At 60.8% G+C, this 55697-nt stretch carries 60 protein-coding genes, 2 tRNA genes and 1 other RNA gene (1 of these 63 running past the window's edge); 31 read left to right on the forward strand and 32 right to left on the reverse strand.

What is annotated here, in order from left to right; all coding sequences use genetic code 11:
• A partial coding sequence (locus tag DT23_RS19835) for a hypothetical protein (protein WP_205618214.1) occupies nt 1-198 on the forward strand: 198 nt, incomplete at its 5' end.
• A gap of 9 nt (nt 199-207) precedes the next feature.
• Here DT23_RS19835 and DT23_RS19350 read toward each other — a convergent pair.
• From DT23_RS19350 to DT23_RS04520, 3 genes are all read right to left on the reverse strand, one after another.
• Nucleotides 208-861, reverse strand: a complete 654-nt coding sequence (locus DT23_RS19350; RefSeq protein WP_156023853.1) for a hypothetical protein — start codon at nt 859-861, stop codon at nt 208-210.
• Between the two features lie 115 nt (nt 862-976).
• Complete coding sequence (gene purU / locus DT23_RS04515; RefSeq protein WP_038128735.1) at nt 977-1864, reverse strand: formyltetrahydrofolate deformylase; 888 nt, start codon at nt 1862-1864, stop codon at nt 977-979.
• 121 nt (nt 1865-1985) lie between these two features.
• Nucleotides 1986-2417, reverse strand: a complete 432-nt coding sequence (locus DT23_RS04520; protein WP_038128737.1) for a DUF1801 domain-containing protein — start codon at nt 2415-2417, stop codon at nt 1986-1988.
• A 93-nt stretch (nt 2418-2510) separates the two neighbouring features.
• On the opposite strand from DT23_RS04520, the gene DT23_RS04525 reads away from it, so the two are divergent.
• Nucleotides 2511-2780 carry a DksA/TraR family C4-type zinc finger protein gene (locus tag DT23_RS04525; RefSeq protein ID WP_038128740.1) on the forward strand — a complete coding sequence of 90 codons (270 nt, stop codon included), beginning with the start codon at nt 2511-2513 and terminating at the stop codon, nt 2778-2780.
• Nucleotides 2781-2782: 2 nt separating this feature from the next.
• Here DT23_RS04525 and DT23_RS04530 read toward each other — a convergent pair whose 3' ends face one another.
• On the reverse strand, nt 2783-3541 hold the full coding sequence (locus DT23_RS04530) for an FG-GAP repeat domain-containing protein (RefSeq protein WP_038128743.1): 759 nt from the start codon (nt 3539-3541) through the stop codon (nt 2783-2785).
• Nucleotides 3541-3864 (reverse strand): 2Fe-2S iron-sulfur cluster-binding protein, encoded by a 324-nt coding sequence (locus DT23_RS04535; protein WP_038128746.1) that lies wholly within the window; start codon nt 3862-3864, stop codon nt 3541-3543. Before DT23_RS04535 ends, DT23_RS04530 begins: the two co-directional genes overlap by 1 nt.
• A 211-nt stretch (nt 3865-4075) precedes the next feature.
• Between DT23_RS04535 and DT23_RS04540 the strand changes: the two genes are divergently transcribed.
• From DT23_RS04540 to DT23_RS04555, 4 genes are all read left to right on the forward strand, one after another.
• A complete protein-coding gene (locus DT23_RS04540) occupies nt 4076-4594 on the forward strand; it encodes a peptidoglycan-binding domain-containing protein (protein ID WP_038128750.1) in 519 nt (172 codons plus the stop codon).
• Between the two features lie 105 nt (nt 4595-4699).
• Nucleotides 4700-6721, forward strand: coding sequence for an ASKHA domain-containing protein (locus DT23_RS04545; protein ID WP_038128753.1), 2022 nt, complete (start codon nt 4700-4702; stop codon nt 6719-6721).
• A 204-nt stretch (nt 6722-6925) separates the two neighbouring features.
• Nucleotides 6926-7492 (forward strand): fasciclin domain-containing protein, encoded by a 567-nt coding sequence (locus DT23_RS04550; RefSeq protein ID WP_038128755.1) that lies wholly within the window; start codon nt 6926-6928, stop codon nt 7490-7492.
• A 119-nt stretch (nt 7493-7611) separates the two neighbouring features.
• Nucleotides 7612-7685, forward strand: a tRNA-Gly gene (locus DT23_RS04555).
• Nucleotides 7686-7702: 17 nt separating this feature from the next.
• Here the strand turns inward: DT23_RS04555 and DT23_RS04560 are convergent.
• Entirely contained in the window at nt 7703-8785 is a 1083-nt protein-coding gene (locus DT23_RS04560; RefSeq protein ID WP_038128757.1) for a PQQ-dependent sugar dehydrogenase, read from the reverse strand.
• A gap of 118 nt (nt 8786-8903) precedes the next feature.
• On the opposite strand from DT23_RS04560, the gene ffs reads away from it, so the two are divergent.
• The 9 genes from ffs (at nt 8904) to DT23_RS04600 (ending at nt 15990) form a co-directional block, all read left to right on the forward strand.
• An RNA gene (gene ffs, locus DT23_RS18795) (signal recognition particle sRNA small type) lies at nt 8904-9000 on the forward strand.
• A 133-nt stretch (nt 9001-9133) separates the two neighbouring features.
• Nucleotides 9134-9985, forward strand: coding sequence for an MBL fold metallo-hydrolase (locus DT23_RS04565; RefSeq protein ID WP_051697040.1), 852 nt, complete (start codon nt 9134-9136; stop codon nt 9983-9985).
• A gap of 63 nt (nt 9986-10048) precedes the next feature.
• Nucleotides 10049-11782: a DNA polymerase III subunit gamma/tau gene (locus DT23_RS04570; RefSeq protein ID WP_038128759.1), complete on the forward strand. Its 1734-nt coding sequence runs from the start codon at nt 10049-10051 to the stop codon at nt 11780-11782.
• 68 nt (nt 11783-11850) lie between these two features.
• The gene (locus tag DT23_RS04575) at nt 11851-12195 is read left to right on the forward strand and encodes a YbaB/EbfC family nucleoid-associated protein (protein WP_038128761.1); all 345 of its coding nucleotides are present in this window, start codon (nt 11851-11853) and stop codon (nt 12193-12195) included.
• 16 nt (nt 12196-12211) lie between these two features.
• Entirely contained in the window at nt 12212-12811 is a 600-nt protein-coding gene (gene recR / locus DT23_RS04580) for a recombination mediator RecR (RefSeq protein ID WP_038128764.1), read from the forward strand.
• Nucleotides 12812-12960: 149 nt separating this feature from the next.
• The gene (fzlA, locus tag DT23_RS04585) at nt 12961-13626 is read left to right on the forward strand and encodes an FtsZ-binding protein FzlA (protein WP_038128766.1); all 666 of its coding nucleotides are present in this window, start codon (nt 12961-12963) and stop codon (nt 13624-13626) included.
• Nucleotides 13627-13690: 64 nt separating this feature from the next.
• A complete protein-coding gene (gene queG, locus DT23_RS04590) occupies nt 13691-14719 on the forward strand; it encodes a tRNA epoxyqueuosine(34) reductase QueG (RefSeq protein WP_038128854.1) in 1029 nt (342 codons plus the stop codon).
• 49 nt (nt 14720-14768) lie between these two features.
• A complete protein-coding gene (locus tag DT23_RS04595) occupies nt 14769-15710 on the forward strand; it encodes a DMT family transporter (protein WP_038128769.1) in 942 nt (313 codons plus the stop codon).
• A gap of 94 nt (nt 15711-15804) precedes the next feature.
• Complete coding sequence (locus tag DT23_RS04600; protein ID WP_038128771.1) at nt 15805-15990, forward strand: hypothetical protein; 186 nt, start codon at nt 15805-15807, stop codon at nt 15988-15990.
• A 68-nt stretch (nt 15991-16058) separates the two neighbouring features.
• Here DT23_RS04600 and DT23_RS04605 read toward each other — a convergent pair whose 3' ends face one another.
• Nucleotides 16059-16928, reverse strand: a complete 870-nt coding sequence (locus DT23_RS04605) for a branched-chain amino acid aminotransferase (protein WP_038128773.1) — start codon at nt 16926-16928, stop codon at nt 16059-16061.
• Between the two features lie 152 nt (nt 16929-17080).
• Here DT23_RS04605 and DT23_RS04610 point away from each other — a divergent pair, with 152 nt between their 5' ends.
• The 6 genes from DT23_RS04610 to DT23_RS04635 all read left to right on the forward strand — a co-directional run bounded on the left by DT23_RS04610 (nt 17081) and on the right by DT23_RS04635 (nt 22250).
• The gene (locus DT23_RS04610) at nt 17081-17578 is read left to right on the forward strand and encodes a MarR family winged helix-turn-helix transcriptional regulator (protein WP_038128776.1); all 498 of its coding nucleotides are present in this window, start codon (nt 17081-17083) and stop codon (nt 17576-17578) included.
• A complete protein-coding gene (locus DT23_RS04615; protein WP_038128777.1) occupies nt 17578-18288 on the forward strand; it encodes a response regulator in 711 nt (236 codons plus the stop codon). The genes DT23_RS04610 and DT23_RS04615 overlap by 1 nt, the downstream gene beginning before the upstream one ends.
• Nucleotides 18289-18611: 323 nt before the next feature.
• Nucleotides 18612-19172 carry a ubiquinol-cytochrome c reductase iron-sulfur subunit gene (petA, locus tag DT23_RS04620; protein ID WP_038128778.1) on the forward strand — a complete coding sequence of 187 codons (561 nt, stop codon included), beginning with the start codon at nt 18612-18614 and terminating at the stop codon, nt 19170-19172.
• An 11-nt stretch (nt 19173-19183) separates the two neighbouring features.
• Complete coding sequence (gene petB / locus DT23_RS04625; RefSeq protein ID WP_038128779.1) at nt 19184-20506, forward strand: cytochrome b; 1323 nt, start codon at nt 19184-19186, stop codon at nt 20504-20506.
• Nucleotides 20507-20526: 20 nt separating this feature from the next.
• Nucleotides 20527-21330, forward strand: a complete 804-nt coding sequence (locus DT23_RS04630) for a cytochrome c1 (RefSeq protein ID WP_156023854.1) — start codon at nt 20527-20529, stop codon at nt 21328-21330.
• 137 nt (nt 21331-21467) lie between these two features.
• Nucleotides 21468-22250 (forward strand): NYN domain-containing protein, encoded by a 783-nt coding sequence (locus tag DT23_RS04635; RefSeq protein ID WP_051697041.1) that lies wholly within the window; start codon nt 21468-21470, stop codon nt 22248-22250.
• Nucleotides 22251-22257: 7 nt separating this feature from the next.
• On the opposite strand, the gene DT23_RS04640 is transcribed toward DT23_RS04635, so the two are convergent.
• The 5 genes from DT23_RS04640 to DT23_RS04660 form a co-directional block, all read right to left on the reverse strand.
• Nucleotides 22258-22884 carry a TetR/AcrR family transcriptional regulator gene (locus DT23_RS04640; RefSeq protein WP_038128781.1) on the reverse strand — a complete coding sequence of 209 codons (627 nt, stop codon included), beginning with the start codon at nt 22882-22884 and terminating at the stop codon, nt 22258-22260.
• A 130-nt stretch (nt 22885-23014) separates the two neighbouring features.
• Entirely contained in the window at nt 23015-23287 is a 273-nt protein-coding gene (locus DT23_RS04645) for a glutathione S-transferase family protein (RefSeq protein WP_156023855.1), read from the reverse strand.
• Between the two features lie 21 nt (nt 23288-23308).
• Nucleotides 23309-24316 carry a PhoH family protein gene (locus DT23_RS04650; protein WP_051697042.1) on the reverse strand — a complete coding sequence of 336 codons (1008 nt, stop codon included), beginning with the start codon at nt 24314-24316 and terminating at the stop codon, nt 23309-23311.
• A gap of 180 nt (nt 24317-24496) precedes the next feature.
• Complete coding sequence (locus tag DT23_RS04655) at nt 24497-24814, reverse strand: hypothetical protein (protein ID WP_038128785.1); 318 nt, start codon at nt 24812-24814, stop codon at nt 24497-24499.
• Between the two features lie 11 nt (nt 24815-24825).
• Nucleotides 24826-25386 carry an OmpA family protein gene (locus DT23_RS04660; RefSeq protein ID WP_038128787.1) on the reverse strand — a complete coding sequence of 187 codons (561 nt, stop codon included), beginning with the start codon at nt 25384-25386 and terminating at the stop codon, nt 24826-24828.
• Between the two features lie 491 nt (nt 25387-25877).
• Between DT23_RS04660 and DT23_RS04665 the strand changes: the two genes are divergently transcribed.
• Nucleotides 25878-26240, forward strand: coding sequence for a hypothetical protein (locus DT23_RS04665; protein ID WP_038128789.1), 363 nt, complete (start codon nt 25878-25880; stop codon nt 26238-26240).
• A 24-nt stretch (nt 26241-26264) separates the two neighbouring features.
• Here DT23_RS04665 and miaB read toward each other — a convergent pair whose 3' ends face one another.
• Nucleotides 26265-27587 (reverse strand): tRNA (N6-isopentenyl adenosine(37)-C2)-methylthiotransferase MiaB, encoded by a 1323-nt coding sequence (gene miaB / locus DT23_RS04670; RefSeq protein WP_038128791.1) that lies wholly within the window; start codon nt 27585-27587, stop codon nt 26265-26267.
• A 137-nt stretch (nt 27588-27724) separates the two neighbouring features.
• Here miaB and DT23_RS04675 point away from each other — a divergent pair, with 137 nt between their 5' ends.
• From DT23_RS04675 to hemP, 3 genes are all read left to right on the forward strand, one after another.
• Nucleotides 27725-28609, forward strand: a complete 885-nt coding sequence (locus DT23_RS04675; RefSeq protein ID WP_038128793.1) for a hypothetical protein — start codon at nt 27725-27727, stop codon at nt 28607-28609.
• A 136-nt stretch (nt 28610-28745) separates the two neighbouring features.
• Complete coding sequence (locus tag DT23_RS19355) at nt 28746-28907, forward strand: hypothetical protein (protein WP_156023856.1); 162 nt, start codon at nt 28746-28748, stop codon at nt 28905-28907.
• Nucleotides 28904-29053 (forward strand): hemin uptake protein HemP, encoded by a 150-nt coding sequence (gene hemP / locus DT23_RS18875; RefSeq protein WP_081846920.1) that lies wholly within the window; start codon nt 28904-28906, stop codon nt 29051-29053. Before DT23_RS19355 ends, hemP begins: the two co-directional genes overlap by 4 nt.
• 69 nt (nt 29054-29122) lie before the next feature.
• Here the strand turns inward: hemP and DT23_RS04680 are convergent.
• A tRNA-Gly gene (locus DT23_RS04680) sits at nt 29123-29196 on the reverse strand.
• Between the two features lie 110 nt (nt 29197-29306).
• Here DT23_RS04680 and DT23_RS04685 point away from each other — a divergent pair.
• The 3 genes from DT23_RS04685 to arsC are packed head-to-tail and all read left to right on the forward strand — an operon-like array spanning nt 29307 to nt 31023.
• Nucleotides 29307-29645 carry a DUF952 domain-containing protein gene (locus DT23_RS04685; protein ID WP_038128794.1) on the forward strand — a complete coding sequence of 113 codons (339 nt, stop codon included), beginning with the start codon at nt 29307-29309 and terminating at the stop codon, nt 29643-29645.
• Complete coding sequence (locus DT23_RS04690) at nt 29642-30703, forward strand: quinone-dependent dihydroorotate dehydrogenase (protein WP_038128796.1); 1062 nt, start codon at nt 29642-29644, stop codon at nt 30701-30703. Before DT23_RS04685 ends, DT23_RS04690 begins: the two co-directional genes overlap by 4 nt.
• Nucleotides 30694-31023 (forward strand): arsenate reductase (glutaredoxin), encoded by a 330-nt coding sequence (gene arsC / locus DT23_RS04695; protein ID WP_038128797.1) that lies wholly within the window; start codon nt 30694-30696, stop codon nt 31021-31023. Before DT23_RS04690 ends, arsC begins: the two co-directional genes overlap by 10 nt.
• 121 nt (nt 31024-31144) lie before the next feature.
• Here the strand turns inward: arsC and DT23_RS04700 are convergent, their stop codons facing one another.
• The 9 genes from DT23_RS04700 to DT23_RS04740 all read right to left on the reverse strand — a co-directional run bounded on the left by DT23_RS04700 (nt 31145) and on the right by DT23_RS04740 (nt 42829).
• Nucleotides 31145-33238, reverse strand: coding sequence for a 3'-5' exonuclease (locus tag DT23_RS04700; RefSeq protein ID WP_038128799.1), 2094 nt, complete (start codon nt 33236-33238; stop codon nt 31145-31147).
• On the reverse strand, nt 33238-33630 hold the full coding sequence (locus tag DT23_RS04705) for a response regulator transcription factor (protein WP_038128800.1): 393 nt from the start codon (nt 33628-33630) through the stop codon (nt 33238-33240). Before DT23_RS04705 ends, DT23_RS04700 begins: the two co-directional genes overlap by 1 nt.
• A gap of 4 nt (nt 33631-33634) precedes the next feature.
• Nucleotides 33635-34171: a hypothetical protein gene (locus DT23_RS18410; protein WP_051697043.1), complete on the reverse strand. Its 537-nt coding sequence runs from the start codon at nt 34169-34171 to the stop codon at nt 33635-33637.
• A gap of 9 nt (nt 34172-34180) precedes the next feature.
• The gene (locus tag DT23_RS04715) at nt 34181-36010 is read right to left on the reverse strand and encodes a DUF294 nucleotidyltransferase-like domain-containing protein (protein ID WP_038128802.1); all 1830 of its coding nucleotides are present in this window, start codon (nt 36008-36010) and stop codon (nt 34181-34183) included.
• Between the two features lie 99 nt (nt 36011-36109).
• Nucleotides 36110-37852 (reverse strand): sodium:solute symporter family protein, encoded by a 1743-nt coding sequence (locus DT23_RS04720; protein WP_038128804.1) that lies wholly within the window; start codon nt 37850-37852, stop codon nt 36110-36112.
• 26 nt (nt 37853-37878) lie between these two features.
• Nucleotides 37879-38136 carry a DUF4212 domain-containing protein gene (locus tag DT23_RS04725; protein WP_038128805.1) on the reverse strand — a complete coding sequence of 86 codons (258 nt, stop codon included), beginning with the start codon at nt 38134-38136 and terminating at the stop codon, nt 37879-37881.
• 60 nt (nt 38137-38196) lie between these two features.
• The gene (locus DT23_RS04730) at nt 38197-38871 is read right to left on the reverse strand and encodes an adenylate kinase (protein ID WP_156023857.1); all 675 of its coding nucleotides are present in this window, start codon (nt 38869-38871) and stop codon (nt 38197-38199) included.
• Nucleotides 38872-38891: 20 nt separating this feature from the next.
• A complete protein-coding gene (gene acs / locus DT23_RS04735) occupies nt 38892-40859 on the reverse strand; it encodes an acetate--CoA ligase (RefSeq protein ID WP_081846921.1) in 1968 nt (655 codons plus the stop codon).
• A 335-nt stretch (nt 40860-41194) separates the two neighbouring features.
• Nucleotides 41195-42829, reverse strand: a complete 1635-nt coding sequence (locus tag DT23_RS04740) for a SulP family inorganic anion transporter (RefSeq protein WP_051697044.1) — start codon at nt 42827-42829, stop codon at nt 41195-41197.
• Nucleotides 42830-42908: 79 nt separating this feature from the next.
• Here DT23_RS04740 and DT23_RS04745 point away from each other — a divergent pair, with 79 nt between their 5' ends.
• A complete protein-coding gene (locus DT23_RS04745) occupies nt 42909-43409 on the forward strand; it encodes a HugZ family pyridoxamine 5'-phosphate oxidase (protein WP_038128808.1) in 501 nt (166 codons plus the stop codon).
• A gap of 56 nt (nt 43410-43465) precedes the next feature.
• Here the strand turns inward: DT23_RS04745 and DT23_RS04750 are convergent, their stop codons facing one another.
• A complete protein-coding gene (locus tag DT23_RS04750) occupies nt 43466-45757 on the reverse strand; it encodes a glycosyl hydrolase family 28-related protein (RefSeq protein ID WP_038128809.1) in 2292 nt (763 codons plus the stop codon).
• 269 nt (nt 45758-46026) lie between these two features.
• Entirely contained in the window at nt 46027-47628 is a 1602-nt protein-coding gene (locus DT23_RS04755; protein ID WP_038128810.1) for a lysine--tRNA ligase, read from the reverse strand.
• Between the two features lie 108 nt (nt 47629-47736).
• Between DT23_RS04755 and DT23_RS04760 the strand changes: the two genes are divergently transcribed.
• Together DT23_RS04760 and DT23_RS04765 are read left to right on the forward strand one after the other, a co-directional pair.
• A complete protein-coding gene (locus tag DT23_RS04760) occupies nt 47737-48159 on the forward strand; it encodes a tellurite resistance TerB family protein (RefSeq protein WP_038128812.1) in 423 nt (140 codons plus the stop codon).
• 69 nt (nt 48160-48228) lie between these two features.
• The gene (locus DT23_RS04765) at nt 48229-49113 is read left to right on the forward strand and encodes a type IV pili methyl-accepting chemotaxis transducer N-terminal domain-containing protein (RefSeq protein ID WP_038128813.1); all 885 of its coding nucleotides are present in this window, start codon (nt 48229-48231) and stop codon (nt 49111-49113) included.
• On the opposite strand, the gene dacB is transcribed toward DT23_RS04765, so the two are convergent.
• The 7 genes from dacB to DT23_RS04800 form a co-directional block, all read right to left on the reverse strand.
• A complete protein-coding gene (dacB, locus tag DT23_RS04770; RefSeq protein WP_038128815.1) occupies nt 49114-50550 on the reverse strand; it encodes a D-alanyl-D-alanine carboxypeptidase/D-alanyl-D-alanine endopeptidase in 1437 nt (478 codons plus the stop codon). It lies immediately after the preceding gene.
• A gap of 78 nt (nt 50551-50628) precedes the next feature.
• Nucleotides 50629-51234, reverse strand: coding sequence for a nicotinate-nucleotide adenylyltransferase (locus DT23_RS04775; RefSeq protein WP_051697045.1), 606 nt, complete (start codon nt 51232-51234; stop codon nt 50629-50631).
• A 79-nt stretch (nt 51235-51313) separates the two neighbouring features.
• Nucleotides 51314-52378 carry a GGDEF domain-containing protein gene (locus DT23_RS04780; protein WP_156023858.1) on the reverse strand — a complete coding sequence of 355 codons (1065 nt, stop codon included), beginning with the start codon at nt 52376-52378 and terminating at the stop codon, nt 51314-51316.
• A gap of 98 nt (nt 52379-52476) precedes the next feature.
• Nucleotides 52477-53073 (reverse strand): heme NO-binding domain-containing protein, encoded by a 597-nt coding sequence (locus tag DT23_RS04785; protein ID WP_038128819.1) that lies wholly within the window; start codon nt 53071-53073, stop codon nt 52477-52479.
• Nucleotides 53074-53134: 61 nt separating this feature from the next.
• A complete protein-coding gene (locus tag DT23_RS04790; protein ID WP_051697047.1) occupies nt 53135-54859 on the reverse strand; it encodes a DUF4153 domain-containing protein in 1725 nt (574 codons plus the stop codon).
• The gene (locus DT23_RS04795; protein WP_038128821.1) at nt 54852-55571 is read right to left on the reverse strand and encodes an HAD family hydrolase; all 720 of its coding nucleotides are present in this window, start codon (nt 55569-55571) and stop codon (nt 54852-54854) included. Before DT23_RS04795 ends, DT23_RS04790 begins: the two co-directional genes overlap by 8 nt.
• A 92-nt stretch (nt 55572-55663) precedes the next feature.
• Nucleotides 55664-55697, reverse strand: the final stretch of a protein-coding gene (locus tag DT23_RS04800; protein WP_038128824.1) for a DUF3572 domain-containing protein. Its footprint extends 245 nt past the window's final position; only the last 34 of its 279 coding nucleotides appear in the window; the start codon falls outside the window, past its right edge — the gene reads right to left on this strand; the stop codon is at nt 55664-55666.

Raw genomic sequence — 55697 nt, forward strand, 5'->3', positions numbered from 1 at the left:
ATCCGGTGTGAACGGCGCACCGTTTACCCTTTTTTAGTGGACAACGATCAAGCGATCCGCCTGATGCTGCGGGAACTCAATCGATCTTCGAATGGCAGCTTGGAGCCCAAAACACCGACTTTCTGCGGTGCATCTAAAGTACACTCTTGGGAAACACAAAACAGCGCGCAGGAAACTCGGCTCAAATGTGAACCTTAAGTGATAGAGTTAAACGGGAAGCAGGAGATATTCTGCAAATTCTTCAGTAAACTCAAATCGGTCGACATTGTTGTACGTCGTGTCATTAATCGCGTCATAATTTTGCATCACTTTCAGCATCGGCTTCAAGTTGTCGTGGTCTACAAAATAATATTGGAAAATAGGGTTCTCTGGGTCGCCATTGTAGGACCAATTCTTGGAACCAATGATGAATTCACGAGTGAATGGCGCGCTTGCTATATCGCCCCGCATTTCCGCCACAAGGCTTGGCATCTTGTCTTCAAGCTTCTGAAAGCTCCGAGACACTACAATTGCAAACCCGCGAATGCCTAGATACGCACGCATCTCAGCTAGGGTTTTCCACTCTCTAAGTTGATCAATGGAATGACTGGTGACATCCACATCTATCAGCCTGCTACAGGTCTGGCAGAGCCAAATACCATTTTCGGCAGCGGCTCGTTCCTCAGCAGTCAAAGTAGAATCATACCTCGGCCCACCCTCAGCAGCGGCAGTAATGTGCGCGGCAACACCAATACTGGCGCTCTCGTCGGCGCCGTCCGGTCCAATAGTCGGGCACAAACAGGTCTGGTTTGAACAGCGGTAACCTGCACGTTGCGCAATTGTTCTTATTACGGGAGCACTAAAATCGTCACGTTTTGCCATGCCTAGAGAAATACGGCATCAGAAGCTCTTTGAAAAGCAGTCGTTGTCCGCGTGGTGGGAAGGTCGGCTCCGTCCGCAAACCCACCCCCGCAACCTCGCGCAACGCCAACCCCCTTCACCCCATCCGCTCAGACGCATAGGACCCCGGTGACGCGGGAAACACCACTGTCTTGTTATCGTTGATGAAAACACGGTGGTGGATATGGGCATGGATGGCGCGGGATAGCACTTGTGCCTCGACGTCGCGGCCAAGGCTGACGTAATCCTCGGGGCTTTGCGCGTGGGTGATGCGCACGGTGTCTTGCTCGATGATCGGGCCTTCATCGAGATCGGCGGTGACGTAATGCGCCGTCGCCCCGATCAGTTTCACGCCACGCTCATAGGCCTGTTTATAGGGGTTCGCGCCCTTGAAAGAGGGTAGGAACGAGTGGTGGATGTTGATAATCCGCCCCGACATTTTCTGACACAGCGCATCCGACAGGATCTGCATGTAGCGCGCCAGCACCACCAGTTCGGCACCGGAGTCCTCAACCACCGAAAGCAGACGCGCCTCGGCCTCGGGTTTGTTTTCCTTGGTCACCTTGATGTGGTGAAAGGGGATGTCGTGATTGACCACAACCTTCTGATAGGTCAGATGATTTGACACCACGCCAACAATCTCGATCGGCAGCGCACCGATCCGCCAGCGATACAGCAGATCATTCAGGCAATGGCCGAAATTCGACACCATCAGGATGACCTTCATCTTGTCACCGGCATCGCGCACCGCCCAGTCCATCGCGAAACTTTCCGCCAGCGGCGTGAAGGCGGCACGGATGGCATCGGCCCCTGCACCCTTTTCCGAAACAAAACTGACGCGCATGAAAAACTGCCCCGTCTTGGGGTCGTCATATTGATGCGAGTCGGTGATATTGCAGCCCTGATCGGTCAGCACATTGGCAATCCCCGCAACGATTCCGCGGGTCGAGGGGCAGGCTACGGTCAGAACATAGGCGGCGGTCATGCTGGCATCCTTTCGAACTCTGCGCCAAGCCTTAGCGCGGCGGGATATCAGGCACAATCAGGGTTTCACGCGCGTTTGGCTGGGGGGAATGCGACAGCGCGGCGCTGAAAAGCGGCGCATGTCAGGACGCGCGCGACTGGCGCAGGTGATAGCGCAGCGCATGTGCGATCAGGAACGAGAGCTTGTCTTCGGGCAGCGCCGCGCCAGGTTCGAAAAGAACCGCGCGATTGCCCTCATAGGTGAAATCCTGCGGGAACCGGTCGCGAAATGTCGGGATGATCCGGCTTTGGCAATGCGCGTAAATCGCGAAACCGCCGGTTTTCGGCATGCCCAAGCGCAGCGTCGAGCCTGCTTTCGTCTCGGGCGTCAGATAGGCGGGCTGGCCCCATTTCAGCGTCTCCTCAATCCGCCCGATCTCGGGCAGGCGCGCGGCTACGGCGAAGATCATCGCGCGCAGTTCCAGCAGCCCTGCGCGCAGTTCGACGGGAAACTCCGCAAAACGGCGCGCGACCTGCGGGTCGATGAAAGGTGGATCAGCGAGGGGGTCGGTCATGGCGCAAGCCTACGCGAAACCACGCCGTTTCCCTACCGGTTTTGACGCAGCCCGCCCCGCGCCCTAGGTTATAAAGGGCAATGGAGGTGCAATATGGCAGGCGGCTGGGCAAAAGACGGCGCGGTGAGCGAGCAGATCGAAGCCTCGATCAATGACGAATTGGCGCGTCTCAAGGCGCAGCGCGGCCCCGTGGGCGACAGCTTGGCCTATTGCGCGGAATGCGGCGAGGAAATCCCCGAGGCCCGCCGCGCCGCCATTCCCGGCGTCAAACTCTGCGTCGATTGCGCCAACGAACGCGATGCGAAAAACCGTGGACGGGGCGGGATCAATCGACGGGCCTCTAAAGACAGTCAGTTAAAATAGGGCTAGATTTTGCAAGCGAGTGCGGCGTCGAATGCAGCGGGCGATGTATCGGCCCCAAGCTCGCGACGCGTCACGCGCCCATCAGAGGCGAGCCGCAGCGCGAGCAGCTTGGACCAGTCGAAACTGGACACGATCATCTCGGGCTGTTGGCCGCAATCGCGCAAGCCGCCCAGCGCGTGATCGGCTCCGAAACGGTGATTGGTGATTTTCAACCCCCGCCCGATCTCGGTTAACTGGCCGGACGCATAGCGATAGATCACCAGCTTGCCCAACCGATGAGGCGCGTCAATCAATGCGATCTCGGATTGCCCGTCGCCATCCAGATCGCCCGCGCCAATGACGGACAGCCAGTGATTACGCTCGCCGACGAACGGGCCATCAGCGGCTAAAACTGGCTTGCCATTCTCGAGCGTTAGCACCAGCAGCCGCGATCCCTGCGTCAAGCTGGATTGCACCACGATGATTTCCGGCACGCCATCGCCATCCAGATCCATCACGCGCGGCGCGGTGTCTTCCCAGACAAGCTCAGGGCCAAGCGTGAGATCATAGGTCAAGTTCGTCGCGCCGGTAAACAGACCCGTGCCATCCCCTGTCGAGCGGCGCACGGTGATGCGCAGGCTCTCGTATTCATGCCCCGATCCAAGCGCGCCGTGACCATAACGCGCGGTGGGATTGGCGAACTGCGCGGTGGCGGACATTTCCGCATGCGCAGGCAGAGCCGCGGCGATCAGCGCAGGCGCCAGGATCGCCGCAACACGCATCAGATCTGCTTTTCGGGGATGTTGACGATCAGCCCGTCCAACTCGTCCGTGACCTTGATCTGGCAGGTCAGGCGCGATTTCACCGGATCGGGGTTCCATGCGAAATCGAGCATATCCTCTTCCATCGAATCCTTGGCGGGCAGCTTGTCGACCCAATCCTGATCGACATAAACATGGCAGGTCGAGCAGGCGCAGGCGCCACCGCAATCTGCATCAATGCCGGGCACGCCATTGTCGCGCGCGCCTTCCATAACGGTCATGCCGGGCTTTACCTCGATCTCGTGACGGGTGCCGGTATGTTCGATATAGGTGATCTTTGCCATGTCAGCAGGCCTCTTTGTCATTGATTGCTCTACCCGGAATACCTTTGGGCATCCTTCGATCTAAGGTGCTTTGCGCAATTTGACCAGAGGCGGATGGCCGCGCGCGCGGGAAGCGGCGCGTTCACGGGGGATTGCCGCGCGCGCGCAGTCTTGTAGTCTCGCGCGCAAGTTGACGGAGGGCGCATCGGTGCATCACAGGCAAAATTACGGCATGAAAGCCGCCCTGTTATTGGCGGCGCTGGCGCTGGCGGGATGTCAGGAAACGTCTTCGGGCGCGCCCAAACGCCCGCCGCCCAAAAGCCTTGCATCGGAAATTTCCACCAAGGCCCCGGCCCCTGATGCCAAGGATTGCTACGCCCAGATCAACACCCCCGCGCAGGTCGAAACCGTGACCGATCAGGTGCAGATCATGCCCGAGCAGCGCGATCCGAAAACCGGCGAGATCACCCAGCCCGCAATCTATCGCGAGATGAGCGCCCAGCGCATGATCGAGGCCGGCAAGCCGCGCTATTTTCGCGCGATGTGCTCGTCTGATCTGACGCCGGGATTCGTGGCGATGGTGCAGCGGGCGCTGGCCGCGCGCGATCTGTATCACGGGCGCGCCGATGGCAAGCTGGATCCGGCGACGGGGCGCGCGATTGCTGCCTATCAAGCCCCGCGCGGTCTGGATAGCCCGACACTGAGTTTGCGCGCGGCGCAGGAATTGGGTCTCTATATCTACACGCCCTGACCGCCTCATGAAGATGATGACGATTTCTGGGGCCGCCGCGTCGGTTGCGGGCTTTGCTCGGGCGGGCGCACGCCTTAGAACAGGGCAAACGGGCAGGAGCGTGACATGACCGACGATGTGCAGGTGATCTTTACCCCCTCGGGCAAGCGGGGCCGCGTGGCGCGCGGCACGCCGGTTCTGGCGGCGGCGCGCAAGCTGGGCGTCGATCTGGATTCGGTCTGCGGCGGGCGCGGGATTTGTTCGAAATGCCAATGCTCGCCCGGTTACGGGGATTTCCCCAAACACGGGCTGCATGTTGAGGCCGACGCCCTGAGCCCGATCAATTCGGTCGAGGAACGCTATGATCGCGTGCGCGGGTTGAAACCGGGGCGGCGCTTGGGCTGTCAGGCGCAGATTATGGGCGATGTCGTGATCGACGTGCCCCCCGAAAGCCAGGTGCATAAACAGGTGGTGCGCAAGGCGGCATCCGAGCGCGTGATGGAGATGGACCCGGCCACGCGCGCCTGTTTCATCGAGGTCGCCGAGCCCGACATGCACGCCCCCGAGGGTGATTTTCAGCGCCTCGCCCATGCGCTCGAAAGCCAGTGGGGGATCGCGGATCTGCGCGCCGATCTGGCGATGCTAAGCAAGCTGCAACCGGTGCTGCGCAAGGGCGACTGGAAAGTCACCGTCGCCGTGCACGATCAAGGCGAGGGGCCGCAGCTTACGGCGCTGTATCCCGGCTTGCGCGAAACCCCGCTTTACGGGATCGCGATTGATCTGGGCTCGACCACGATTGCGGGGCATCTGGTGGCGCTCGATGACGGTCGTGTGCTGGCCAGCGCGGGGCGGATGAACCCGCAGATTCGCTTTGGCGAAGATCTGATGAGCCGCGTGTCCTATGTGATGATGAACCCCGGCGGCGATGTTGAAATGACGCAGGTGGTGCGCGATGCGATGGGCGATCTGGCGCGCGAGTTGGCGCAAGCGGCGAGCATTGACACGGGTGAAATCGTCGAGGCCACGGTGGTGTGCAATCCGGTGATGCACCATCTGCTGCTGGGAATTGATCCGGTGGAATTGGGTCAGGCCCCCTTTGCGCTGGCGACGTCTGACAGCATGGACCTGCCCGCGCGCGCGCTGGGCTTTGACGCAGCGCCCGGTGCGCGCGTCTATATTCTGCCGCTGATTGCGGGGCATGTCGGCGCAGATGCCGCCGCCGTGGCGCTATCCGAGGCCCCCGAAACCCGCGAGGATCTGTCGCTGATCGTCGATGTGGGCACCAATGCCGAGATATTGCTGGGCAATTCGAGCCGCGTGCTGGCCTGCTCCTCGCCCACCGGCCCCGCCTTTGAGGGCGCGCAGATTTCCAGCGGCCAGCGCGCTGCGCCGGGTGCGATTGAGCGCATCGAGATTGATCCCGCCACGAAAGAGCCGCGTTTCAAGATTATCGGCAGCGATCTGTGGTCCACCGATCCTGACTTTGGCACGCCTCTGATCACCGGGATTTGCGGCTCGGGCATCATTGAGGCCGTGGCCGAAATGCGCATGGCGGGGATTGTCGATGCCTCGGGGCTGATCGGATCAGCCGCGCAGGTCGGCAGCGCGCGTAGCGTGCCCAACGGGCGCACCCATGAATATCTGATCCATGACGCCAGCCCCGACGGGCCGCGCATCACCGTGACCCAAGGCGATATCCGCGCCATCCAATTGGCGAAATCCGCGCTGTATGCCGGGGCGCGGTTGTTGATGGATGAGATGGGGGTGGATGTCGTGGACCGTGTCGTGCTGGCAGGGGCGTTTGGTGCCCATATCAGCCCGAAACACGCGATGGTGCTGGGCATGATCCCCGATGCGCCGCTGGGCTCGGTCAGTTCGGCGGGTAATGCGGCGGGCACGGGGGCACGCATGGCGCTGTGTTCGGTCAAGGCGAGGCGCGCGATTGAGGCGCAGGTGAAACGCATCACCAAGGTCGAGACCGCGATCGAGCCGCGCTTTCAAGAGCATTTCGTCGCCGCCAACGCCCTGCCCCACGCCACTGCCCCCTTCCCCGAGCTGCGTAAGATCGCGCCTCTGCCCGATGTGAGCTTCAACACCGGCGGATCGGGCGACGACGGTGGCGGGCGGCGGCGCAGGCGGCGCGGCTGATCGCTTTTGCTGTGTTCGGGAGGGGGCGCTGCCCCCGCCCTGCGGGCCCCCCGGAGTATTTCTGGCTAGATGAAAGCTGAAAAACGGCGCGGATTTGCGTGCTCACGTTTTCGTGATCATTTTAAAGTGATCGGTTTTGGCGACTGCTCTCGTAACCCTTGCATCACGGCGGGAATGATCCTGCCCCACACCAGGGAGAGACCTATGACCAACATGTTCCGCAAGTTTGCTGCTCCGATGATTGCTGCCTCGATTGCGCTGGCTGCACCGGCCTTTGCCGAAAATATGAACCCGATGGTTGGCGGTGCGAAAATGTACGCCAACAAGCCGATTGCCGCGAACGCCTCGGCCGCGCCGAACCTCACCACGCTTGTGGCTGCTGTCAAAGCCGCTGGTCTTGTTGACACGCTGTCCGGCCCGGGCCCGTTCACCGTTTTCGCGCCGACCAATGCCGCGTTTGACAAGCTTCCCGCGGGCACCGTTGAGACGCTGGTGAAGCCCGAGAACAAGGAAACGCTGACCCACATTCTGACCTGCCACGTTGCAAGCGGTGTGATCTCGGCTGAGAACATCGTGAAAACCATCGAGATGGGCAAAGGCAAAGCCACCATCGAGACGCTGGGCGGGTGTAACCTGACCGCGACGATGAAAGACGGCAAAGTCATGCTGACCGACCCCAAAGGCGGTGTCGCGACCGTTGAAGTGGCCGATGTCAAGCAATCCAACGGCATGGTCCATGTCATCGACACGGTGATGCTGCCCAAGATGTAAGCTGTTTCCCTTTCAGCTTGCGATACGCGCCCGGATGGCCTCTGTGCTGTCCGGGCGTTTTGCTGCGCGATCCCTCTTGACCGGGACGCGCGGCTGTCTTAGCTGTGCGGTCGCGCCATGCGGGTATGATGTAATGGTAGCCTGTCAGCTTCCCAAGCTGAACGCGCGGGTTCGATTCCCGCTACCCGCTCCAGCGCAGATCCGCCCAGCTTATTTCGGGACCAGCCGATAAAGCGCGCCGTCATTGGCGTCCTGGATGATCCAGACCTGACCCTGCGGCCCGACGGCGACATCGCGCACCCGCATTCCCAGATCCCAGCGCGCCAGTTGATCCGACCCATCGCCCGCGACCAGCGCAAGCCCCTGCCCCGCCAGCCCGCCGATCAGCAGATCGCCTTGCCATTCAGGGAAATCACGCCCCTCGTAAATCGCCAGCCCCGCAGGCGCGATCACCGGCGACCACCAAAGTTTCGGTGCGGCCAGATCGGGACGCGTGTCGTGGTCGGGGATTGGCAGGCCGGAATATTGCCGCCCGTTCGACACCAGCGGCCAGCCGTAGTTGCGCCCCGGCTTGATCTCGTTCAGCTCATCGCCGCCGCGCGGGCCCATCTCATGCTCCCACAGGGTTCCATCGGGGCTGAAAGCAAGCCCATAGGCATTGCGATGCCCCTCGGACCACGTCTGCGCACGCACGCCTCCCGCGTCATATTGCGGGTTGCCGGGGGCGGCTTTGCCCTCACGCGTCAGGCGCAGAATTTTGCCGCGCGGGTTGTCGGGGTCTTGGGCCGTATCGGGCAGCATCCGATCCCCGACGCTGAGATAGAGCATTCCGTCTGGGCCAAAGGCGATGATTCCGCCGGGCTGACCACGCCCGCCGGGCGTTTGCTGCCAAAGCGTCTTAATCCCCTCCAGCCGATCCGCGCGCAGCGTGCCGCGCGCCAGAACCAGCGCGTTTTGCGGTGAGACATAGGTGAAATAGACCGCCTGCGTTTGCGCAAAATCAGGCGCGATGGCGACATCGAGCATCCCGTTCTGGCCGCTATATTGCACCTTTGGCAGCCCTTTAAGTTCGCTCACGCGACCTTGGCCCACGCGCCACATCCGGCCCGGTTTGCCGCTCACCAGCAGATCGCCCCCCGGCAGCGGCGCAATCGCCCACGGGTTTGGCAGGCGCGCCACGGCTTGCAGCGCAAAGGGGGCTTCGCGACTGGCGGGTTTTTCGCCCACATTCTGCGCAAGCAGCGGTTGGCCAAGCCCGAGAGCAAGGATCACGGCGGTCAAACGAGTTCGCATAAGGCACCTCCTAAGTTCAAAGATGGGGCTCGCGGCGCTGTGAACCACCCCAAAGCGCCAAATTTCGCCCTGCTCAAACGGGTTGCGAATCCGCGCGCCTGCCCCTATATCACCGCTTGAGAGGTTGGCGCGGGCGAGCGCCTCGCCAACCCGGTCAGATCCGGAAGGAAGCAGCCGCAACGAGCCCCGCTTGGGTCGCTGTCCAGCCTCTCACCCTTTCCCTGCTTCGCCATGACATTTGCGAGCCAAGGCTGCGCGCGGATAGTTTCGCGCCAAAGGGAGAGTCATATGATGCGTTTCGTTCTGGCCCTGCTGGCCCTGCTGCCGCTGCCGCTGGCGGCGTAAACTTTGCATAGCACCGAGGTGGCCCCCGACACCTACGCCATTCAAGGCCCGTTCGGGCAGCGCAACGCCGAGAACCTTGGCAATAACGCGACATTCGGGGTGATCGTGACCGATGCGGGTGCGATTCTGGTCGATGCGGGGGCCTCGTTCAAAGGCGCGCAGGCGCTGGATGAGGTCATCAAAACGCTGACCGATCAGCCGGTGAAATACGTCATCAATACCGGCGGGCAGGATCATCGCTGGCTGGGCAACAGCTATTGGCAGGCGCAGGGCGCGCAGGTGATTGCAAGCGAGGATGCGGCGGCCGATCAAAAGGCGCGCGGCTCGATGGAACTGACGATGCTGGACGCGCTGATGGGCAAAGCGGCGCTGGCGGGCACTACGCCTGCCTATGCCAATATCACCTTTGATGATCACCACAGCCTGACCCTTGGCGGGCGCGAGATCGAGATCACCCACCCCGGTCCCGCCCACACGCCGGGCGACAGCTATGTCTGGCTGCCCGCGCAATCTGTGATGTTCACCGGCGATATCGTTTTTGTCGGGCGTATTCTGGGCGTGCTGGATATGTCTTCGTCAAAAGGCTGGATCGCCGCCTTTGACGATATGGCCGCCCATAACCCCAAGGTGGTCGTGCCCGGTCACGGCCCCGCCACCGATCTGGCCACCGCGCGCCATGACACTTACGACTACCTAAACAATCTGCGCACCCAGATGGCCACCTATATCGAGGGCGGCGGCGAGATCATCGGCTCGGTCGAGGTCGATCAATCCGCCTTCAGCTATCTGCAAGATTTCGACATGCTGGCCAAACGCAACGCGCAGGCGGTGTTTTCGCAGATGGAATGGGAATGAGCCGGGTGGACCTTGCGCGCACGGGAGCCTAATCTAGCCGCTGAACCCAAGGCCGGAGCCCCGATGAGCGAAACGCAATACCAAGTCCTCGCGCGTAAATACCGCCCCGCGACCTTTGCCGATCTGATTGGTCAGGAACCGATGGTGCGCACGCTGAAAAACGCGTTTGCCGCCGACCGGATCGCGCAGGCGTTTATCATGACGGGGATTCGCGGCACCGGCAAAACCACCACCGCGCGCATCATCGCCAAGGGGCTGAACTGCATCGGTCCCGACGGCAAAGGCACCCCCACGACCGAGCCCTGCGGCGAATGCGAACATTGCATTGCCATCGCCGAGGGCCGTCATGTCGATGTGATGGAGATGGACGCTGCCTCGCGCACCGGGGTTGGCGACATTCGCGAAATCATCGAGTCGGTGCATTACCGGGCGGCCTCGGCGCGCTACAAAGTCTATATCATCGACGAAGTTCACATGCTGTCCACGAGTGCGTTTAACGCGCTGCTCAAGACGCTCGAAGAACCGCCCGCGCATGTGAAATTCATTTTTGCCACGACTGAAATTCGCAAGGTTCCGGTGACGGTTCTGTCGCGTTGCCAGCGCTTTGATCTGCGCCGGATCGAGCCAGAGGTGATGATCGACCACCTCAAAACCATCGCGGCAAAGGAAAATGCGCAGATCGCCGATGACGCATTGGCGCTGATCACGCGCGCAGCCGAAGGGTCGGTGCGCGATGCGATGAGCCTGCTTGATCAGGCGATTGCGCATGGCGCGGGCGAAACCACCGCTGAACAAGTGCGCGCGATGCTGGGGCTGGCCGATCGCGGGCGGGTGCTCGATCTGTTTGACATGATCCTGCACGGTCAAGCCGCCGAGGCGCTGACCGAACTTTCCGCGCAATATGCCGATGGCGCTGACCCGATGGCGATCCTGCGCGATCTCGCCGAAATCACCCATTGGGTGTCGGTGATCAAGGTCACGCCCGAAGCCGCCGAAGACCCGACCGTGCCGCCAGACGAGCGCAAGCGCGGACAGGAAATGGCGGGCGCAATTCCGATGCGGGTGCTGACGCGGCTGTGGCAGATGTTGCTGAAATCCATCGAGGAAGTCGCGGGCGCGCCCAATACGATGATGGCGACCGAAATGGCGATCATCCGCATGACGCATGTCTCCGACCTGCCCGATCCCGACACGCTGATCCGCAAGATCCAGCAGGGTGCGGGGGCTGGCACGCAAGCCGCCGGACGCGGCGCCGCGCCTGCAACCAGCCCGGTGCATGGTGCGACGTTGCGGGCACGGCGCGCAGGCGGTGGCGCTGTGGCCGTTGCACAGGCAAGCCCGGCTGAGGCGCCCGATGCGCTGGCGCGCTTTGCCAGCTTTGACGATGTGATCGACCTGATCGCGCGGATGCGTGATATGACGCTACTGCTTGAAGTCGAAAGCAACCTGCGCCTTGTGAATTACCGCCCCGGCCGGATCGAGTTTGAACCCACCGAGCGCGCCTCGCGCGATCTCGCCGCCACGCTGTCTGCGCGTCTGCAAGGCTGGACCGGCGCACGCTGGGGGGTCTCGGTTGTGTCCGAGGGCGGGGCGCAAACCATCGCCGAGGTGAAAGCCGCGCAGATGGATCAGGCCAAGGCCGAGGCGATGCACAACCCGCTGGTCGCTGCCATCTTTGAGGTCTTCCCGCAGGCGAAATTTGACGAGATCACCGATGCTGCCGCCCTGGAGGCCGAGATCACGACCGAGGCGCTGCCCGAAGTTGATGACGAATGGGATCCCTTCGAGGATGGCTAAGCGCGCGGACCTTGTCGCCAGCCCTGCCGATGCGTATCTGTGACAAAACGATCTAACAGGAGAAAGCGATGTTCAAGGGACTGGGCGCAATGGGCGACATGGCCAAGATGATGAAGGCCGCCAAGGAAATGCAGGAAAAGATGGCGCATCTGCAATCCGAGCTAAGCGCGATTGTCGTCATCGGTGAGGCGGGCGGCGGTCTGGTGCAAGCGCGCGCCACAGCCAAGGGCGAGTTGACGGGACTGTCGATTGATCCCTCGATCCTGCAAGCCTCGGAAAAGGAAGTCGTCGAAGACCTGATCCTCGCTGCCGTCAAGGACACGCAAGCCAAGGCCAAGGAACGCGAAGGCGAAGAGCAAAAACGCCTGCTGCGCGAAATGGGCCTGCCCGAGAATATGGAACTTCCCGGTTGATCGGACGGCGCTGCCAATGACCCAAGGGCGCGACGAGATTGAGGGGCTGATCGCGCTGATGGCGCGGCTGCCCGGTCTTGGGCCGCGCTCGGCGCGCCGCGCGGTGCTGCACCTGATTTCCAAACGCGCGCAACTGATGGCGCCACTGGCCGAGGTGATGGCCGATGTCGCGCGCAACGCCCGCGAATGTGCGCGCTGCGGCAATATTTCGGGCCAGCCAATCTGCACCATCTGCGAGGACGAGCGCCGCGCTATCGGCGAGATCTGCGTGATCGAGGATGTCGCCGATCTCTGGGCGATGGAGCGCGGCCACGCCTTCAAGGGTCGCTACCATGTGCTGGGCGGCACGCTGTCCGCACTCGATGCCATCGGCCCCGAAGAATTACGCATCCCCGACCTGATCGCGCGCATTCAAGACGAAGGCATCCGCGAGGTGATCCTCGCGCTCAATGCCACGGTCGAGGGCCAGACCACCGCCCATTACATCGCCGAGGCGCTTGAACCGATGGGGGTTTCCGTCACCAGCCTCGCGCAGGGCGTGCCAATCGGAGGCGAGCTGGATTATCTCGACGACGGCACCATCCAGGCCGCCCTGCGCGCGCGCAAAGCGTTCTAAGCTCCGCTTTCATCTAGCCCTAAATACTCCCGCCGGAGGCCCCGGCCGGCCAAGCGCGCTCTCGCTGGCGTCATCGCTCGCCCATTGAACCCTCGCCCGCGTCTCGCTATCAGAGAGACATCCCGAAACGAGCCGCGAGACCGCCACCGATGATCCGCCTCTATCATGTCGCGCTATCCCCCTATTGCCGCAAAGTCCGCCTCACGCTGGCCGAGAAAAAGCTTGAGGTCGAACTGGTCGAAGAACGCTACTGGGAGCAGCAGGCCGATTTTCTGCGCCGCAACCCGGCGGGCAAGGTGCCGGTGCTCAAGATGGACGGCATGGTGATGGCCGAAAGTCAGGCGATCTGCGAATATATCGACGAACGCTACCCCGAAGCCCCCTTGCTGCCCCGCGATGCGGCCGCGCGCTATGAGGTGCGCCGTCTGTGCGCGTGGTTCGACGATAAATTCAATGCCGAAGTGACCAGCAAGGTGATGGGCGAACGGGTCTGGAAGAAAGTCCGCAAAGAGGGCTATCCCGACAGCAAGACCGTGAAAGCGGGGCTGTCGGCGATCAAGTTTCACCTTGATTACATGGGCTGGCTTCTTGATCAGCGCCGCTGGCTGGCGGGCGATGTGATGACGCTCGCCGATTTCGCCGCCGCCGCGCATCTGAGCTGTCTCGATTACATTTCCGATGTGGATTGGAACCGCTCGGAGGCGGTGAAGGATTGGTACGCCAAGATCAAATCCCGCCCGGCGTTCCGCTCGCTTCTGGCCGATCAACTGTCGGGTATGCCGCCTGCCCCGCAATATGGCGAGCTGGATTTCTGAACGCGCGCTGGGGGTTTTGCACCCCCAGACCCCCGCAGGATATTTCTATCAAGAGGAAGAGGCCGTGGACGATCTTAAATCACGGCTGGTGGGCAAAGCGCTTGAGGAAGGGTTTTCCAAGGCGCGCGTCACGACGCCTGATGCGATTCCGCAAGCGGCGACGCGGCTTGAGGCGTTTGTGGGCGCCGGGATGCATGGCGAGATGGGCTGGATGGAGGAGCGGCGCGTTTGGCGGGGCGATCCGACGGCACTTTGGCCGCAGGCGCGCTCGGTGTTGATGTTGGCCGAGAGCTATTCGCCCGACTATGATCCGCTAAAGCTGTTGGAGCAGCATGATCGCGGGGTGATTTCCGCTTATGCGCAGGGGCGCGATTATCATGATCTGGTCAAGAAACGGCTGAAACGGGTCGGGCGCTGGTTGCTGGAACAAGCGCCCGAAGGCGAGATCAAGGTGTTCGTCGATACCGCGCCGGTGATGGAGAAACCGCTGGCGCAGGCGGCGGGTTTGGGCTGGCAGGGCAAGCACACCAATCTGTTGGCGCGCGATCTGGGCAACTGGTTTTTCCTTGGCGCGATTTTTACCACATTGGAGTTGGCACCCGATAGCCCCGAGGTCGAGCATTGCGGCAATTGCACTGCCTGTCTGGATATCTGCCCGACGCAGGCCTTTCCCGCGCCGTTCCAGCTTGATGCACGCCGTTGCATTTCTTATCTCACGATTGAACACAGCGGCCCGATTGATCTGGAATTGCGCGCCAAGATGGGCAACCGGATTTATGGCTGTGATGATTGTCTTGCCGCCTGCCCGTGGAACAAATTTGCCGCGGCAGCCCGCGAGACCCGCTATCATGGCGGGGTGGGCGCGCCACCTTTGGCAGAACTCGCTGCGCTGGATGACGCCGCCTTTCGCGCGCGGTTTTCCGGCTCGCCTGTCAAGCGGATCGGGCGGGACCGGTTCTTGCGCAACGTGCTGTATGCGATTGGCAATTCGGGGGATGAGGCGCTGGCACAGGCTGCGCGAGTGCATTTGACAGATCCCAATCCCGTGGTTGCCGAGGCGGCATCTTGGGCGCTGGCGCAGTTGGGGGCATAAATTGCATGCGCGCTCTGGCATCGGCGCGCGCATCTGTTAGGGAACGTGTATGACCGCCCCCGCCCTCACCTCGCCTGCGCCATTCCTTGGCATCGCTCTGAAACTGGGCACGGTGACCGGGTTCGTCATCATGCAGGCACTTATCAAGGCGGTATCGGACACGATTCCCCCCGGTGAGGCGGTGTTTTTCCGCTCGGCCTTTGGCCTTGTGCCGCTGCTTATCTGGCTGGCATGGCGGCACGAGTTGCGCGGAGGCTTGCGCGCGGCCAAGCCGATCAACCATGTGATGCGCGGGGTGATCGGCACGACGGCGATGGCGCTGAGCTTTGCCTGCCTTGCCTATCTGCCGCTGCCCGAGGCAACCGCTTTGGGCTATGCCGCGCCACTGCTAACGGTGGTGTTTGCCGCGCTTTTCTTAGGCGAGACCGTGCGGATTTTTCGCTTTTCAGCCGTGGGCCTAGGGCTTGCGGGGGTTTTGGTCGTGCTGTGGCCACGGCTTGGCGGGTCCGGGCCCGCGCAAGGGGCCGAGGCGTTTGGCGCGGCTCTCGCCTTGGCGGGCGCGACCTGCGCGGCCTTGGCGCAGATCCAGATCCGCCGGATGGTTAACACCGAGCGCACCTCGGCCATCGTGTTCTGGTTTTCGATCACGGCAACGACGCTGTCGCTGGCCTCGATTCCCTTTGGCTGGGTCATGCCAACCCCGCGTGAGGCGACCCTGCTGATCTTGGCGGGGCTGATTGGGGGAACGGGGCAGATCATGCTGACCTCGGCCTATCGGTTTGCCGATGCCTCGCTGATTGCGCCGTTTGATTATGCCTCGATGCTGATGGCGTTGGCGATTGGTTATGTGTTTTTCGCCGAAATTCCAACGGCATGGACGCTAAGCGGCGCGGGGCTTGTGATCTGCGCGGGCATCTTGATTATCTGGCGCGAGCGGCAATTGGGGCTGGAGCGGCGGCGCGCACGCAAGGCGGGATCTACGCAGGCGTAAGCACGAAAGAGCGAGCCATTTGATCTAGGGCATGCCGACTCGGGAGAAATCTGCTATAAACGGACCCTCAGCGACCAAAAGAGGAGCCTAAGCGATGTCCCGTCATATCACTGACCACGCCAGATCCGCCTCGGAAGGCGCACGTTTAAAGCGTTTTCTCGAGTTGCAACGCAAGGAAGGCATTCATCCCGCCGTGCAAGAGCTATCGCAGCGCGCGCATGGGAATTCTGGCGCGCGCGTCACGCAGTTTGTGCGTATCGAGCGCCACGAAGAGACCTGAAACCGCCCGTTTGAACGTCAAAAGGGCGCGTTCTGCGACGCGCCCCTCACTGTCGTTGTTATCGCAGATTAGCGGCGCACGAGTTTCTCGTAGGTTTCCGCGATGTCACGCGTCAGCGCGCCAACCTCAAAGGTAAAGCCGCCGATTTCCGACACCGGGGTGACTTCGGCGGCGGTGCCTGTCAGCCAGCATTGTTCGAAATCAGCCAGTTCGGTGGGCTCGATCCGGCGCTCATGCACAGTGATGCCCTTGTCCTTGAGCAGCCCGATCACGGTCTGGCGGGTGATCCCGTTCAAGAAGCAATCGGCTTGCGGCGTGTGCACCTCGCCATCTTTGACAAAGAAGATATTCGCGCCCGTCGCCTCAGCCACATAACCGCGCCAATCCATGAACAGCGCGTCCGAATAGCCGCGATCCTCGGCGGCGTGTTTGGACATGGTGCAGATCATATACAGACCGGCGGCCTTGGCCTCGACGGGAATGGTGCGCGGGTCGGGGCGGCGCCATTTCGCAATATCGAGCCGCGCGCCCTTCATCTTGGCATCGCCGTAATAGTTGCCCCATTCCCAGCCAGCCACGGCCAGCCGCACCGGGTTCTTGCGCGCCGAAACGCCCATGTCATCGCCCGCCCCGCGCCACGCCACCGCGCGCACATAGGCGTCGGTCCAGCCATTGGCCTTGAGCATCGCATATTTCGCCTCTTCGATTTCATCGACCGAAAAGGGGATTTCCATATCCAGCAGATTGGCGGAGCGGCGCAAACGCTCGGAATGCTGGCGCGATTTGAAGATCGTGCCATTGTAGCAGCGTTCGCCTTCAAATACCGAGGAGGCGTAGTGCAGCGCGTGGGTAAGAATATGGACATTGGCATCACGCCAGTCCACCAACGTCCCATCCATCCAGATCTTGCCATCGCGATCATCATAAGCCCCGGCCATCTTACTCTCCTTGGCATCTTGCCATTTTACGAATGTTGCGCAGTTTAGGACCGAAGCGGTCGTTTGTTGCGCAGAAACTGCCGTTCGCTAACAGTTCGATCTTGGATAGTCAACAAGACTGACTTAAAGTCACGAAAAAGAGAGAGGGTGAGATGGCCGATAGTGGAACTCCGGGGGGCGAAACCCTTCTGTTTCTTACCGATGAGCAGCTCAGACGTGGGATCGAAGCCATGTTCTTTGCCTATCGCGCGTTTACTGCCGATCCTGACAGGCTTCTGGAAGAGCATGGCTATGGCCGCGCCCACCACCGCGCCCTGCATTTCATCAATCGCCAATCGGGGCTGACGGTCACGACGCTGCTGGCGCTGCTGGGCGTGACCAAGCAATCGCTGAACCGGGTGTTGCGCACGCTGATCGAGGATGGTCTGGTTGAAAGCCGGGTGGGGCGGCGCGACAAGCGTGAGCGCCAGTTGTTTTTGACCGAGGAAGGTTTAACCCTTGAGCGAGCATTGTCCGAGGCACAGCGGGGCCGGATGCGCAGCGCCTATCGCGCCGCCGGGCCGCAGGCTGTGGCGGGGTTTCGTCAGGTTCTTGAGGCAATGATGGGGGCTGACTTGCAGCGAATTTATCAGCAGATGAAGGAAGAGTAATGACTTTTCAGGCCGACCAGCATCTGTTGATCATTGATGATGACGAACGCATCCGCACGCTTCTCAAAGGCTTTTTGCAGCGCCACGGGTTTTTGGTGACGGCGGCGCGGGATGCTGCTCATGCGCGGCGGTTGCTGGACGGGCTCGATTTTAACCTGATTGTGATGGATGTGATGATGCCGGGCGAGGACGGGCTTAGCCTGACGCGCGATCTGCGCAAATCCATCGCGACGCCGATTTTGCTGCTGACGGCGCGCGGCGACACGCGTGAACGCATCGAGGGGCTTGAGGCGGGGGCGGATGACTATCTCGCCAAGCCGTTCGAGCCAAAGGAATTGCTGTTGCGCATCAACGCGATTTTGCGCCGCACGCCCGACCTGCCTGAATCCGGGCCGAAATACCTGTCGCTCGGGGCGCTGCGCTATGATCACGACCGGGGCGAGTTGTGGGATGGCGAGGCGTCGGTGCGTTTGACCGCAACCGAAGTGCAGTTGATGAAAATCTTTTCCGCGCATGCGGGCGAGGTGATCTCGCGCAGCGCGCTGATCGAGGAACTCGGCCGCGATCGCAGCGCGCATGACGAGGGCGGCGGGGATCGCGCCGTTGACGTTCAAATCACCCGTTTGCGGCGCAAGATCGAGCGCGACCCGCGCGAGCCGCGCTATCTGCAAACGGTGCGCGGGCTTGGCTATATGCTCAGCCCCGATTGAGGCGGGTTGAGACGCGCAAAGCCGTGTTCACGAAACCTCACGCAACCTCACGAAATTGATTCGTTTCGGCGTCTCTAAAGATTTGATCTTAGGCTTGTCTTTGTCCAACATGGTCGAGACGATCATCACTTTTTGCCTGCCCAGACTGAATTGACCCTGCGTGATATGGCACACAGTCGCAATTCGTGCCCCCTGCGGTAGAATGCGTTCTGGACTGACAATTCCGTGATTGCTATGAGAGCAGGCATGTTCGGGCACACTATACCGTGTGCCCCGGCACGTCACTATCGGCCAAGATCCTCGGCCCCGGAAGGAGAGACAACGTGTCCCACGCAGATGATACCGCAGGCACCCGGAGGGATTTCCTCTATTACGCGACCGCCGGCACCGGCGCAGTCGTAACCGGCGCCGCCGTTTGGCCCTTGGTCAATCAGATGAACGCCTCGGCGGACGTCAAGGCAATGTCGTCGATCTATGTCGATATTTCGGGCGTCGAAACCGGCACCCAGCTGACCGTCAAATGGCGCGGCAAGCCGGTGTTCATCCGGCGCCGCACCCAGGAAGAGATCGACATGGCGCGCGCCGTGCCGCTGGACGAGCTGGTCGATATTTCGGCTGAAAACGCCAACAAGCCCGACGCCGAGGCCACCGACGAGAACCGCACGATGGACGAAGCCGGCGAGTGGCTGGTGATGATCGGCGTGTGCACCCATCTGGGCTGCGTTCCGATCGGCAATATGTCGGGCGATTTCGGCGGCTGGTTCTGCCCCTGCCACGGCTCGCATTACGACTCGGCCGGACGCATCCGCAAGGGGCCTGCACCGCGCAACCTCGACATCCCGGTGGCGCAGTTCACCGATGAAACAACAATCCTGCTGGGCTGAGGAGACCACTTATGTCGGGCATTCCCCACGACCATTACGAGCCCAAGACGGGCCTCGCAAAATGGGCGCACTCGCGCCTTCCCATTGTCGGGCTTCTGTATGACACGCTGATGATCCCCACGCCCAGAAACCTGAACTGGTGGTGGATCTGGGGCATTGTGCTGGCGTTCTGTCTGGTGCTGCAAATCATCACCGGCATCGTGCTGGCGATGCACTACACGCCCCATGTCGATCTGGCTTTCGCCTCGGTGGAACATATCATGCGTGATGTGAATGGCGGCTATATGCTGCGCTACATTCACGCCAACGGCGCCTCGCTGTTCTTCCTTGCGGTCTATATCCATATCTTCCGCGGTCTCTATTACGGCTCGTATAAAGCGCCCCGTGAGATCACATGGATCGTCGGTATGATCATCTACCTGTGCATGATGGGCACGGCGTTCATGGGCTATGTGCTGCCTTGGGGTCAAATGTCGTTCTGGGGTGCCACGGTGATTACCGGCCTGTTTGGCGCAATCCCCGGTATCGGGCCAAGCATTCAGGCATGGTTGCTGGGCGGACCGGCGGTGGATAACGCCACGCTGAACCGCTTCTTCTCGTTGCACTACCTGCTGCCCTTCGTGATTGCAGCACTGGTGATCGTGCATATCTGGGCCTTCCACACCACGGGCAACAACAACCCGACCGGCGTGGATGTGCGCAAGACCTCGAAAGCCGAGGCCGAGAAAGACACCCTGCCCTTCTGGCCCTATTTCGTTATCAAAGACGTGTTCGCCCTGGCGGTGATCTTGCTGGTTTTCGCAGCGGTTGTAGGCTTTATGCCCAACTTCCTTGGCCACCCTGACAACTACATCGAGGCGAACCCGCTTTCGACGCCTGCGCATATCGTGCCCGAATGGTATTTCCTGCCCTTCTACGCGATCCTGCGGGCCTTTACGGCAGATGTCTGGGCGGTGATGCTGGTGAACTGGCTGTCATTCGGGATCGTGGACGCCAAGTTCTTTGGTGTGGTCGCGATGTTTGGCGCGATCATCGTGATGGCGCTGGCTCCGTGGCTGGATACCTCCAAGATGCGCTCGGGCAGCTATCGTCCGATGTTCAAATACTGGTTCTGGCTACTGGCCCTCGACTTCGTGGTGCTGATGTGGGTGGGCGCGATGCCGACCGAAGGGATCTACCCCTACATCTCGTTGATCGGCGCGACCTACTGGTTCGTGTACTTCCTGGTCATCCTGCCGCTGCTGGGCCTGATAGAGAAACCCACCACGCCGCCTGCCACGATTGAGGACGATTTCAATCATCACTACGGCATCAATCAAACTCCGGCTGAGTGAGTCAGGAAGAGGGACGCAAAATGAAAAACTTTCTGATCTCTGCAATCTCGGCCCTGACGATCGGTGCGGCGGGTCTTGTCGCCGCTCCGGCACTGGCGTCCGAGGGTGGCCATGTCGAGAATATCGACTTCTCGTTTGAAGGCCCGTTTGGCACCTATGACCAGCAACAGCTTCGTCGCGGATTTCAAGTCTACCGCGAGGTTTGCTCATCATGCCACGGGCTGAAATTCGTCGCCTACCGCTCGCTGGCGGATGGTGACGGGCTTGGCATGGACCCCGCTTGGGTGCGCGCCTATGCCGCCGAGCATGACGTGATCGACAAGGAAACGGGCGAGGACCGCCCCGCCAAGGAAACCGATCACTTCGCCACCGTGACCGGCGAGGGCATGGGACCGGACCTGTCGCTGATGGCCAAGGCACGCGCGGGCTTTCACGGCCCCTACGGTCTGGGCATTAACCAGTTCTTCAAAGGCATGGGCGGGCCGGAATATATCTATTCCATCCTGACCGGCTATGACGGCGAAGAAAAGGAAGAGGCGGGGTCGTATTTCTACGGCAACCACACCTTTGCTGGCGGCTGGATCGCAATGCCTCCTCCGCTATCGGACGAGCTGATCGAATATGAAGACGGCACGCCCGCAACGGTGCATCAAATGGCCGAAGACGTATCCGCCTATCTGATGTGGACGGCAGAACCCAAGCTGCAACCGCGCAAGCGCTGGGGCTTTGTCGCCGTGCTATTGCTGGTGGTGCTCAGCTCGCTGCTGTACCTCACCAACAAAAAGTTGTGGGCGCCGCATAAGGGCAAGCATGTCAATCTGTAATCGCCGCTAAAGCAAAACCAAGACGCCCCCTCCGCCGCGAGGGGGCGTTTTTCGTTTGACGCGCTTGCGCGTCCGCGCAACGGTTGCATGATCGCTGGGCCGACCTATCTCGCACTACAAACTACAAGGAAACTTCGATGTCCGATCTGCCCGAATTCGTCCATGCCGCCCCCTCTCAGCGCGCGCCGCGACTGTGCGTTCTGATCGACGCTGATAACGTGCCCGCCTCTTATGCCGGTGTGATCTTTGAAGAGATCGCATCTTTGGGTGAGGCGTCAGTGCGCCGGATCTATGGCGACTGGTCGGCGCAGCGGCTGGCCGGTTGGGCGAAACGCGTGGCGGAATTGGGTCTGGTCGCCGATCAGCAGTTTTCCAACACCAAGGGCAAGAATGCCTCTGACATCGGGCTGGTGATCGCGGCGATGGATTTCCTGCATTCCAATCTGTTTGACGGGTTTGTTCTCGTGTCCTCTGACAGCGATTTCACCCGGCTTGCGGCGCGTATCCGCGAACAGGGCCTGGATGTGTACGGCATCGGCGAGCAGAAAACCCCCGAGGCATTTCGCAAAGCCTGCAAGCGGTTCATCTACGTCGAAAACCTTGGCGCGGCCGACACAAATGCGCCCGGCAAGCCCTCTGAAAAAGGCGTCCAGAAAGACCCGTCCCCGCAAACGACAAGCGGTGGCAAGCAATCCCCCACAGCGGCAATCCCGATCATCTCGAACGCGATGAAAGCGATCGGGCTAGAGGAGGAATGGTATTCGCTGGGCCAGCTTGGCCAGTTCATCACCCAAGCCAATCCCGATTTCGACACCCGCACCTATGGCAGCGCCAAGCTGTCGGATCTGCTGTTGAAAACCGGGCGCTTCCAGTTGCAACGCGGTGAGGGAAATCAGTGGATGGTGCGCGATCTCGCCTGAGGCCAGATCAGCGCGCCTTCGTTCCATAACGCGCCATGAACATCGCCACCGCGCCGCGGATCACGCGCTCTTTGTCAGTAACGGCCGGGCGGCCTTCGACGCCAAAGACCAGCTTGGCATGCAGATCCGCCTTGCACAGCTCGGCAAACAGATGCGCGGCGAGATCAAGATCGTCGATGGCCAACTCGCCCCGCGCAACCGCCTTTTGAAAATACTCCAGCAAAGTACGATGCACCAACGCAGGGCCAGAGGCATAAAAGGCGCGGCCCAATTCGGGAAAGCGTTCGCCCTCGGCCACGCAAAGCCGATAAATCCCCTGCCCCAGATCCGAGACCATGAAGTCCATGATCTGGCGCGCGGCAATGCTCAGGACGATTTCCGGCGGTTGGTCGAAATTAATCTCGGCCAGCGCCTGATCGGCTTGGCGCTGACATTCAGTCTTGGCGACTTCTAGAAACATCAGCCGCTTGTCGGGGAAATAGCTGTAAAGCGTGGCTTTCGACACGCCCGCTTCCTTGGCGATATCATCGACCGAGGCGCCATCATAGCCGTCACGCAAGAACACCTCACGCGCGCCTTCCAGCACCTGATCGAACTTGCGACCGCGATTGATTTGCCCTGTAGCCGACATCATGCCTCCGCACCCGGACGGGGTGTCCGGGCGGCAAGAATAAACCGCCCGGTTCAGTCGGGGCAAGGGCGCGAAACGTCACGTCATGTCAGCCATCAGGGCGCTATCATAGGCCTCTGTCTGCCCAGGACTTTCACGCGCAACGCTCAAGCCACGCGTTGGTCACGCCATCGTCGGGCGTAAAATCGGGAAACCAGAGATAGGGCGAGGCCACCAGCATATCGGCCGCCGGGTAGCGATCGCCCAGCAGGTCGTCGCTGCGATCAAGTGCGCGGCGCAACTCGGCCGTGACCGCTGCGCGGCTGGCCGAGGAAACAGGGGTGTCCGAGCGCCCCGCCGCGTGCCGATGCTGCGCGACTATACGGCGGCGATACGCAAACGCGCCCACCCGAGGGCGGACGCGCAAGGAAAATTGCTGGGCTGAAGATTACAGCTCGGCGCTTTCATAGGCCTCGATGATCTTGGCAACCATCGGGTGGCGCACCACGTCCTTCGAGGTGAAATAGTTGAACGAGACGCCCTCGACACCGTCCAGAATGCGTTCCGCATCGGCTAAGCCTGAGGGCATACCACGCGGCAGATCAACCTGAGAGCGATCCCCCGTGATCACCATGCGCGAGCCCTGCCCCAGACGCGTCAGAAACATCTTCATCTGCATCGTGGTCGCGTTCTGCGCCTCGTCCAGCACCACGAACGCGTTAGACAAGGTCCGCCCGCGCATGAAGGCCAGAGGCGCGATCTCGATGCGCTTTTCCTCGGTCAGCTTGGCAAGCTGCTTGGCAGGCAAAAAGTCATTCAGCGCGTCATAAAGCGGCTGCATGTAGGGATCGACCTTGTCCTTCATGTCGCCGGGCAAAAAGCCCAGACGCTCGCCCGCCTCGACAGCCGGACGCGACAGGATAATCTTGTCGACATGCCCGCCGATCAGCATGGTCACGCCCACGGCCACGGCAAGATAGGTCTTGCCGGTGCCCGCAGGCCCGATGCCAAAGGCTAGCTCGTTTTCAAACAGGTGCTGCACATAGGCTTTCTGCGCCTCGGTGCGCGGCTCGACCTGTTTCTTACGGGTGCGGATTTCATATTTGCCGGCGGCGAACATCTCTAGCTGTTCATCCATCGACGTGCCAGCGCCGCCCAGATCGGCCAGACGCAAAGCCGCGTCCACCTCTTCGGCGTCAATCGGTTTGCCCTGCTCGAGTCGCTGATACAGCTGGTGCAGCACGGCGGCGGCCTGAAGCTGCGCTTCGGTACTGCCAACGACGGCAAGTTGATTGCCGCGTCGCAGAACATGGACCTGCAATTTATGCTCTATTTGGGCGAGATTGCGGTCAAATTCACCGCATAAATCGATCAATAGCCGATTGTCGGGGAACTCAAGAAGCGTTTCATGAACGTCCTGAGAGCGAGGCGGGGGTGTGATCGCACTAAAGCCCAAAAAGAGTGTCTCCCTAAGCTGGGTATGTAGATATATGGTGCCTGCCTTAGGGGATTCACGCAAGCACTGGTTTTGCGAAGCGCCCTGCGGTCGGCGAGATTTCATCAAACGGTAACGAAAAAACCCGCGCGGGGTTCCGCGCGGGTCGTTTGCCTAAATTTTAGGCAAAATCTATCTCGATTAGAGAGAGTCGCCAATCGGTGAGCCCGATTTGAACGGGCCAACCGCGGTATTGCGCGGACCAGCCCCCGAACAAATCGGCTTGCCGTAATCGTCCACCCGCGCGGTCAGATAGCCCTCGACGCCATCGTCGATGATCCAGTGATCGCAGCCTTCCGGGTCGATCCAGACACCCGCCTTGAGTTGGCTCAGATGCTTGGCGTCGATGCCACCATCAATGGATTTGTCGGGGCCGATCTGGCGAAACCCTTCGCCGCCCTCACATGCTGCCAACGACACAGCGGCCGCACCGATCAAAAGAAATCTCGTCACACCCATGTCCCTGCCCCTCACTTCACGCAGATGATTTCGACGCGACGGTTTTCCGCCATGCCCGCTGCTGTTTTGTTGGTCGCACGCGGCATGCGCTCGCCATACCAGTTGACTGCCAGCACCGGCGCGCCAACCGATTGCGCGACTTTCGCCACGGCTTGGGCGCGACGCTTGGACAGGCGCATGTTGTATTCATCCGAGGCGCGGCTATCGGTGTGCCCGGTGATGATGAACTTGCGCGCCTTCGCGGTGCGGAAGAAGTTTTGCAGATATTGGCGACCCGAAGTCGTGATCTGCGACCGGTCGGTCGAGAAAAGCTGATCGGTGGGCACGATGCCACAGACATTGCGGTGACAGACCGGACGCCCGTCGCGGGTTTTGCGCGCGTCCATGTAGCCCTCGGCGCCATCATCCATGACCCAATGCTCGCAGCCATCGGGATCGATCCAGATCGTGGGGATGTAGGGCTCGGCTGTCGTGGTGGATTGCGCCATCACCGGAGTGGGTGCCGTCGCTATCGCAATCAATGCAGCTGCCAGCATACTGGCGGCAGGTTTGAATATTGAGGTGAGGGTCATATCCACCAGCTTCCTTCCCGTCTGAGGCAGGCTGCGCACCGCAACCTGCTAACAATCAATTTCGTTTTTTGCACTGTAGCGGAAAATTGATTTGAGGAAACGGAAATATGGGTATCAGCCCCCGATTCACGCTACATATTGTGGCCAAATCGACAACAAAAGCCCTCACGCAGCATCAAGTCGCTTAAGATAAAAACGCCACCGTCAAACTTTCACCGCAATTTGACGGCAAGTTGACACGGCAAGCAAAGCCCCGTTCTGGGCCAGCGCGCTGGAATATCAGTCCGGATCGCGCGTTTATCGCTGGAATTGTCGATGGCAGGGAAACCAAGCCGCCGATTCCTTATGATTGTTCGCGATTCCCCTTTAAACATAGAGAATCCTTCTCGAATTTCACGAATCAGGCGTATAGATCTTGCTTATGTCATGGCGGCTTTCTGCTCATTGCCCCGGACAAAGCCTTTTGCTGCCGATCAGGAGACGAAAATCTGATGAAACCCATTGCTATCGCTATCATTCTTGCAGGCACCCTTGGTGCAGGGGCCGCCTCTGCGGGTTCGGCCTGCTATACCGGGCCGAGCGGGCGCATCCATACCGCTCACAAGACCGGCTGCGGACCCGTGATCAAGCAGAAGATCCATATCGACTGCTATCGTGGCCCTTGGCGCGAAACGATCTGGGATCACCCGCAGGGCAGCTTTATCGATGACCTTGTGAAATACGGCTATGACTACGGCGATGCCAACGGGCTAGCGACCGAGATCTGCAAAAAAGAAGATCTCGTGGGCGATCCCGCCGGCCTGCGCGCCGAGTTGCTGCGCGCAATCGCTGCCGATCCGCCCGGCCCGAACTAAGACAATACCCTTGGCGGGGCGGGCTTAGATCAGTTCGCCCCCCAGCGAATTCGGCGCGGCCTCGGTGATACGCACGCGCGCCAGAACGCCAGGCGCCAGACCCTCGCCGCGCACATGGACGGCTTGCAGATAGTCGGATTTGCCGACCCACTGGCCCTCCATCCGGCCCTTTTTCTCAAATAGCACGCTCACTTCGCGCCCGATCATCGAGCGCTGACAGGCCCGTTGCTGATCGCCCAGCAGCGCCTGCAATTCCTGCAACCGCGCATTGGCGACATCTTCGGGGATCGCGCCATCACGGCCCATCGCGGGGGTGCCGGGACGGGGCGAATATTTGAACGAATAGGCCATGCCGTAATTGACCTCACGGATCAGCGCCATCGTGGCCTCGAAATCCTGATCGGTTTCGCCGGGGAAACCGACAATGAAATCGCCCGACAGCACCAAATCGGGGCGCGCGGCGCGGATGCGTTCGATCAGACGGATATACTGTTCCGCCGTGTGTTTGCGGTTCATCGCCTTGAGGATACGATCGCTGCCCGATTGCACGGGAAGATGCAGATAGGGCATCAGCTTGGGCTCATCGCCATGGGCTGCGATCAGGTCGTCTTCCATGTCGTTGGGATGCGAGGTGGTGTAGCGGATGCGCTCTAGCCCGTCGATTTTCGCCAAGGCACGCGCCAGCCGCGCCAGCCCCCAATCGCCGCCCGCGCCTTGGCCGTGATAGGCGTTGACGTTCTGCCCCAGCAGGGTGATTTCCTTGACGCCTTTTTCGACCAGATCGCGCGCTTCGCTCAGGATCTTTTCGGCGGGACGCGAGACCTCAGCCCCGCGTGTATAGGGCACAACGCAAAAGGCGCAGAACTTGTCGCAACCCTCTTGCACCGTCAGGAATGCGGTGGGGCGGGCTTGGCGCGGGCGCGTGGGCAGATGGTCGAACTTGTCCTCAAGGGGGAACTCGGTCTCAACCGGACGTGCGCCGTTATCGGTGCGCGCCACCAGTTCGGGCAGCTTGTGATAGCTTTGGCTGCCCACGACCAGATTGACCAGATCAGAGCGGCGCAAGATCTCGTTGCCCTCGGCCTGCGCGACACAGCCCGCAACGCCGATTTTCAGATCGGGCTTGGCCTCTTTATAGGAACGCAAGCGGCCAAGATCGGAATACATCTTATCGGCGGCTTTTTCACGGATGTGGCAGGTGTTGAGCAGCACCATATCGGCTGCCCCGACATCATCGGTCAGCTCATAGCCCTGCGCGGCCATCGACTCGGCCATGCGCTCGCTGTCATAGACATTCATCTGACAGCCATAGGTCTTGATATGCAGCTTCTTGGTCGTGTCGGCCATGACATCCTCGCGCGCGGTATTAAGCGGCGCTGATAACGCGAAGCACCCCTTTGGCGCAAGGGCTGCGCGACACTTGCAATCGCATCGCTCTTGGCCGATCTTGGGTGCGAACCGCCCGCAGATGGCATGGGACAGGCATGAAACACACTTCTCTGGCGGGTTTTCTGAACACCCAGCGCGCGGCTTTAGCCAAAGGGCCGGTCGGCATCATTCTGGCCGAGGATGGCGTCGAACTGGAAGGCACGGTGCGCCACCATATCGGCTTGGGCTTTCCGGTGCTGCTGGTGCTGGGGGCGGCGGCGCTGGAGCTGCCCGATGATCTGGCGGGCGAGACGAAGGTCCAAATCCACCGGATCGGCTTTGATCTGCATCGCCCCGACGCGATGATCCATGCGCTCAACCCGATCATTGAGGCGATGGCGAGCGGCGTTTGGGGCTATTACTGCTTTAACGCGGAATACCTGTTTTATCCGTTCTGCGAGACCCGCTCGATTGGCGAGTTGCTGGTGTTTCATGGCGAGGAACGCCGCTCGGCGATGCTAAGCTATGTGATCGACCTTTACGCCGAAGATCTGCACAGCCATCGCAACGGCGTGGATGCCGAGGGCGCGCTGTTTGATCGCTCGGGCTATTACGCCCTGGCGCGCCTTGACCCGGACAATCACAACCACCCCAAAGAGCGCCAGTTGGATTTCTTCGGCGGGTTACGTTGGCGGTTTGAGGAACATATCCCGAAAGCGCGCCGCCGGATCGATCGCATCGCAATTTTTCGCGCCAAGCCGGGGCTGAAACTGCGCGCCAATCACACGTTCAACGACGAGGAATACAACACCTATTCCTGCCCGTGGCACCACAATCTGACCTGCGCGATCGCGTCTTTCCGCGTTGCGAAAGCGCTGAAATTCAACCCCGGCTCGACCTATGACATTGAGCGTTTCGCGTGGTCGAACTCGGCGCGGTTTGACTGGTCGAGCCAGCAGTTGATGGATTTGGGGCTGATGGAACCCGGCCAGTGGTTCTAAGTGTCGCATTGCGGACTGAGCGACCCTTAATACCCGACTGAAAGAATCACCTTTACAATTCCGACTCTTTTGATCAACTTAAGCGCACCAGCTCGTCGATCCCCGACTAGCCCGCCAGCACCAAGGAGACCGGAAGATGAAACGCCCATCCTTCCCCGGCCCCCGTTTTCGGGCCGATACCCCCAATGATCCCCCGCTCAGCCTGCGTGATATCGCGGACGCGCTATGTGCAGGGGCCTTGCCCAGCAGCGCGTCGCTTGAGATGGCGCTTGATCGAATCGAAGGGGCAAAACGATGAATATGGCCACGAAATTTCCGCCGGTCCTTCCGGCGCATGACGCACGAAAACTGACCGATCAAGGCAATCTGGCACAGATCGTTCACAACGGGCAGGTTTACACGCTGCGGATCACCAAAGCCGATAAACTCATCCTGACCAAGTAAGCTATGCCAAAATTTGACAAACCCATCGGGGCCACGCGCGCCGGTGGGTTTTGCTATTCTAAGGGAGAGTGGAGCGGGCGGCGGGAATCGAACCCGCGTCTCTAGCTTGGAAGGCTAGGGTCTTACCATTACACAACGCCCGCGCTGAGGCCCTTTTAGCGCCCCCTGCGCGGGTCTTCAAGCCAGATTGCAAAGAAGGCGCAAACTCAACGCCTGCTTGACCGGAGCGCCCCTTTGGGCCAAGAGATTGGCCATGTTGATCTACAAGATTTTTCGTCGCCCCGAATGGGATGCGTTTGCCGAGGCGGGCCACAGTTTGGGCGCGCCAATTGATCTGGCCGATGGCTATATCCATTTCTCGACCGCCGCGCAGGTGGTTGAAACGGCGGCCAAACATTTCGCTGACGTGTCTGATCTGGTGATCGTGGCGTTTGACCCCGATGCGATGGGCCCTGAACTGAAATGGGAGCCCTCGCGCGGGGATCAACTTTTCCCCCATCTCTATCGCCCGCTGCAACTGAGCGAAGTGATCTGGGACCACGCGCTGCCCTTGGGCGCGACCGGGCATATTTTCCCCGAAGGATTGGTATGAGTGGAGTGATCGAACGCGCGGGTCTGGCGGTGCTGCATCGCCTTGACCCCGAAACGGCGCATGATCTGTCGCTCAAGGCGCTGCGTGCAGGGTTGCTACCCCTGCCCGGCCCGGTGACATCGGCGCGGCTGAAAACGGATCTGGCGGGTGTTTCCCTGCTCAATCCGGTGGGGCTTGCGGCTGGCTTTGACAAGAATGCGCAGGCGGTTTCGCCGCTGATGCGGGCGGGCTTTGGCTTTCTCGAAGTGGGCGCGGCCACCCCGCGCGCGCAAGAGGGCAACCCGCGCCCGCGCCTGTGGCGGCTGAGTGCGGATCGCGCCGCGATCAATCGCTTTGGCTTTAACAATCAGGGGATGGAGGCGATCACCGCGCGCCTCGCCAAGCGCCCCGAGGGCATTCCCGTCGGGCTGAACCTTGGCGCGAATAAAGACGCCTCTGATCGCGCGGCGGATTTTGCGACCGTGCTGTCGCATGCCGGGCCGCATATTGATTTCGCAACCGTTAACGTGTCTTCGCCCAATACCGAGCGTCTGCGCGATTTGCAGGGCAAGGCGGCGCTGTCGGGGCTGCTTGCCGGAGTGATCGAGACGCGCGACGGGTTGGCACGACGGATTCCGGTGTTCCTGAAAATCGCGCCCGATCTGAACGAAGACGAGCTGGCAGAAATTGCCGAAGTGGCGCTGGACTCGGGCATTGACGGGGTGATCGCGACCAATACCACGCTTGCGCGTTATGGCCTGCAGGATCCCACGGCACCTGCGCAAGGCGGGCTGTCGGGCGCGCCTTTGTTTGAACGCTCGACGCGTATTCTGGCGCAGATGTCGAAACTGACCGAGGGGCGTTTGCCGCTGATCGGCGTGGGCGGGATCAGCTCGGCGCAGGATGCTTATGACAAGATCTGCGCCGGGGCGAGTGCGGTGCAGTTTTACACCGCGATGGTGTTTTCCGGCCTCTCGTTGGCGGCAGATATTGCGCGCGGGCTTGATGAGCTGCTGGAGCGTGATGGTTTCGCCAATGTGGCGGATGCCGTGGGCAGCGGGCGTGACACATGGCTGTGACGCTGTGGCATAATCCGCGCTGCTCGAAATCGCGTCAGACGTTAGCGCTGTTGCAGGATCGCGGGATCGCCGTCACGGTGCGCGATTATCAAAAGCAGCCCCCAAGCATGATCGAATTGCAAGACGTGCTGCGTAAACTGGGTCAGCCTGCCTCGACGCTGCTGCGCTGGAAGGACAGCGATCTGCCCAAAAATGCGAGCGAGAACGACATTCTTGCCGCGCTTGCCGCAAATCCCAAACTGATTGAGCGCCCGGCGGTCATCACGGACACAGCCGCGCGGATTGGCCGTCCGCCCGAGGCTGTGCTGGAGATCGTGTAAGGGGCGCTGCCCCCCCGTCGCCGGAGGGCGACAATTAACAGTCAAAGAGGGGGCTCTGCCCCTCTGGCCTGCGGCCATTCACCCCGGGATATTTAGCCAAGAGCGAAGGGGCGAATTTTGCCTATGCGTTGAGATCCTTGAGCAATCGCCCATGTTTGCGCAACTCTTCAACGACCTCGCCAAAGGTAATCAATCCGCGCCCCTGCAAGGCGGGTAGCAGTTTCAGGAACGCATCGGCCGTCGCGACCGTATCGCCAATCGCGGTGTGGCGGGCCTCTTCGGGGATGGTGATGCCAAGGCGGTGGGTCAGCGCATCCAGCGTGTGGGTCTCGGACTGGCCAAACACCACCGCCGAGAGCAGCACGGTATCGAGCACCGGATTGTCGAAACGCGCGCCGATCACGCCCTCTTTGCGGTGCAGGAATTCCATATCGAAGGGCGCGTTATGGGCGACCAGAACCGCGCCTTCGACGAATTTGTGAAACCGCTTGCCAACCTCGGCGATATCGGGCGCGCCTTGCACCATTGCGTTGGAAATCCCGTGCACCGAGGTCGACGAGGCCGGAATCGAGCGCCCCGGATCGACCAGCGTGTCGAAAATCTCGGTTTCCACGCGGCGACCGTTGACGATGCGCACCGCGGCGATCTGCACGATTTCATCGCCTTCGCTGGGCAAAAGCCCCGTCGTTTCGGTGTCAAACACGACATAAGTCAGATCGAGCAACGGAGTGTCGGCGATCTCGGCCACGCGTTCACGTTCAAGCAGGGCGAAATCATAGACCACCGCGCGCGGCACCGGTCTGGGACGCTGTGTGACATGGCGGGCCTCGCGCAGCGGCAGACATAGCCGACCGCGCCCGTCGGGTAGCGTTTCGGGCCATAGCTCGGCGGCATGGATCGCCAGAACCCGCCGGCCCGTCACGTCATCGATGCCAATATCCAGCGGCGTCTCAAGCCAGCCCTCAAGATCGGTGACAGAGACCGGCTCGCCCACCCATTCCAGTGCAATCAGCGCGCCCGTCCCCTCTTGCGTGATCTCAAGGCGCAGATCGTGGCGTGGCGGCAGTTTGCGCACCAGCATGGCGAGCAGCGCCACCATCTCAAAGCCCTCGCAGCGCAGCATCAGCGCCGAGGTGACAGGCAGAATTGTCCCGCCATCGGCCTTAACCCGCGCAGCAACCGCCTGCCCCAGATCAGAGGCGCGGATCATCGCGAGCGGCCACCAATCGGCGCGGTTGGCCTCGTGACGCTTAAAGAATTCATGGATCGTCCCCGACAGTTGCACCGCCTCGGTTTCCGCAGCAGAGCGCACCGGATCGCGGGCCGCGCCGGTCGGGCCATCATCGGCAGTGAGCACCCCGATCAGAGATTGCAACGCCGCAGCGGGGCGACGGATGCGGTCAAACAGCTCGTCCATCAGCTGCTCGCGCGCGGCGTGGCTGGCCATATCGCCCGACACATCGCGCAGCGTCAGAACATAGCCGGGGCGCTTGGTGATATGATGGTCCTCGCCCTCGGCAAACAACCGCATCCGCGCAGCCAGCACCTTACCACCATCCACCGTGGCACACAGCAGATCCGAGGCCGCATCGGGATCTTGCGTCGCGATCAGGCGTTCATAGGCATGCGAAATCGGGGCGGCGTGGAGATATTCGAACACCCGGCGATCCAGCCCCGGCGCATGGGCCGAGCCAAGCAGATCAACCGCTTGCCCGTTGTAAAACACCAGTTGATGATCGGAGGTGCACAGCAACACGCCGACAGGCACATCTGACAGCAACGCCTCAAGACGTTCCTTTTCGCTTGCAAGGCGGGTGGTTTCGCGCTGCACGGCCTCACTCAGGGCGTTGCGCGTTTGTGCGAGATGCTGCGTCACGGATGCCGCAGCCGGGGCAAGATCGCCCAGATAGCGCGCGATCTTATCATCGAAATCAAGCGTGACATCGGCAGAGCTGCGCGCGCGCAACAGGCCGGAAAGCCGCTCGATCGGCTTGGCGACGTTTTCGTCAAACAGGAACCAGATCCACGCGATCAGCCCGAGAATGACGAACCCAGCAACCGTCCCGCCAATCACCATCGCGTTCAAAAGTTGCGGATCGGCAATGCGAGTATAGCCAAACCAAAGCCCGGCAACCAGCGCCGCCAAATTGCCCAGCGCCAGCGCCGCGAAAAACAGGAAAACCCGTGTCCGAAGGCTGAGCCGGGTGAGGTCCATCAGGTTGTCTCCCCGTCCAGAATACGGCGCAACTCGGCGCGCAACTCGCCAAGTTCGAACGGTTTGGCGATGAACCCGTCCGCCCCAAGTGCCAATCCCTTGCGCCGCTCCATCGCAGAGCCGCGCGCGGTCATCATCAGGATGCGCACATCGGACAAGTCTTTGTCGGCGCGTATCTCTTGGCAAATCTCATAGCCAGAGACTTCGGGCAGCATCACATCGAGCAGCACCAGATCAGGGCGCGTGTCGCGGATCAGGTCCAGCGCGCCCTGCCCGGTTGCGATACGCTCATGCGCATAGCCTTCGCGACTCATGAGATAGTCGAGCGCGATGGCGATATTGTCCTCATCCTCCACGATCAGGACACGGTATTGTCTCCCCCCATCGGCCATTTTCTCATCCTTTTGAACAGACCGCCTTAAGCCCCGGATCTTGCTCCGGAAGTTTCATCCATTGTGCGCCTGACAATGTGCCATCAGGCGAGAGTGTCGCGCCGCCAATCAGATCGGCGCGGCTGCCGGTTTTGCAATCATAGACCGTCGGAACCGTCTGCACCGCCCGCCAGCGCCCGATCAGAAGCAAATCGGTTTCCGCCAGTTGCGGCGCGCTGGCGACCGGATGCGTGACCTTGTCGCCATCCACCGCCATAAAGCGTACGACCATCGGCATCAGATAGCTCCAGGGTCGCCACGGCACGCTTTCATCCACGGCTTGCAAGACCACCACCGATTTCGGCATCTCGGCGCGCATATGGGGATACCACCTGTATTCGATCCAAACCGAATAAAGGATAATCGTCGCCCCCGCCGCCGCAGGCATCATCCATTTCGGCAATCCCACGCCGCGGTATTTCTTGCTTATATGGCTAAGCAGAAACACGATCAGCCCGACAAACAGCGCCGCCGCAATGGTTGATATGAAATCGTTGAGCATAGATCCTCCCTAGCTGACCGCGCCTTTTCCATGCCCGACAGCCGATTGCATTGTGCGCACCACGACAAACGCGTCGCGCAGATGCGAGCGTTCGAAATCCGACAGATCAGAGGGTGCGAGATAATTGTCAGGCTTGCGCCCGGCCCGTGCGAGATACGCCTGATTTTCCAGCCGCATCGAGGCGATCAGATCATAGGCTTCGATCAGGTCGCGCGCGCCGGAATGCGACAGCACGCCTGCGGCCTCGGCCTCGATCAGGCGGGTGCGGGTGTTCACAGCCGTCAGACGCGCCTGCAGCGCATAAACGCGCGCCAGATCGGTGACCGGCACCACGCCGTTATGTTTCATGTCGATATGGTTGCGATGCTCGCCCGAGCGGATCGTGGCAAAGCCGCGCAGCAGCCCCAAGGGCGGCGTGTGTTTCAGCGAATTGGCGATCATATGGGCCACAAAGATCGAGTTTTTCGACGCGCGCTCCAGCGTCTCGGCTTGCAGATCGGCGAACAGGCTTGCGCCATTGCCCCCGATCGCGCGCAGATCGAACATCACCGAGGCCAGCATCTGCGCCTCGGGGTTGGCCTTGGAAATCCAGCCGTCGAAATAGCTGCGCCAGACCCGCACCGGCTGGCACCAGCGCGGGTTCGTCGCCATCATGTCGCCGGGGCAATAAACATAGCCGCAGGCATCCAGCCCGTCCGAGACAATCTTGGCGAGGTTGTGGAAATAGGTCATGCCCTCTTCGGTGACGGCATCGTCGAGGATCAGGCAATTGTCCTGATCGCTTACACCGGTTTGATCTTGACGCCCCTGCGAGCCGCACGCCATCCACAGATAGGGCACGGGCGGCGCGCCCAGTTCCGCCTCGGCCATCGCCAGCAAGCGGCGCGTGACCGCATCGGCGATGTCGGTGATCAGCCGGGTCACCACCTCATGGGCGTGATGACCGCCCACCAGTTGCACCAGAAGCTGCGGGATTTGCGCGGTGACAGCGGCCATCTCGGCCACGGTGGTTGCCGCCGCCACATCTCGGATCAGAACCGCCGAAGACACCGCCTGAAACCGCGTCAGATCGGTTTGCGTGATCATCCCCACGAAGCGCCCGTGATCGGTGATCGGCAGATGGCCAACCTTACGTTCCAGCATGATGTGCAGCAGATCCGAGCCCAGCCCCTCGGGCGTCAGCGTCACCGGGTCTACCGTCATCACATCACTGACGGGACTGTCGGGCGCGCGTCCCTCGGCCAGCACCTTGTTGGATAGATCGCGCACCGTGAGGATGCCTTGCAGCGCGCCTTCAGGGCCGGTCACACCCAGCGAGGAAACATGCTGATCGCGCATCATCCGCGCGGCATCGGCCACGGTTGTTTCGGGCGGGCAGGATAGCGGCTTGCGCGCCAGCAGATCGGCAATCTTCATCGTCGCAATCGAATTGGTGCGGGTCTCGCCCCCACGCGTGCGATTGAAGAACCGCGCAAAGGGCGGGGCGTCTTGCGAAAGCCTGCGGAAATCTTCGACCGGCAACACCAGCAGCACGGTTTCCGCGCTCGTCTTGGCCGTGGTCGCGGCCAGCCCGTCTCGCATCAAGCCGCGCTCGCCAAAGCTGTTGCGCGGCCCCAGTATCGAGACCAGCGCCCCGTTTTGGTCGGTCACTTCAACAGTGCCGCGTTTGATCAGATACAGACCCTCAAGCGGATCGCCCTGAGCATAAATCACCGTGCCTTGCGCGATTTCCCTGCGGCGGAAAGAACTGGCGACACGCTCCAGCTCATTGCGCGGCAAGTTGTCGTAGGGGTGAACGCCTTCAAGAAATGCGAGGATGGTGGGCAGATCGGCGTTCATGATCTTGATCCTTGAGAGGGGATGAGCGCCCCGGTATCGGGGCGCCCTCCGGTTTTGCGTAGCGTGGGGCGCAGCCTAAACCGCGCCCCTGCCAGAGTTTTAGTGATCGGTTGCCGCACCGGACCCTTTCGGGATGCGGATCGATTCCACCAGTTCCTGAATGTCTTCCGGAGCTTCTTTGGTCATCCCGGTCACGACATATGCGGTGATGAAGTTCAGCAAGGCACCGACCGCACCGAACGAGGTCGATTTGATCGAAAGGAGCATCGGATCAGCATCCGAGAAGCTGGCCGTGCTGGCGATGAAGAACCAGCCTTTGTGCAGGAAGATATAGACCAGCGTGGTGACCAGACCCACCAGCATCCCTGACACAGCGCCCACGTTGTTGATCTTCTTCGAGAAGATCCCCATCATCAAGGCCGGGAAGATCGAGCTGGCTGCCAGACCAAAGGCCAAGGCCACGGTTTGCGCAGCAAAGCCGGGCGGGTTGAGACCCAGATAGGTCGCCACCGCAATCGCCACCGCCATCGAAATCCGGGCGGCCAGAAGCTCGCCTTTTTCCGAGATGCCAGGGTTGATCTGGGATTTGATCAGATCGTGGCTGACCGCCGAGGAGATTGCCATCAGCAAGCCCGCAGCCGTGGACAGAGCCGCCGCCAGACCACCTGCTGCCACCAGCGCGATCACCCAGCCCGGAAGGTTGGCGATCTCGGGGTTGGCGAGCGTGATGATGTCACGGTTCACGTTCAGTTCGTTGGTGTCATTGTTGGCGTTATACTCGATCCGGCCATCACCGTTCTTGTCGTCAAACGTCAACAGACCAGTTTTCTCCCAGTTGCGCACCCACAAGTTTTGTGGCGCGGTTTCGATCTGGCTCAACTCCACCGCAGGCTGCTCTACGCCATTGGGGTAGAAGGTGTTGATCAGGTTCAAACGTGCCATCGCACCCACAGCCGGAGCCGTCAGATACAGCAGCGAGATGAACACCAGCGCCCAGCCAGCCGAGCTACGTGCATCCGCAACGGTCGGAACCGTGAAGAAGCGCACGATGACGTGGGGCAGACCGGCGGTGCCGATCATCAGCGTCATGGTGAACAGGAACATGTTCAGCGTGCTGTCATGCTGCCCGGTATAGGATTTGAAGCCCAGCGCCTCGATCGTGTCATTCAGCGTTGCAAGGATCGGCGCGCCGGTATTCACATCATTCGAGAACAGGCCCAAGGCCGGGACCGGATTGCCCGTCAGTTGCAGCGAGATAAAGATCGCCGGGATCGTGTAAGCGATGATCAGCACGACATATTGCGCCACCTGCGTATAGGTGATGCCTTTCATGCCGCCCAGAACCGCATACATGAACACGATAGCTGCACCGATAAACAGACCGGTGGTGTTGTCCACTTCAAGGAAGCGCGAGAACGCCACACCCACACCCGTCATCTGACCGATAACATAGGTAATCGACGCAACGATGAGGCAGATAACGGCCACGTTGCGTGCCGCCTGGCTGTAGAAACGGTCACCGATGAATTCCGGCACGGTGAACTTGCCGAACTTGCGCAGGTAAGGCGCAACAAGCATCGCAAGCAGCACATAGCCGCCGGTCCAGCCCATCAGGTAGGTCGATGCGTCATAACCGCTGAACGCGATGATACCAGCCATCGAGATAAACGAAGCCGCCGACATCCAGTCCGCGCCCGTAGCCATGCCGTTCAGCACGGGGTGAACGCCGCGACCTGCTGCGTAAAATTCCGACGTCGAGCCCGCGCGGGCCCAAATTGCGATGCCGATGTAAAGCGCGAAGGTCGCACCAACTACCAGCAGGTTCAGAGTAAACTGATCCATGTCCCTCTAGTCCTCCCTAGATGTTCTTATTCTTCGACGCCGTGCTCGCGATCCAGTTTGTTCATCCGCCATGCGTAGGCAAAGATGAGAACCAGAAACACAAGTGCTGCACCTTGCTGAGCAAACCAGAAGCCCAGATCAGTGCCGCCGATACTGATGCCTGCAAGCATCGGACGCAGCAAAATGCCAAAGCCGAAGGATGCAACAAACCAGATCACCAGAAACAACTGGATGGTCCGGATATTCGCCTTCCAATAGGCGTTGGACGAAGATTTGTCCGCCATGAGCGTAACTCCCTTTGTTTTCTCCAGACGGGCCCGGCATGGGCCCGCCCCTCCCAATAGTCAGGCCGAGACGCGTTGAACGACTGACCCCAAATCCGCAGCGATCTTGTCGATGGAGCCCATCGCGTCGATCTCTTGCAGAACGCCAAGCGCCCGGTAATGGGCGATCAGCGGTGCCGTTTGCGCGTGATAGGCCTCCAACCTGGCACGCGCCGTCTCGGCGTTGTCGTCGGCGCGGCGTTTGAAGTCCGTGCCGCCGCATTTGTCACAAACGCCCGCAACTTCGGGCTGCTTGAATTCGTCGTGATAGCCTTCGCCGCATTTGGCGCAGGTATAGCGGCCCGCAACGCGCGTGATCATCGCCTCGTCATCCACTTCAAGGCTGATTGCGGCGTTCACATTCTGGCCGGTGTGGTGCAGCAGCTTATCAAGATCCGCCGCCTGCCCTGCGGTGCGCGGAAATCCGTCAAGGATGATCCCACGCGCCACATCGGGCTGCGCAAGACGGTCGCGCAGGATGGCCAAAACGATCTCGTCGCTGACCAAGCCGCCCTCCTCCATCACCGCTTTCGCAGCTTTGCCTGCGGGCGTTCCCTCGGCGACCGCTGCACGCAGCAGATCACCGGTGGACAGTTGCACCAAGCCGAACTTGTCTTCGAGCATTCGGGCCTGCGTACCCTTGCCTGCCCCCGGAGGGCCAAGCAGGATCAGCACGGCGCTTTTCGCGTCAGTCATCGCCTCTCCTCCCATAGCCATCACTTGGCGTTCCGGTTTTCGATCAACTCATCTACGACCGACGGATCGGCCAGTGTTGAGGTGTCGCCAAGCGAGCCGAAATCGTTCTCGGCGATCTTGCGCAGGATACGGCGCATGATCTTGCCCGAGCGGGTTTTCGGCAGGCCGGGCGCCCATTGGATGACATCGGGCTTGGCAATCGGTCCGATCTCGGTGCGGACCCATTTTTCAAGCTCTTTGCGCAGCTCGTCGGTGGGTTCGACATCGTTCATCAAGGTGACATAGGCGTAGATGCCCTGACCTTTCAGCTCGTGGGGATAGCCAACGACAGCGGCCTCGGCCACGGCCTGGTGTGCGACCAGCGCGGATTCGACTTCCGCCGTGCCCATCCGGTGCCCCGAGACGTTGATCACGTCATCAACGCGCCCGGTGATCCAGTAGTAGCCATCCTTGTCACGACGGCAGCCGTCCCCGGTGAAGTAATAGCCGCGATACTGGCTGAAATAGGCCTCCTGGAAACGCTCGTGATCGCCCCAAAGCGTGCGCATCTGGCCCGGCCAGCTATCCGAGATACACAGCACGCCCTCGGCCTCGGTCTCATCCTGACGCTGCGCGGTTTGCGCATCCAGAATGACAGGTTTGACGCCAAAGAACGGGCGCGTCGCCGAACCCGGCTTGGTCGGGATCGCGCCGGGCAGCGGGGTCAGCATGTGACCACCGGTTTCGGTCTGCCAGAACGTATCGACGATCGGGCATTTGCCTTTGCCGATATGCTGGTCATACCACGCCCAAGCCTCGGGGTTGATCGGCTCACCAACAGAGCCCAGCAGCTTGATCGAGGACAGATCGTATTTATCGACCCATTCCGTGCCCTGCCCCATCAACGAGCGGATCGCGGTGGGCGCGGTGTAGAACTGGCTGACCTTATGCTTTTCGCACACGGCCCAGAACCGGCCCGCATCAGGATAGGTCGGCACGCCTTCAAACATGATCGTGGTCGCGCCATTGGCGAGCGGGCCATAGACGATATAGCTGTGCCCCGTAACCCAGCCGACATCGGCGGTGCACCAGAACACGTCGCCATCGTGATAGTCGAACGTGTATTGATGCGTCATCGAGGCATAGACCAGATAGCCGCCGGTCGTGTGCACCACGCCCTTGGGTTTGCCCGTCGAGCCAGAGGTATACAGGATGAACAGCGGATCTTCGGCATTCATCGGACGCGGCGGACACTCGGGCGAGACGTTGTCCATCATCGCCTTCACGTCAACGTCGCGGCCCTGAATCCAGGTCGTTTGATCGCCGGTATGCTTGACCACAAGGCAGCGCACCTTATCCGAGCAGTGCAGCAGCGCCGCATCGGCATTGGCCTTGAGTGGCGTGCGACGACCGCCACGCGGGGCGGTGTCTGCGGTGATCACCAGCTTGGCGCCGCAATCGTTGATCCGGTTTGCCAGCGCATCGGGCGAGAAGCCCGCAAACACGATGGAATGGATCGCACCGATCCGCGCACAGGCCAGCATCGCATAGGCGGCTTCGGGGATCATCGGCAGATAGATCACCACGCGGTCGCCGCGCATCACGCCTTGGCTGAGCAACACGTTGGCCATCCGGTTCACCTTTTCGCTAAGCTCGCGATAGGTGATGTGTTGGGCAGGCTCGTTGGGATCGTCGGGCTCAAAGATGATCGCGGTTTGCAGCGGGCGATCCTTGAGATGACGGTCGACGCAGTTCACGGATGCGTTGAGCACACCGTCTTCGAACCATTTGATGTGGACATGGCCATAGGTGAAATCGGTGTTCTTGACCTTGGTGTAGGGCGTGATCCAGTCCAGACGCTTGCCTTCGCGACCCCAGAACGTATCCGGGTCCATGATCGATTCCTGATACATGGCGCGATATTTCGCAGCGTCCGCATGCGCGTTTTCAAAACCCGGCGGGACTTCCTTGATTTCCGGGACTTGTTGAAGTTGTTCCTGAGCAGCCATTGGCGTCCTCCCACAATTTCGTCTCGCGGCCCAAGGCCGCCTCCAGCCCACGACGACGCCGTGAACACTCCTACCCTGCGGCAAGTGTAACCCAAACGTTAAGTTTCATGTAACCCCCTTTGTGCATTAGATTTTTCTGTAAATATTTTGACAGCGTTTGCGCTAACTTTGTAAAGTTAGCAAAATATGTCAAAAATTTGACAAGCTGTTTCAAGCGCTTGGCTGTTGACGTGGCGGAAAATCGCGGGGGTTTGCAAACTGACCGGATAGTCAAGGATCAAACACGCGCGCAAAACCCCGTGAAAGAGGCTGCGCGCGTGATTCGCTGTTTAAGTTTATTTCAAACTGACTTCGACGCCAGCCTGATCCAAACCGAAAGCCGTGAGGGCTTGCGCAATTTCAGGACGCGCATTCACGATTTTCAATGCCCCGCCACGGCGTTGCAACTGTTGCGCGAGCGTTGCGATCATCTTCGCACCCGTTGAGTCAATAAAACTCACCTCGCCGACGTCGATCTCGACCATCCGCGGCCACCGAGCGATACGCGCCAGGATTGTGCCCAGACGCGCGACAGACCCGAAGAAAACCATCCCGTGCAGCCGATAGCGCAGCACGTCGGGGTCTTGCGCCTCGGGGTTATCTGCCGCAGGCGCGCTGCCTTCGCGCAGCTGCGCCAACTCGGCCATGTGGCGAATGAACACCAACCCGCCCAACGCAAAGCCCAACACGATCCCCTCGGCCAGATCGCGGAAGGTCACGACGAGGAAGGTCACCCACAACACCATCGCATCCCCGCGCGACGCCCGCGTCAGCGCCGCAAATTCGTGCCGCTCGATCATGTTCCACGCCACAATTCCCAACAGCCCCGCCAAAGCCGCCAGCGGAATACTGCCCGCCAAAGGAGCGGCGACCATCATCGTGGCCAGCAAAATCGCGGAATGGGCGATACCGGAGATGGGCGAACGCGCGCCCGAACGCACATTCGTCGCCGTGCGCGCAATCGTGCCCGTCACACAAATCCCGCCAAACAGCGCCGAGCCGATATTGGCAATGCCCTGCCCGATCAGCTCCATATCCGAGCGATGCTGCCCGCCGCTCATCCCATCCGCCACCATCGCCGATAGCAGCGATTCAATCGCGCCGAGCAGCGTGAAAGACAGCGCCCAAGGCAGCGCGGCGCTAACCTTGTCCCAGCTCATATCTGGCAGTGCGGGGGCAGGCAGAAAGCGCGGCAATTCGCCAAATTTGCTGGCGATGGTTTCCACCGGCAGGCCCGCCAGCGCGGTGATCAACGTGACCACCGCCACCGCGATCAGCAAAGCAGGCAGTCGTGGGGCGAACCGCTTGAGCGCGACGATCATCGCCATCGTCGCAACCGCCACGCCAATCGCCATCGGGCTGGCCGTGCCACGCGCGTCCCACAGCGCGGCAACCTTGGGCAGGATCGGCCCCGGCTCACCGCCCGGCAATGACAGGCCAAACATGTCCTTGAACTGGCTGGCAAGGATGATCACTCCGATGCCCGTCGTGAACCCCACCGTCACCGGATAGGGCATGAACCGGATGTAACTGCCCAGCCGCAAAAAGCCGAACACCATCATCAACATCCCCGACAGCATGGTCGCCAAGATCAAGCCCTCGACGCCCGATTGCATCACGCAGGCCGCGACCAGCACGATGAACGCCCCCGCAGGACCGCCGATCTGGAACCGCGAGCCGCCAAACGCCGACACCAGCGCGCCGCCCACGATTGAGGTGACCAAGCCGCGTTCCGGCCCCACCCCCGAGGCAATCGCGATTGCCATCGACAGCGGCAGTGCGACGATCGCGACCGTCAGACCGGCGACCAGATCGGCGCGCAACGCTTTGGCGTCGTAGCCCTCGGCCAGTGCAGTGAAGATTTTGGGGCGCAACGGGACACGCGGCATGCCAGAGGCATGCGACTCCCCGGTTTGGGTTGTATCGTTCATGACGGATCGCTAACTGTGGTTATGTGGCGTCACCAAACGCCTCACATCTAGGCTTGTCAAGTATCGCGCCGAGGTCAAATTGCCCCAACCCCCGATCAATCCGATCCGTCCGACCAGTGACGAAGCCCGCGCCCTTGCCCACGGCCTAATCGCGACGGCAACGTTTGGGGCGCTCGCCGTGAACGACGGGACAACCGGCTTTCCCTCCGTGACCCGCATCGCGATTGGCACTGCGCCAAGTGGTGAGATACTGACGTTAGTGTCTGGACTGGCGGCCCATACAGGCGCGCTTTTGACCGATCCGCGCGCCGGGTTACTGCTGGGCGAGCCTAAGGAAAAGGGCGACCCGCTCACCCATCCGCGCCTGTCCCTGCGCGTCATGGCCGATCAGATCACGCGCGACGATTCGCGCTTTGAGATGCTACGCACCCATTGGCTGGAAACCCATCCGAAATCGAAGCTTTATATCGACCTGCCCGATTTTACCTTCTTCGTCCTGCGCCCACAATCGGGCGCGCTGAACGGCGGGTTTGGCCGTGCGTGGCAGTTAGGCGCCAGCGATCTGATGCCGCTTGATTGACAAAAAGGCGCGCGAAGGTTCCCCCCCGCGCGCCGCCCGCCTCAAGCTCACCTCACTCAGATCGGGGTATCCATCCGCAGCACCATCTGCATCCGCCCCCTCGCCGCTTCGGGCCAGTTGATCGTGGCTTGCGTCTTGCTCGCCCCTTGTTCGACAGCAACATACGGCATCGCCTCGACGCGCGAGCCGGACGCGTTGCGCACCATCCCCTCGGCCACCAGCCCCTGACAATTGCGCGCCCAACCGCCAAACGGCAGATAGTCACTCGCATCGACCGTCCAGACCGATTGCGCAGTAGATTGGTTCACCTCCAGCACCACCGGGTTTTGCGTGATGCTATTGATCGCGTTAAACATATTGCCTTCAAACGTGACATTGCGCATCCGCGAGCGATCCAGATCGGCAAATGTCGTATCGACCCGTTCAATCCGGTCGATATTGCCGTTGAGCGATTTAAACACGTTATTCGCCACGCTCAAACCTTGCATGAAATGCCCCGCCCCGTAGGGCTTGATCGACAGCCATGTAAACCAAGGTGCGACATTGATGCACACACAGGTATTGCCCGTCACCGTCAGCCCGCCAAAGCTGTATTCATTGGCGAAACTGGGATCGGCATCGTGTTCATTGGTCCACTCAATCACCGAGTTGTCGATGTAATTGCCCGTCACCGCTGCCTGCACATTGGTCTGGGTAAACACCAGCCCCGCCACACGCACACCCGCCGTTTCCTCATCGCCCTGAAACCAGTGATTGCCCACGATCAAATGGCCCGAGCCGTTCAGAACAAAGGTCGTCCCAAACCGCACAAAACGCGAGTCGCGGATCTTGGAATCATTGGCGTTGACGTTCAGCACGACCGATTTGCGATCCTGCGCGGGCGTCAGCATCTCGTCTGACAAGAACTGACAGCCATCGACCAGCAAATCCTGACAACCCCGCCCAATCGAGGTAATCCCGCGATCCTTGGGCCGCACCACATAAGAGTCGCGGATCTGCGTCATCTGCCCGTCAGGCGCTAGCATCAGGCAGCTCGCCGCACCGTTGCACAGGAACTCGACATTGGCGATGTTAAAGCGGTCCAGCTTATCCATGCCGGAAAAATCCAGCACATATTGATAGCGCGTAAAGGTATAGTTGCGCGTGCCGGACCCGCCATAAAGCGGCTGCGACAGATAGAGCGTCCCCGCCCCGATATTGACCGATTTCACATAGACTTCGCGCCCCACGCCAGAACCGGTGACATGCGCACCCACCGGAATATTGGCGATATTGGCGACATTGATCAGTTGCGTGGATTGCGAGGTGGAATAGGTCGCCTGCGAGGTCACGACCTCGTCGTCCCACGCCGTGCCCTCGATCACGTTGAACTGGCCGTTCTGCAAGATCCGCCGGTTCGAGAAATTCGACAGATCAGGCGCAATCTCGTCAATGCGGATCGGAGCGGTGACTTCGACGCGCCGCCCCTTGAGGTCCAGCACGTTGTGATCGGTATAGCCAAACAACGCCTGCAACGCCTTCTTGAACCCCGCCTCCTCATCGCCGAACGCATCGGCATAGGTCGGGAAATCAAACGACGACAGCAGCGCCAGGTTGGCCGAAACCGGCATTACCAGCGTGCCGACAAACTTGATCGGCGCTTTGATCGAGATCGACGACCCCAGATAATAGCTGCCCTCGGGCACCACGATCATGCGTCCCCCCGCTGCCTGATCGGCCGCGGAAAACGCCGCCGTATCATCGGTGCTGCCATCGCCCACAGCGCCGTAATCGCGCACATCGACCCATTCCATCATCTCGCGCAGGAAGGCGTCGGTCACATCCTCGATCTGGATGTCGTCGATACGCACCACGCCGCCATTGGCACCCGTCAGATCCAGCCCGAAATAACCATCGCTGGGCTGCATCCCCCAAACCATCGCGACGCCCGCCCTGTTGCCCGTGCCGACGATGGCCGAAACCTCGACGACCTCGCCATAGCTCAGCAATGAGACCGACGTGCCAATCTCAACCAGCCCGCTGACATGAGCACCGTTCGAACTCACCGCATAGCCCGCGATGCGCAGCGAGGGCAGATTGCCACTCATCGCCTTCACCCGCGTCGAGATTTTCAGATATGTCCCCGGCAGGATCGGCGTCTTGACCATCGCGCGCAGCTTTTGCGTGCTCTGCGTCTTGAGCAGTTCCAGACAGCCGGAAAAATCCGAATCCGCTGGCACAAAGGCCGCATTGGCCGCGTTCTGATAGGTCGTTGAGCCCGGCGTGCCGTTCTCGCTCGACCATTGATCCAGCCCGTCTTCGAAAGCGGGCGGGGTCAACACCAGCCCATCGGTAATCGCCACGTTCATCAGCAATCCTCTTGTTCCTGTTCCCACCCGCCCGGCACAAGATCTCGGCGTCAGGAGCCACCGCGCGGATCGCTCCGCGCTGTCGGCCATGGCCGCGAAAATCTCGTGCTGGGGATCGACCGGGGCACGCGCCTCGGCCTGACAAGAGCTAGTGGAGAAGGTTAAAGAAGTGCTGAGAGCACCGCGCGCAGGCCCTTGGGAGTCGCGCAAACGCAAACCGCCCGCGCAATCGGCACGGGCGGTTTCGATACTGTTTTGAGGGGCTTGGCTTAGGCCACCAATTCGCCCGCCAAGGCCCGGTCGATCAGCGCAATCGTCTCATCAACTCCGTAAAGCGCGACGAACCCACCAAAACGCGGCCCTTGCGAGGCGCCCAAAAGCACCTCGTAAAGCGCCTTGAACCAATCGCGCAACGGCTCGAACCCGTGATCCTTGCCGACCGCGAAAACGATCGTTTGCAACGCATCTGCCGGGTCTTCGAATTGCTCATGCAGATCGGTTTTTGGCAGCGCGGCAAGACGTGCGCGCAAATCTTCGATGGCGGCGCGCTCAAGATCGCCGGGCAGGCGGAACTGGCGCTCGGGCGCGACAAAATCATTGAAATAGCGCACGGCAAAGCCCGCAGCCTGATCCAGATCGGGGTGGGTTTCGGGCGTCGCCTCGGGCGCGTAGCGCTTGATAAAGCCCCACAGCGCGTCCTTATCGCTCGACCCGGCAACGCTTGCGAGGTTCAGCAGCATCGAGAACGGCACGACCATCTTACTTTCAGGCGGCTGACCGCCATGGATGTGCCAGACCGGATTGTTGACCTGCTTCTCGGCATCCTGATCGGGGAAGGCGCGCAGCTGCTGGTGATATTCGTCCACCGCTTTCGGGATCACATCGAAATGCATCCGCTTGGCGGTTTTCGGCTTGAGATACATGAAATAGCTCAGGGATTCCGTCGACGCGTAGGTCAGCCATTCATCAATCGACAGCCCGTTGCCTTTCGACTTGGAAATCTTCTCACCATTGGAATCCAGGAACAGCTCATAGGTGAAATGCTCTGGCGCACGACCACCCAACACGCGGCAGATCCCGTCATAGATCGGCGTGTTGGTCGAGTGATCCTTGCCATACATCTCGAAATCAACGTCCAGCGCCGCCCAACGCATCCCGAAATCGGGCTTCCATTGCAGCTTCACATTGCCGCCCGTGACCGGCAACGTCCACTCGCGCCCGTCCTCATCATCAAAGGTCACGGTGCCGTCCTTGGCATTGACCTCTTTCATCGGCACATACAAAACGCGCCCCGTTTCGGGATGGATCGGCAGGAAACACGAATAGGTCTGCTGGCGCTCTTCACGCAAAGATTTCAACATGATAGCCATGATATCATCATAGCGCTCTGCCGAGCGGATCAGCATATCGTCGAACTTACCCGATTTGTAATACTCGGTCGCGCTTGCGAATTCATACTCGAACCCGAACGTATCCAGGAACCGGCGCAACATCGCATTGTTATGATCGCCAAAGCTTGGGTATTCTCCGAACGGGTCGGGCACCGAAGTCAGCGGTTCCTGCTCGTGCTTGCGCAGCATGTCCTGGTTGGGCACGTTCGTGGGAACCTTGCGCATCCCGTCCATATCGTCGGAAAAACACAGCAATTTCGTGGGGATATCAGAGATCACCTCAAACGCGCGCCGGATCATCGTGGTGCGCGCGACCTCGCCGAATGTGCCGATATGGGGCAGCCCCGAGGGCCCGTAACCCGTCTCAAACAGCACATAGCCCTTCTCGGGGGCCTTCTTTTCATAACGCTTGAGCAGCCGACGCGCCTCCTCAAAGGGCCAGGCCTTGGAAGTCATCGCAGCGTCACGCAAGCTCGTCATAGCATACCTCATCATGGCGCGCCCATCGCGCCCATTTGCGACCCACCTATTGCGGCGCGGGTGGACAGTCAATATTTTGCACTCTGAACCCCCTGCAGGAGCCACCCCGTGTCCGTCATTCCCGCCTCTCTGTCACCCCAAGACGCCTTGATCGCGGTGATGGTCGCGATTTCCGCCGCAGATGAGGACGTGCCCATGTCCGAACTCATCGCGATCAACCGCACCATCGACCACATGCCGCTCTTTGCCAGCTACGATATCGACCGTGCCGCGCGCGTGTCGAAATCCGTCTATGCGCTGTTTGAAGAAGAAGACGGGCTCGAGGCACTGTTTGGCCTGATCCGCGCGGCGCTGCCCGAACGTCTGTATGAAACCGCCTATGCGCTGGCTTGCGATGTGGCCGCTGCCGATGGCGCAATCCGCCAGACCGAGCTGCGGATGCTAGAGGAAATTCGCGCCGAGCTAGACATAGACCGGCTACATGCGGTCGCCATCGAACGCGGCGCGCGGGCGCGCCACATGACGCTTTGAAACGGCGTTAACCGCGTCGAAACCGGGCTTTGCTATACCTCTCGGCAACGCTGATTGCCCGGGGGTTCGATGCACCTGTTCCGTCTTGTTTTTGCTTTCCTATGCGCGCTCGGCCTCGCCCTGCCCGCGCTTGCGCAAACGCGTAGCGCCGCGGAAATTGCCAAGCTGCGCATGGATATCGCGGGGCGCCAACGCCTGCTCAGCCAGCGAATGACAGCGGCGGCCTGTTTTCTCACCTTTGATATCGACCGCGAACGACAGCTCCGAATTCTAACCGAGTCGCTTGATCTGTTTCGTGTCTCACTCGATCAGCTAGAGTCCGGCGCAGCCACAATGGCGTTGCCCGCCGTCACGACATTTTCCGCGCGCATCGCGCTGCATGAAAGCCGGATCATTTGGGGGCCCTATCGCAACCTCGCGACCCAAATTCGCGATCAGGCGGCGGCTGGCGACAGCGGCAATATCGCACAGCTTGATCAACTCGCGCGCCTTGAGCCTATTTTGCTTAACTCAACCCAGTCCGTCGTAAGCGCGCTCTCCAAGGCGCATCAGACCCAATCGGGCACACGCATCGCAGAAATCGATCTCGCCGGACGCCAACGCATGCTATCGCAAGCCATCGTCAAGGAAAGCTGCCTGCTGACTGTCGCCAAGACCCGCAAGGACAGCTTGGCAAGCCATCTCAACCAAATGCGCCTAAAAACCGAGATATTTGAACGCACAGGCTACGCCCTGCGCACAGGCGCGGTTGGCGACACGCCCGATCCCCCACCCCCCGACACGTTTGAGGCGCTGGTGCAGGCCCATTACGCGTGGAGCGATCTGATCTACCTGCTGGAACCCACCCGCAACGGGGCTGCGCTCCCGGAATTGGCACTTTTCGATGTCGCTCTGGTCTACGAAGACCTGCTGCCCCGCCTTGAAGACGTTGTCTGGACCTATGTGAATGGCTGATCAAGCACCGTAAACGGCGGCCCATCGCTGCAACAACTGGCTTTGCAGGATTTTTGAGCGTTTGACCCAATCACGTTGACCTGCGGGGCGTTCATGCCCACGGGTGCGCCGCCGTTGTGCCAGATCGCTGGTGAAAATCGCAAAGACCAGTTCGGTGCCGTCAGGTGCAGTCATGTAACCCGCCAATGTCGATACAAAATCAAGCGTCCCAGTTTTGGCGTCCACCGCAAAAGGCTGCGTTTTCATCGTCTTGCCGGTTGCATCGCGCAGCTTGAACGGCTTCATCAAGCTGCGTAGCCCCATCGGCACGCCCAGCACCCGCAACGCCGTGACCATATCACCCGCCGCAATGCGCGCATCCGCACGCAAACCCGAATGATCGGTAAATCGCGCCGAGCGTGCGCCCGTGCGCGTGCCCAACCAATTCGCCATCGCCTTACCAGACGCCGCCAGCGAATTGCCCGCACCCAGCCGCGCGCTCGTCGTCAAGCCCACGGCCTCAGCCGTCAGATTGGTTGAATATTTCATCATAGCGCGCAACAGCGGCGATAGCGCGTCGCTCGCCTGCGTCACCAGAACATCGCCGCCGGGCATTCGCGAAATGCTCTCCGGCTTGGGCAGTGGCACCCCTTGGGCGCGCGCAAGCGTTTGAAACACATCGCCCGCATAGGCGGCCGGATCACGCACCGGCAGCCAGCGGCTGCCTCCCCGCCCAAGCGCCTTCGAGGCCACCGTCCATTGCTCAATCCCGCCGCGATCGGAATAGGTAAACAGCGGCTTGGCACGGTTCACGATCGCCGCCTTGGCCGTATAGGCAAGCGGCCGGGCTGTCTTGCCACGCGCATCCATGCTCAGCGCCCAGCCATTGCCCGCGCGCTTCCACTGAAAATGCACGCGGTTATAATTCAGCATTAGCCCCGCAAGCGACGGGTTATAGCCCGCGTAAATCGGCTGATCGTCGGCAATCTCGCGCGTGTAGGGCAGCGCCCCTGACCACGTCAAATACCGCCCCGCCACGCCGCGCACGCCCCGCGCCGCCAGTTGCTTGGCCATTCCGGCAAGATCATCGGTGCCAAGCGTCGGATCGCCACCCCCCGCAAGGATCAGATCACCTTGAATGATGCCGCCCACAATCGGCCCGGTCGCGATCAATCTTGTGCCAAAGCGAAACTGCGACCCTAGGTTTTCCAGCGCATAAAGCGAGGTGATCGCCTTTAGGGCCGATGCCGGGGGCATCGCCTTATTCGCGCCCTGACTTTCAAGCACCTGCCCCGTGCGCAAATCGGCCACGACAAACCCCACATCGCCACTCAGCCCCGAGCCGCGGATCAACGCTGCACTAGGCGCAATCATGGTCTGCGCACGCAGCGCCGGTGGCAGCGCAGCAATCGCGGTGCCAGCAAGAAAGCCGCTTAACAGTTTACGACGTGACAGCATGTTTACGACCCGATTCCCGCGTGATTGCAGATCAGACCCTAGCGCAGCGTCAATTGAAGCTTCAAGCAGGCATGCACATTAACGGCGCGGCCAATCGCCCTGCGCGCGGATCGCACTTGAAGAGAGCGGCGACATCGGAATGTTCACAAAAGACCAAGCCGGGGTTTGCGCATTCGCAAGCGCATGCGAGAACCGCGCAGGCAATTCCGCCTGCGCGTAGATCCGCGCCGCACGCGCCTTGCGCCCGCGCATCCGCCAGCCCGGTCGCGCCAGCACGCCAATGGGGACGCGCTCCATAATGTCGCGCCAGTGATCCCACTTATCGAACTGCACCAGATTATCCGCCCCCATCAGCCAAACAAAACGCACGCCGGGATAGAGAGCTTGCAGATGCGCAAGCGTATCAGCCGTGAACCGCGTGCCCAGCCGCGCCTCAATATCCGTGATCGCAACACGTGGGTCGCGCATAATCTGCTGAGCCTGAGCAATGCGCTGCGCCATTGGCGCTGGCCCTTCGCGCTTAAGCGGATTGCCCGGGCTGATCATCCACCACACTTGATCAAGATCGAAATGGCGCAACGCCTCACGCGTGATAAGCGCATGACCGCGATGGGCTGGATCAAATGATCCACCCAAAATGCCGATGCGCATTCCCGGCCGTGCGATGGGAAACCCTTGTCTCATAGGCTGCCCTTAGCCGATCACGCGCGGCAAACGAAAGAAAAAACTGCGCTGCGCGTTCGGACGCTTGCACGCCGGGCCCCTAGGTCTTTGGCATTTCCAGATCACGATACAAGACACAACACCCGCGCCCGGCATTTTTCGCGGCATAGGTCGCGGTATCGGCGTCAACCAGCATACGCTCAGTCTCGGGGGGCTGATAATCAAGCGACATCACCACGCCAAGTGATCCCGAAACCAAACATTCACGCCCCTCATGCCATTTCGGCTCTTGCAAACGCGCGATGATCCGGTCGCCCAAATGCATCACCTGCTCAGGCGTCATTGCGCCGCGCAACAGAAGCAAGAATTCATCGCCCCCCATGCGTCCGGCAAGGTCACCTGCACGCATTTCCTCGTGAAGGATCCGCGCAACATCAAGCAAAACATAATCGCCCGCGGCATGGCCCAAGGTGTCGTTCACCGATTTGAAATAGTCGAGATCAATCTGGATCAGCGTGAAAGGCGCCCCCCCTTGTGCCGCCCCCGCACTTGCTTGTTCCAGCGCCGCTTCCATCGCGCGGCGATTGGCCAAGGCGGTCAGCGGATCGGTCAAAGCCTGTGTCTCGGCCTGTTTGCGCGCCCCATCAAGGCGCTGGGTAAGCGCGCGCAACTCCTGCATCACCAGCGATTTCGCCTCTTGCAGATAGAGCAACTCCATTGCCAGATCTGCGGGTGCAAAATCCCGCTCTGTCAGGGAAAATGTGGCGACGGCCTCTCGTAGATAAAACCCGAAGCTAAGATTCATCAAGGTGCCATCGCGACCTTGCGGACCAAGAGCAAAAGCCTCACCGCGCAGACCAATCGCGGGTTGCGACAATAAGGTAAGATGCACCATCCGCTCGTTCGCAATTGTAAGCAGCGACGCACCGCAATCGCCCAATCGCTTTGCGCCCCCAACGACTGTGCAATCACAACTTTCTGCGGCACCGCACGGCTCGATTCGATCTTGCAAACGACCAACCCGGAAATGGTCCGAAAAGGGCTGATCAAGCATCGCGTCCCCATCCAGCGCTTTGCGCAAAGTCGGGCCCATGGCACGGATTTTTCCTTGCAGATCGACCCATAAAAACATCGGCAATAGCGCGCCGAGCATACCCTGAGACAACAAGAATTCTTGCTCAGATTTGGCCGGTATCGCGATTTGACCCTGCGAAGCCGTGCGCGCGCCAAGCTGCGATGCGTCAGGTCGTCGATGAAACTCGTTCACATCTCTGCCCCCGCCGCATCTGACAGGTCAAAGGACCGCCCGCTTGCATGAAAGGAATCCAGAAGCTGCACTGCAATCGCCTCTCCCGCCGGACCATCTTCGGTATGTTCATTTAGCTCAATCAGCACCAAGGCGCCGTAATCATCGGCCATCGCGCGCAATACCCCCGCAAACACCGCACCCCAGCCCGGCGGCGCACCAATCACGCTTAGCGTATATCGCCCAACTCCCAAGCCTCGTAATGTCAGCTCAGGCAGCTTGAGATCCTCAAGCGCCAACTGTGTTCTCCCCTGCAACTCATTGAGAGAGCGCAGAAAATCAACGTAATCGCGCCCGCCATAGCGCAGCAAGCGACGCACGGGTTCTCGGGTGCTCAAGTAAGTGCCAAGGTCTTCGAGAAAATCAAAAAGCCGCCGATCCAATGTCTCGCAGGCCACATCCAACAGGCGATCGGTCAGCGCATCCTCATAGCTGAGCATCGGCTCGAACCCCTCGGGGGAAACCCCTGCCTTGCAAGCAACGGCGTACCAAATCCTCTCACCGAAAGTATCGGTCAGAAAATTCTGTATCGAGCGATTCACCAGACCCAGCATGGCACCTCCAAGGGCACCACGCTAAACGCTTGAAGTTAAAAATCCCCCAAGACAGGTGCCATTAGCGCAAACTGGGCACCAGAATTTGCCCCCCTGCCTGCACCCCCGAAATGCCGCTTGGCACGATCTCGAACTGCCCCTTCGCAATCGCTGCAATCACCAAGCCAATCGCGCCATCACCACCGGAAACCGCGCGCATAGCACCGCCATTCACCCATTGACCGTTGCTCAGATAGTAAAACCGCATCGGCGTGTAAGACCCGTCATCGCGCACCATGACGGCCTCATCTCCCGCAAGATCGGGGCGTAGATCGGCCATCACCAAGGCGCAGGTCGGCTTTGCTGATGCACGCGGCGCGCAAAGGTCAGACAGGGGCACGTTGCTCTCCCGCTCGATCACTTGCAAAAGCGCGTTCGGGATCGGAGCGGCACCGGAGGGCTGTGCGATCTGCGCGCGCAAATCGGCCAGACGCGCATCGCTGGACGTGGGCGGCACAACTTCGCCATCCACGCGCACCGACGCCAGCGCCTTGGCAAGCGCCGGATCATTCGCCGCATGCGCGCGCAATGTCGCGATCCCGTCTTGGCCCGGCTTGCCCCAACTCTGCGCCATCGCATAAAGCGGTAAACGCGCAGGCTCGGTCAGGCCGCCCTCATAGCGCGCGATCTGGGATTTTGTGGCAATGGCGTTGGCATTGATCAACGGCGTCAACCACGCCACCGCCAGCGCCAGCAAGCCCAGCGCCATCGCGATATTGACACGGCGCACGCGCGCCATCCAGCCATGCCCGCGCAGCACCGACGCAGCGTAACCGATCCCATAGCCCGCAATCAAAATGATCAACGTCCATTGCGCCACACGCGCAGGCGTCCAGCCAAGCTCGGCCACCGTAAGCCAAGCCGACCACGCGCTTACAGCTGCAAGCACCGGCAAAATCAGCGCCAATCCCAACGTCGAAATCCGCAAGATCGGGGCTGCAACCGCCTCGAAATCTTCGCGCTCCACGGCGACAGACACCAGCGTAATCGCCGCTATCGAAATCACGATCAGGGTCGTCGCATGGGAAAACCCGACAGCATCAATCGCGCCCGCATTCAGCATCAAGCCCAGCAGGAACACGATCACCACGACCATCACCACCGGCAGCAAAAGCCGCAGCAGCCGCAACAAAAGGAAGGGAGAGATCATCTCTTCCAGCTCGGTCACCACCGCCAGACCAAGCCCCAGAACCGCCCCCGAAAGACCCAGCGCCAGCCAATCCAGCCGAAAGAGCTGTCGCAACCAGTCAATGCCAACGCTTTGCAGCAACTGCGAGGACAGATAGAGCAACAGCCACACCAAAGCGAGAAACAGCCAAGCCGCGCCATAGCGCACCACGATGTTCCACGTATGGGTGAACAGCGCAGGGTAATCCGCCCAAGCGCCGCGGCCCTGCTGTGCGATCACCATCGCGAACGGCATCGGCACCGTGGCCAGCACAAACAGCGCCAGCACTCCAAAATCCATCTGCCCCAACAGATCTTGGGCAGGATCAAACGCCCCTGCAGACCACCATCCCAAAACCGTGGTCGGGATCGCGATCAAGACTGCGGCAAACCCCGCCTTGCGCGCGCCAATCTCGCCCAGCATCGCCAGACCGGTTCCGAAAAACACCATGCCCGCGACCGTGATCGCAAAAACACCGCGCAGCCCCAGCGGGCCAGTGACAAGATCGCCCTCTTGCAGCGCCCAATAAAATAGCCCCGCCAAAGCACCGAAAAGGATATGCTGTAAACGACTATGCATTGCAGCCTCCTGAATTGATCCGCGCCAACCATCCCGGCAAGTCGCCGATATTGGCCAGCACAACATCGGCCTCGGGGGCCAGTTCGGCACGCTCGGCCGGACCGGTCAACACCGCCACCGCATACATGCCCGCAGCGCGCGCAGCCCGCAGATCATGCAAACTGTCGCCCACCATGACCACCGTGGCCGGGTCCAGCCCCAACCGATCGGCAAAGGCCAGCAACGGTCGCGGCGTCGGCTTTGCGCCATGCCCGCTATCGTAACCGATAATTGCGTCGAACAGCTCAAGCACGCCGGCCATGCTGGCATGCGCGCGCGCAGTGGCCTCGGCGTCATTGGTGCAAATCCCCAACCGCAAGCCTTGCGCGCGCAGATCGCTCAGGAACGGAGCCAGCGGCACGGGCGCGACCAAAGGCACGTCTCGGGCGGCCTGATCCAACGCGGCAATCAGCTCGGCACGCTCGCGTCCCGGCAAATGTGGCAACAGCAAATCAGCCGCTTGCGCCACCGTGCCTGCAATCACCGGCGAGGCGGGGTCAAACCGCGCCTGCTCATAATCAAAAGAAATCGCATCGGCCATCGCACGTAGATGCCCCGCGTCCCGCGCCAGATCGCCAAGCTGAGCGCGCGCCCACACCCCCCAAGTCGCGTCGAAATCGAATAGGGTTCCGTCCTTGTCAAACAGGATCGCCTGAACTTCCGGTGCGTTCATCGCCTTGCCTCCTCGACCCGCGTTCTGCGCGGGACACGCCATTCCCGACCGTCCTTGGCCCGGTTTGCGCGCAGACTGCCCGCTCTGTCTGCTCAGGTCCAGTGCCGCTGATCGCCACGCCCCAAA

Origin of the sequence: Thioclava indica, assembly GCF_000714545.1 — a bacterium.
GTDB lineage: Bacteria > Pseudomonadota > Alphaproteobacteria > Rhodobacterales > Rhodobacteraceae > Thioclava > Thioclava indica.

Excerpts from the sequence above, each read along its gene's own strand:
- DT23_RS19350 (WP_156023853.1), bottom strand. The coding sequence starts at position 861 with ATGGCAAAACGTGACGATTTTAGTGCTCCCGTAATAAGAACAATTGCG.
- purU (WP_038128735.1), bottom strand. The coding sequence starts at position 1,864 with ATGACCGCCGCCTATGTTCTGACCGTAGCCTGCCCCTCGACCCGCGGA.
- DT23_RS04520 (WP_038128737.1), bottom strand. The coding sequence starts at position 2,417 with ATGACCGACCCCCTCGCTGATCCACCTTTCATCGACCCGCAGGTCGCG.
- DT23_RS04525 (WP_038128740.1), top strand. The coding sequence starts at position 2,511 with ATGGCAGGCGGCTGGGCAAAAGACGGCGCGGTGAGCGAGCAGATCGAA.
- DT23_RS04530 (WP_038128743.1), bottom strand. The coding sequence starts at position 3,541 with ATGCGTGTTGCGGCGATCCTGGCGCCTGCGCTGATCGCCGCGGCTCTG.
- DT23_RS04535 (WP_038128746.1), bottom strand. The coding sequence starts at position 3,864 with ATGGCAAAGATCACCTATATCGAACATACCGGCACCCGTCACGAGATC.
- DT23_RS04540 (WP_038128750.1), top strand. The coding sequence starts at position 4,076 with ATGAAAGCCGCCCTGTTATTGGCGGCGCTGGCGCTGGCGGGATGTCAG.
- DT23_RS04545 (WP_038128753.1), top strand. The coding sequence starts at position 4,700 with ATGACCGACGATGTGCAGGTGATCTTTACCCCCTCGGGCAAGCGGGGC.
- DT23_RS04550 (WP_038128755.1), top strand. The coding sequence starts at position 6,926 with ATGACCAACATGTTCCGCAAGTTTGCTGCTCCGATGATTGCTGCCTCG.
- DT23_RS04560 (WP_038128757.1), bottom strand. The coding sequence starts at position 8,785 with ATGCGAACTCGTTTGACCGCCGTGATCCTTGCTCTCGGGCTTGGCCAA.
- DT23_RS04570 (WP_038128759.1), top strand. The coding sequence starts at position 10,049 with ATGAGCGAAACGCAATACCAAGTCCTCGCGCGTAAATACCGCCCCGCG.
- DT23_RS04575 (WP_038128761.1), top strand. The coding sequence starts at position 11,851 with ATGTTCAAGGGACTGGGCGCAATGGGCGACATGGCCAAGATGATGAAG.
- recR (WP_038128764.1), top strand. The coding sequence starts at position 12,212 with ATGACCCAAGGGCGCGACGAGATTGAGGGGCTGATCGCGCTGATGGCG.
- fzlA (WP_038128766.1), top strand. The coding sequence starts at position 12,961 with ATGATCCGCCTCTATCATGTCGCGCTATCCCCCTATTGCCGCAAAGTC.
- DT23_RS04595 (WP_038128769.1), top strand. The coding sequence starts at position 14,769 with ATGACCGCCCCCGCCCTCACCTCGCCTGCGCCATTCCTTGGCATCGCT.
- DT23_RS04600 (WP_038128771.1), top strand. The coding sequence starts at position 15,805 with ATGTCCCGTCATATCACTGACCACGCCAGATCCGCCTCGGAAGGCGCA.
- DT23_RS04605 (WP_038128773.1), bottom strand. The coding sequence starts at position 16,928 with ATGGCCGGGGCTTATGATGATCGCGATGGCAAGATCTGGATGGATGGG.
- DT23_RS04610 (WP_038128776.1), top strand. The coding sequence starts at position 17,081 with ATGGCCGATAGTGGAACTCCGGGGGGCGAAACCCTTCTGTTTCTTACC.
- DT23_RS04615 (WP_038128777.1), top strand. The coding sequence starts at position 17,578 with ATGACTTTTCAGGCCGACCAGCATCTGTTGATCATTGATGATGACGAA.
- petB (WP_038128779.1), top strand. The coding sequence starts at position 19,184 with ATGTCGGGCATTCCCCACGACCATTACGAGCCCAAGACGGGCCTCGCA.
- DT23_RS04630 (WP_156023854.1), top strand. The coding sequence starts at position 20,527 with ATGAAAAACTTTCTGATCTCTGCAATCTCGGCCCTGACGATCGGTGCG.
- DT23_RS04635 (WP_051697041.1), top strand. The coding sequence starts at position 21,468 with ATGTCCGATCTGCCCGAATTCGTCCATGCCGCCCCCTCTCAGCGCGCG.
- DT23_RS04640 (WP_038128781.1), bottom strand. The coding sequence starts at position 22,884 with ATGATGTCGGCTACAGGGCAAATCAATCGCGGTCGCAAGTTCGATCAG.
- DT23_RS04655 (WP_038128785.1), bottom strand. The coding sequence starts at position 24,814 with ATGGGTGTGACGAGATTTCTTTTGATCGGTGCGGCCGCTGTGTCGTTG.
- DT23_RS04660 (WP_038128787.1), bottom strand. The coding sequence starts at position 25,386 with ATGACCCTCACCTCAATATTCAAACCTGCCGCCAGTATGCTGGCAGCT.
- DT23_RS04665 (WP_038128789.1), top strand. The coding sequence starts at position 25,878 with ATGAAACCCATTGCTATCGCTATCATTCTTGCAGGCACCCTTGGTGCA.
- miaB (WP_038128791.1), bottom strand. The coding sequence starts at position 27,587 with ATGGCCGACACGACCAAGAAGCTGCATATCAAGACCTATGGCTGTCAG.
- DT23_RS04675 (WP_038128793.1), top strand. The coding sequence starts at position 27,725 with ATGAAACACACTTCTCTGGCGGGTTTTCTGAACACCCAGCGCGCGGCT.
- DT23_RS19355 (WP_156023856.1), top strand. The coding sequence starts at position 28,746 with ATGAAACGCCCATCCTTCCCCGGCCCCCGTTTTCGGGCCGATACCCCC.
- hemP (WP_081846920.1), top strand. The coding sequence starts at position 28,904 with ATGAATATGGCCACGAAATTTCCGCCGGTCCTTCCGGCGCATGACGCA.
- DT23_RS04685 (WP_038128794.1), top strand. The coding sequence starts at position 29,307 with ATGTTGATCTACAAGATTTTTCGTCGCCCCGAATGGGATGCGTTTGCC.
- DT23_RS04690 (WP_038128796.1), top strand. The coding sequence starts at position 29,642 with ATGAGTGGAGTGATCGAACGCGCGGGTCTGGCGGTGCTGCATCGCCTT.
- arsC (WP_038128797.1), top strand. The coding sequence starts at position 30,694 with ATGGCTGTGACGCTGTGGCATAATCCGCGCTGCTCGAAATCGCGTCAG.
- DT23_RS04700 (WP_038128799.1), bottom strand. The coding sequence starts at position 33,238 with ATGGACCTCACCCGGCTCAGCCTTCGGACACGGGTTTTCCTGTTTTTC.
- DT23_RS04705 (WP_038128800.1), bottom strand. The coding sequence starts at position 33,630 with ATGGCCGATGGGGGGAGACAATACCGTGTCCTGATCGTGGAGGATGAG.
- DT23_RS18410 (WP_051697043.1), bottom strand. The coding sequence starts at position 34,171 with ATGCTCAACGATTTCATATCAACCATTGCGGCGGCGCTGTTTGTCGGG.
- DT23_RS04715 (WP_038128802.1), bottom strand. The coding sequence starts at position 36,010 with ATGAACGCCGATCTGCCCACCATCCTCGCATTTCTTGAAGGCGTTCAC.
- DT23_RS04720 (WP_038128804.1), bottom strand. The coding sequence starts at position 37,852 with ATGGATCAGTTTACTCTGAACCTGCTGGTAGTTGGTGCGACCTTCGCG.
- DT23_RS04725 (WP_038128805.1), bottom strand. The coding sequence starts at position 38,136 with ATGGCGGACAAATCTTCGTCCAACGCCTATTGGAAGGCGAATATCCGG.
- DT23_RS04730 (WP_156023857.1), bottom strand. The coding sequence starts at position 38,871 with ATGACTGACGCGAAAAGCGCCGTGCTGATCCTGCTTGGCCCTCCGGGG.
- acs (WP_081846921.1), bottom strand. The coding sequence starts at position 40,859 with ATGGCTGCTCAGGAACAACTTCAACAAGTCCCGGAAATCAAGGAAGTC.
- DT23_RS04740 (WP_051697044.1), bottom strand. The coding sequence starts at position 42,829 with ATGAACGATACAACCCAAACCGGGGAGTCGCATGCCTCTGGCATGCCG.
- DT23_RS04750 (WP_038128809.1), bottom strand. The coding sequence starts at position 45,757 with ATGAACGTGGCGATTACCGATGGGCTGGTGTTGACCCCGCCCGCTTTC.
- DT23_RS04755 (WP_038128810.1), bottom strand. The coding sequence starts at position 47,628 with ATGACGAGCTTGCGTGACGCTGCGATGACTTCCAAGGCCTGGCCCTTT.
- DT23_RS04765 (WP_038128813.1), top strand. The coding sequence starts at position 48,229 with ATGCACCTGTTCCGTCTTGTTTTTGCTTTCCTATGCGCGCTCGGCCTC.
- dacB (WP_038128815.1), bottom strand. The coding sequence starts at position 50,550 with ATGCTGTCACGTCGTAAACTGTTAAGCGGCTTTCTTGCTGGCACCGCG.
- DT23_RS04775 (WP_051697045.1), bottom strand. The coding sequence starts at position 51,234 with ATGAGACAAGGGTTTCCCATCGCACGGCCGGGAATGCGCATCGGCATT.
- DT23_RS04785 (WP_038128819.1), bottom strand. The coding sequence starts at position 53,073 with ATGCTGGGTCTGGTGAATCGCTCGATACAGAATTTTCTGACCGATACT.
- DT23_RS04790 (WP_051697047.1), bottom strand. The coding sequence starts at position 54,859 with ATGCATAGTCGTTTACAGCATATCCTTTTCGGTGCTTTGGCGGGGCTA.
- DT23_RS04795 (WP_038128821.1), bottom strand. The coding sequence starts at position 55,571 with ATGAACGCACCGGAAGTTCAGGCGATCCTGTTTGACAAGGACGGAACC.